Annotated in this window: 48 protein-coding genes and 1 pseudogene (3 of these 49 cut by a window edge); 37 read left to right on the top strand and 12 right to left on the bottom strand. The window is 56.3% G+C overall.

What is annotated here, in order from left to right; all coding sequences use genetic code 11:
* On the top strand, nucleotides 1-61 hold the final stretch of the coding sequence (gene tadA / locus C0560_RS15120) for a tRNA adenosine(34) deaminase TadA (RefSeq protein WP_107703097.1). The gene continues 479 nt to the left of window position 1, outside the view; only the last 61 of its 540 coding nucleotides appear in the window; the start codon falls outside the window, past its left edge; it ends in the stop codon at nucleotides 59-61.
* Here tadA and mltF read toward each other — a convergent pair.
* Nucleotides 1-1,514, bottom strand: a pseudogene (mltF, locus tag C0560_RS15115) (membrane-bound lytic murein transglycosylase MltF) (its annotated part extends 52 nt beyond the left edge of the window); the annotation flags it as partial. The gene tadA and the pseudogene mltF overlap by 113 nt on opposite strands.
* A gap of 251 nt (nucleotides 1,515-1,765) precedes the next feature.
* Here mltF and purL point away from each other — a divergent pair.
* The 5 genes from purL to glnB all read left to right on the top strand — a co-directional run bounded on the left by purL (nucleotide 1,766) and on the right by glnB (nucleotide 10,169).
* Nucleotides 1,766-5,653 carry a phosphoribosylformylglycinamidine synthase gene (gene purL, locus C0560_RS15110; RefSeq protein WP_248858931.1) on the top strand — a complete coding sequence of 1,296 codons (3,888 nt, stop codon included), beginning with the start codon at nucleotides 1,766-1,768 and terminating at the stop codon, nucleotides 5,651-5,653.
* A gap of 568 nt (nucleotides 5,654-6,221) precedes the next feature.
* Nucleotides 6,222-7,655, top strand: coding sequence for a two component system sensor histidine kinase QseE/GlrK (gene qseE / locus C0560_RS15105; RefSeq protein ID WP_164971801.1), 1,434 nt, complete (start codon nucleotides 6,222-6,224; stop codon nucleotides 7,653-7,655).
* A complete protein-coding gene (qseG, locus tag C0560_RS15100; protein ID WP_107703104.1) occupies nucleotides 7,652-8,416 on the top strand; it encodes a two-component system QseEF-associated lipoprotein QseG in 765 nt (254 codons plus the stop codon). The genes qseE and qseG overlap by 4 nt, the downstream gene beginning before the upstream one ends.
* Nucleotides 8,413-9,750: a two-component system response regulator GlrR gene (gene glrR / locus C0560_RS15095; protein ID WP_100779295.1), complete on the top strand. Its 1,338-nt coding sequence runs from the start codon at nucleotides 8,413-8,415 to the stop codon at nucleotides 9,748-9,750. Before qseG ends, glrR begins: the two co-directional genes overlap by 4 nt.
* 80 nt (nucleotides 9,751-9,830) lie before the next feature.
* The gene (glnB, locus tag C0560_RS15090) at nucleotides 9,831-10,169 is read left to right on the top strand and encodes a nitrogen regulatory protein P-II (protein ID WP_002914032.1); all 339 of its coding nucleotides are present in this window, start codon (nucleotides 9,831-9,833) and stop codon (nucleotides 10,167-10,169) included.
* 78 nt (nucleotides 10,170-10,247) lie between these two features.
* Here the strand turns inward: glnB and hmpA are convergent, their stop codons facing one another.
* Nucleotides 10,248-11,426 carry an NO-inducible flavohemoprotein gene (gene hmpA / locus C0560_RS15085; protein ID WP_248858928.1) on the bottom strand — a complete coding sequence of 393 codons (1,179 nt, stop codon included), beginning with the start codon at nucleotides 11,424-11,426 and terminating at the stop codon, nucleotides 10,248-10,250.
* 304 nt (nucleotides 11,427-11,730) lie between these two features.
* Here hmpA and glyA point away from each other — a divergent pair, with 304 nt between their 5' ends.
* Nucleotides 11,731-12,984, top strand: a complete 1,254-nt coding sequence (glyA, locus tag C0560_RS15080) for a serine hydroxymethyltransferase (protein WP_248858925.1) — start codon at nucleotides 11,731-11,733, stop codon at nucleotides 12,982-12,984.
* Between the two features lie 48 nt (nucleotides 12,985-13,032).
* Here the strand turns inward: glyA and C0560_RS15075 are convergent, their stop codons facing one another.
* Entirely contained in the window at nucleotides 13,033-13,455 is a 423-nt protein-coding gene (locus tag C0560_RS15075) for a DoxX family protein (protein ID WP_107703106.1), read from the bottom strand.
* Nucleotides 13,456-13,679: 224 nt separating this feature from the next.
* Between C0560_RS15075 and C0560_RS15070 the strand changes: the two genes are divergently transcribed.
* Entirely contained in the window at nucleotides 13,680-13,883 is a 204-nt protein-coding gene (locus C0560_RS15070) for a hypothetical protein (protein WP_371923352.1), read from the top strand.
* A gap of 72 nt (nucleotides 13,884-13,955) precedes the next feature.
* Nucleotides 13,956-15,104 (top strand): 3-phenylpropionate MFS transporter, encoded by a 1,149-nt coding sequence (locus C0560_RS15065; RefSeq protein WP_248858922.1) that lies wholly within the window; start codon nucleotides 13,956-13,958, stop codon nucleotides 15,102-15,104.
* On the opposite strand, the gene csiE is transcribed toward C0560_RS15065, so the two are convergent.
* Nucleotides 15,099-16,376 carry a stationary phase inducible protein CsiE gene (csiE, locus tag C0560_RS15060; RefSeq protein WP_107703108.1) on the bottom strand — a complete coding sequence of 426 codons (1,278 nt, stop codon included), beginning with the start codon at nucleotides 16,374-16,376 and terminating at the stop codon, nucleotides 15,099-15,101. The genes C0560_RS15065 and csiE overlap by 6 nt on opposite strands.
* Nucleotides 16,377-16,501: 125 nt before the next feature.
* Between csiE and C0560_RS15055 the strand changes: the two genes are divergently transcribed.
* Nucleotides 16,502-17,140: a DUF1007 family protein gene (locus C0560_RS15055; RefSeq protein WP_248858920.1), complete on the top strand. Its 639-nt coding sequence runs from the start codon at nucleotides 16,502-16,504 to the stop codon at nucleotides 17,138-17,140.
* The gene (locus C0560_RS15050; protein WP_248858917.1) at nucleotides 17,131-18,111 is read left to right on the top strand and encodes a nickel/cobalt transporter; all 981 of its coding nucleotides are present in this window, start codon (nucleotides 17,131-17,133) and stop codon (nucleotides 18,109-18,111) included. Before C0560_RS15055 ends, C0560_RS15050 begins: the two co-directional genes overlap by 10 nt.
* Nucleotides 18,112-18,193: 82 nt before the next feature.
* On the opposite strand, the gene suhB is transcribed toward C0560_RS15050, so the two are convergent.
* Nucleotides 18,194-19,000 (bottom strand): inositol-1-monophosphatase, encoded by an 807-nt coding sequence (gene suhB, locus C0560_RS15045; protein ID WP_100779303.1) that lies wholly within the window; start codon nucleotides 18,998-19,000, stop codon nucleotides 18,194-18,196.
* Between the two features lie 137 nt (nucleotides 19,001-19,137).
* Between suhB and trmJ the strand changes: the two genes are divergently transcribed.
* From trmJ to sseB, 11 genes are all read left to right on the top strand, one after another.
* A complete protein-coding gene (gene trmJ / locus C0560_RS15040; protein ID WP_100779304.1) occupies nucleotides 19,138-19,875 on the top strand; it encodes a tRNA (cytosine(32)/uridine(32)-2'-O)-methyltransferase TrmJ in 738 nt (245 codons plus the stop codon).
* Nucleotides 19,876-20,110: 235 nt separating this feature from the next.
* Entirely contained in the window at nucleotides 20,111-20,602 is a 492-nt protein-coding gene (iscR, locus tag C0560_RS15035; protein WP_100779305.1) for a Fe-S cluster assembly transcriptional regulator IscR, read from the top strand.
* Between the two features lie 119 nt (nucleotides 20,603-20,721).
* Nucleotides 20,722-21,936 (top strand): IscS subfamily cysteine desulfurase, encoded by a 1,215-nt coding sequence (locus C0560_RS15030; RefSeq protein WP_100779306.1) that lies wholly within the window; start codon nucleotides 20,722-20,724, stop codon nucleotides 21,934-21,936.
* Nucleotides 21,937-21,958: 22 nt separating this feature from the next.
* Entirely contained in the window at nucleotides 21,959-22,345 is a 387-nt protein-coding gene (iscU, locus tag C0560_RS15025) for a Fe-S cluster assembly scaffold IscU (RefSeq protein ID WP_005120408.1), read from the top strand.
* A 19-nt stretch (nucleotides 22,346-22,364) separates the two neighbouring features.
* On the top strand, nucleotides 22,365-22,688 hold the full coding sequence (gene iscA, locus C0560_RS15020; protein ID WP_100779307.1) for an iron-sulfur cluster assembly protein IscA: 324 nt from the start codon (nucleotides 22,365-22,367) through the stop codon (nucleotides 22,686-22,688).
* A gap of 76 nt (nucleotides 22,689-22,764) precedes the next feature.
* Nucleotides 22,765-23,280, top strand: a complete 516-nt coding sequence (gene hscB / locus C0560_RS15015; protein ID WP_102104982.1) for a co-chaperone HscB — start codon at nucleotides 22,765-22,767, stop codon at nucleotides 23,278-23,280.
* A gap of 15 nt (nucleotides 23,281-23,295) precedes the next feature.
* The gene (hscA, locus tag C0560_RS15010) at nucleotides 23,296-25,146 is read left to right on the top strand and encodes a Fe-S protein assembly chaperone HscA (protein ID WP_100779309.1); all 1,851 of its coding nucleotides are present in this window, start codon (nucleotides 23,296-23,298) and stop codon (nucleotides 25,144-25,146) included.
* Nucleotide 25,147: 1 nt separating this feature from the next.
* Nucleotides 25,148-25,483 carry an ISC system 2Fe-2S type ferredoxin gene (fdx, locus tag C0560_RS15005; RefSeq protein ID WP_100779310.1) on the top strand — a complete coding sequence of 112 codons (336 nt, stop codon included), beginning with the start codon at nucleotides 25,148-25,150 and terminating at the stop codon, nucleotides 25,481-25,483.
* Nucleotides 25,484-25,494: 11 nt separating this feature from the next.
* Nucleotides 25,495-25,698, top strand: coding sequence for a Fe-S cluster assembly protein IscX (gene iscX, locus C0560_RS15000; protein ID WP_248858914.1), 204 nt, complete (start codon nucleotides 25,495-25,497; stop codon nucleotides 25,696-25,698).
* A 68-nt stretch (nucleotides 25,699-25,766) separates the two neighbouring features.
* Complete coding sequence (gene pepB / locus C0560_RS14995; protein ID WP_248858911.1) at nucleotides 25,767-27,053, top strand: aminopeptidase PepB; 1,287 nt, start codon at nucleotides 25,767-25,769, stop codon at nucleotides 27,051-27,053.
* A gap of 93 nt (nucleotides 27,054-27,146) precedes the next feature.
* Nucleotides 27,147-27,923, top strand: a complete 777-nt coding sequence (gene sseB / locus C0560_RS14990; RefSeq protein ID WP_100779313.1) for an enhanced serine sensitivity protein SseB — start codon at nucleotides 27,147-27,149, stop codon at nucleotides 27,921-27,923.
* A gap of 18 nt (nucleotides 27,924-27,941) precedes the next feature.
* Here the strand turns inward: sseB and C0560_RS14985 are convergent, their stop codons facing one another.
* The 4 genes from C0560_RS14985 to C0560_RS14970 form a co-directional block, all read right to left on the bottom strand.
* On the bottom strand, nucleotides 27,942-28,712 hold the full coding sequence (locus C0560_RS14985; protein ID WP_129035579.1) for a MurR/RpiR family transcriptional regulator: 771 nt from the start codon (nucleotides 28,710-28,712) through the stop codon (nucleotides 27,942-27,944).
* Entirely contained in the window at nucleotides 28,712-29,557 is an 846-nt protein-coding gene (sseA, locus tag C0560_RS14980; protein ID WP_181826661.1) for a 3-mercaptopyruvate sulfurtransferase, read from the bottom strand. Before sseA ends, C0560_RS14985 begins: the two co-directional genes overlap by 1 nt.
* A gap of 88 nt (nucleotides 29,558-29,645) precedes the next feature.
* On the bottom strand, nucleotides 29,646-31,013 hold the full coding sequence (locus tag C0560_RS14975; RefSeq protein WP_107703114.1) for a 6-phospho-alpha-glucosidase: 1,368 nt from the start codon (nucleotides 31,011-31,013) through the stop codon (nucleotides 29,646-29,648).
* A gap of 11 nt (nucleotides 31,014-31,024) precedes the next feature.
* Entirely contained in the window at nucleotides 31,025-32,569 is a 1,545-nt protein-coding gene (locus C0560_RS14970; protein WP_248858909.1) for a PTS transporter subunit EIIC, read from the bottom strand.
* 293 nt (nucleotides 32,570-32,862) lie between these two features.
* Between C0560_RS14970 and C0560_RS14965 the strand changes: the two genes are divergently transcribed.
* The 12 genes from C0560_RS14965 (at nucleotide 32,863) to C0560_RS14910 (ending at nucleotide 50,700) form a co-directional block, all read left to right on the top strand.
* On the top strand, nucleotides 32,863-37,812 hold the full coding sequence (locus tag C0560_RS14965; protein ID WP_248858907.1) for an alpha-2-macroglobulin: 4,950 nt from the start codon (nucleotides 32,863-32,865) through the stop codon (nucleotides 37,810-37,812).
* A gap of 1 nt (nucleotide 37,813) precedes the next feature.
* On the top strand, nucleotides 37,814-40,138 hold the full coding sequence (gene pbpC, locus C0560_RS14960; protein WP_248858905.1) for a peptidoglycan glycosyltransferase PbpC: 2,325 nt from the start codon (nucleotides 37,814-37,816) through the stop codon (nucleotides 40,136-40,138).
* A 156-nt stretch (nucleotides 40,139-40,294) separates the two neighbouring features.
* Nucleotides 40,295-40,726 carry a nucleoside-diphosphate kinase gene (gene ndk, locus C0560_RS14955; RefSeq protein WP_095282894.1) on the top strand — a complete coding sequence of 144 codons (432 nt, stop codon included), beginning with the start codon at nucleotides 40,295-40,297 and terminating at the stop codon, nucleotides 40,724-40,726.
* Between the two features lie 165 nt (nucleotides 40,727-40,891).
* A complete protein-coding gene (locus C0560_RS14950) occupies nucleotides 40,892-42,058 on the top strand; it encodes a bifunctional tRNA (adenosine(37)-C2)-methyltransferase TrmG/ribosomal RNA large subunit methyltransferase RlmN (protein WP_100779320.1) in 1,167 nt (388 codons plus the stop codon).
* 298 nt (nucleotides 42,059-42,356) lie between these two features.
* Nucleotides 42,357-43,367 (top strand): cytoskeleton protein RodZ, encoded by a 1,011-nt coding sequence (gene rodZ, locus C0560_RS14945; protein WP_248858904.1) that lies wholly within the window; start codon nucleotides 42,357-42,359, stop codon nucleotides 43,365-43,367.
* 26 nt (nucleotides 43,368-43,393) lie between these two features.
* A complete protein-coding gene (ispG, locus tag C0560_RS14940; RefSeq protein WP_100779322.1) occupies nucleotides 43,394-44,512 on the top strand; it encodes a flavodoxin-dependent (E)-4-hydroxy-3-methylbut-2-enyl-diphosphate synthase in 1,119 nt (372 codons plus the stop codon).
* 80 nt (nucleotides 44,513-44,592) lie between these two features.
* The gene (gene hisS / locus C0560_RS14935; protein WP_102104975.1) at nucleotides 44,593-45,867 is read left to right on the top strand and encodes a histidine--tRNA ligase; all 1,275 of its coding nucleotides are present in this window, start codon (nucleotides 44,593-44,595) and stop codon (nucleotides 45,865-45,867) included.
* A 13-nt stretch (nucleotides 45,868-45,880) separates the two neighbouring features.
* Nucleotides 45,881-46,501 (top strand): YfgM family protein, encoded by a 621-nt coding sequence (locus C0560_RS14930; RefSeq protein WP_100779324.1) that lies wholly within the window; start codon nucleotides 45,881-45,883, stop codon nucleotides 46,499-46,501.
* 10 nt (nucleotides 46,502-46,511) lie between these two features.
* Nucleotides 46,512-47,690, top strand: a complete 1,179-nt coding sequence (bamB, locus tag C0560_RS14925; RefSeq protein ID WP_248858901.1) for an outer membrane protein assembly factor BamB — start codon at nucleotides 46,512-46,514, stop codon at nucleotides 47,688-47,690.
* A gap of 110 nt (nucleotides 47,691-47,800) precedes the next feature.
* The gene (gene der, locus C0560_RS14920; protein WP_100780837.1) at nucleotides 47,801-49,276 is read left to right on the top strand and encodes a ribosome biogenesis GTPase Der; all 1,476 of its coding nucleotides are present in this window, start codon (nucleotides 47,801-47,803) and stop codon (nucleotides 49,274-49,276) included.
* 72 nt (nucleotides 49,277-49,348) lie between these two features.
* A complete protein-coding gene (locus C0560_RS14915) occupies nucleotides 49,349-50,440 on the top strand; it encodes a Gfo/Idh/MocA family oxidoreductase (RefSeq protein WP_248858899.1) in 1,092 nt (363 codons plus the stop codon).
* 44 nt (nucleotides 50,441-50,484) lie between these two features.
* Nucleotides 50,485-50,700: a zinc ribbon domain-containing protein gene (locus C0560_RS14910; protein ID WP_100779327.1), complete on the top strand. Its 216-nt coding sequence runs from the start codon at nucleotides 50,485-50,487 to the stop codon at nucleotides 50,698-50,700.
* Here C0560_RS14910 and xseA read toward each other — a convergent pair.
* Nucleotides 50,697-52,070: an exodeoxyribonuclease VII large subunit gene (xseA, locus tag C0560_RS14905; RefSeq protein WP_248858898.1), complete on the bottom strand. Its 1,374-nt coding sequence runs from the start codon at nucleotides 52,068-52,070 to the stop codon at nucleotides 50,697-50,699. The genes C0560_RS14910 and xseA overlap by 4 nt on opposite strands.
* A gap of 159 nt (nucleotides 52,071-52,229) precedes the next feature.
* Between xseA and guaB the strand changes: the two genes are divergently transcribed.
* Together guaB and guaA are read left to right on the top strand one after the other, a co-directional pair.
* The gene (guaB, locus tag C0560_RS14900; protein ID WP_100779329.1) at nucleotides 52,230-53,696 is read left to right on the top strand and encodes an IMP dehydrogenase; all 1,467 of its coding nucleotides are present in this window, start codon (nucleotides 52,230-52,232) and stop codon (nucleotides 53,694-53,696) included.
* 62 nt (nucleotides 53,697-53,758) lie between these two features.
* On the top strand, nucleotides 53,759-55,336 hold the full coding sequence (gene guaA / locus C0560_RS14895) for a glutamine-hydrolyzing GMP synthase (protein WP_100779330.1): 1,578 nt from the start codon (nucleotides 53,759-53,761) through the stop codon (nucleotides 55,334-55,336).
* Nucleotides 55,337-55,350: 14 nt separating this feature from the next.
* On the opposite strand, the gene C0560_RS14890 is transcribed toward guaA, so the two are convergent.
* Nucleotides 55,351-56,541 carry an MFS transporter gene (locus C0560_RS14890; protein WP_248858896.1) on the bottom strand — a complete coding sequence of 397 codons (1,191 nt, stop codon included), beginning with the start codon at nucleotides 56,539-56,541 and terminating at the stop codon, nucleotides 55,351-55,353.
* 98 nt (nucleotides 56,542-56,639) lie between these two features.
* Between C0560_RS14890 and C0560_RS14885 the strand changes: the two genes are divergently transcribed.
* Entirely contained in the window at nucleotides 56,640-57,530 is an 891-nt protein-coding gene (locus C0560_RS14885; protein ID WP_248858894.1) for a LysR family transcriptional regulator, read from the top strand.
* Here the strand turns inward: C0560_RS14885 and C0560_RS14880 are convergent.
* Nucleotides 57,520-57,671, bottom strand: partial view of a YfgG family protein gene (locus C0560_RS14880; protein ID WP_248858892.1) — the 3' portion only. It continues 19 nt past the right edge of the window; 152 of the gene's 171 nt are visible here — the last part of the coding sequence; its start codon lies off the right edge, out of view — the gene reads right to left on this strand; its stop codon occupies nucleotides 57,520-57,522. The two genes, C0560_RS14885 and C0560_RS14880, sit on opposite strands and share 11 nt — an antisense overlap.

The raw sequence follows: 57,671 nt of genomic DNA, 5'->3' as shown, positions 1-57,671 counted from the left end.
TCGAATGCGCCGTCAGCAGAAAAAGCAACAAAAGGCAGAATTGAAGTCGTCGGGTGATTAAGCTCATTCGGTGATACCACCGGATAGCTCTGCGCCAGCTGCTCTGCCTCCATCACTTCCTTCTCTTTCTCCTGCAGATAACCTTCCAGGCTTATCTGATACTTGCGGATATTTTCCACATACGCGTAGGCTTCGTGCCCGCGCGCATAGCCGTACGTGAGTTTATTGTACCAGGGCTTCTGGCTCAGCAGCGGCAGACGCTGTTTAACGTCAGACCAGCTGTCAGGATTGCCTTTGGTCTTGGCGGTCAACGCGCGGGCGTCGAGCATATGCGCGTAACCCATGTTGTAGGCCGCCAGTGCAAACCAGATCCGCTCCTCTTCCGGCACCGTTTCCGGCACTTTCGCCATCATATCCTGCAGATAACGCGCGCCGCCGCTAATGCTCTGTTCCGCGTCGGTGCGATCCGTCAGGCCGAGACTTTGCGCCGTATTCTTGGTGAGCATCATCAGGCCACGCACGCCGGTGGGTGAAGTCGCCTGGGCGTCCCAGTGAGATTCCTGGTAAGAAATCGCCGCCAGCAGGCGCCAGTCGATCGCCTGGGCGTATTTCTCGAACAGCGGCTGGAGTTCCGGCAGCACACTGTCGACCGCGCGCAGGAAGCTGCGGGTATCGACATAATCGAAATCGCCGCCGTGACCGAGATACTTCTCCTCAAGCCGCGCGAGGGTACCGTCTTCATTCATCGAATTGAAGAAATCAAGGATCGCGGCGGCGAGGGTTTGATCTTCGTCGAGAGGGCTAAACCAGGTGACGGGCTGTTCGTCCGTCACGTCCAGCGCCACGGCCAGCTCCGGGTGAACGCGCTGGAACAGACTGATCGCCACGGAATCGGCGATGGTGTACGCCAGCTTTTTATCTTTTACCTGTTCCAGAAGGGCCGTAGTGCCGAGTTTGTCATCGACCTTCCAACTGAGATCCGGGTATTTCTTCTCTTTCAGGGAGCGCAAATCGTCAATCACCACATGGCCTGGCGCGATGGTGAGCTGCTGATCGTTAAGGGCAGCAAGCGTACGCGGGCGCACTCCGCCCACGCGATAGACGAGTTGCTGAGAAACGGAGTAGTAGGTCGGCCCTGGCTGATAGTTTTTGCTGCGCTCGCTGTTATAGACCAGCCCGGCGGCGAGCATATCGGCATCGCCGTTATCCAGGTCGTCAAACAGCTGGCTGATATTCTGGCGAACGGTGATTTTGAGTTTCACGCCCAGGTAGTCGGCAAACTGCTGCGCCAGTTCGTAATCGAGACCGGTAATTTTGCCGTTAACGTTGTTGTAGGTCAGTGGAGAGCTGATGGTACTGACACGCAGCTCCCCCCGCGACTGGATCGCGGCGATACGGTTTTCGGCTTTGCCGAACCAGGGGATTGAAGGCCACAGGGCCGCTGCCAGCAGCAAGGTCACAATGCCGATGAGCAGATAATTAATCTTTAATTTTTTCAATTAGTTAATTCTCTGCGCCGTGCGTTGCCTCAGTGTGCTGTAGCCATGTTAAGAATAAGGTTTGCCATTGATTGAGCGGCATTTTGCGCAAACTTACGACAGTTGGCAACAAATTAGAGAGACAGGTCACACCTATGGATAAAAATGCGAGATGATTTTATTTCGACGCAAACGGTTTCGTCGGCGCTCAGGATTCTCTATAATGACGCCCGTTTTCCCCTTGCGCACACTGTAAGCGCCTCAGGCGCTTCGAAGACGAGAGACTTATGATGGAAATTCTGCGTGGTTCGCCTGCACTGTCTGCCTTCCGTATCAACAAACTGCTGGCACGTTTTCAGGCTGCCGACCTTCCGGTAAGCAATATTTACGCTGAGTATGTCCATTTTGCTGACCTGAATGCTCCCTTAGATGCGCAGCAGCGCGAGCAGCTTGAACGTCTGCTCAAGTATGGCCCGAGCCTGAGCAGCCATACGCCAACCGGCAAACTGATCCTTGCGACGCCTCGCCCTGGCACCATCTCCCCCTGGTCTTCTAAAGCCACTGACATTGCCCACAACTGCGGCCTGAGCCAGATTAATCGTCTGGAGCGCGGCGTGGCGTATTACATTGAAGCCTCGACGTTGACCGCTGAACAATGGCAGGCCGTTACCGCTGAGCTGCACGACCGCATGATGGAAAGCGTCTTCGCGTCGCTGGATGATGCACAACAGCTGTTCTCGCACCATCAGCCTGCGCCCGTTCAGAGCGTGGATCTGCTGGGTGAAGGCCGCCAGGCGCTGATTGATGCCAACCTGCGTCTGGGTCTGGCGCTGGCAGATGACGAGATTGACTACCTGCAGGATGCGTTCGTGAAGCTGAACCGCAACCCGAACGACATCGAGCTTTATATGTTCGCGCAGGCCAACTCCGAGCACTGCCGCCATAAGATTTTCAACGCCGACTGGGTTATCGACGGTGAAGAACAGCCGAAGTCGCTGTTCAAAATGATCAAAAACACCATGGAACAAACGCCTGACCACGTCTTGTCTGCCTATAAAGACAACGCGGCAGTAATGGAAGGTTCTGAGGTGGGCCGCTTCTTCGCCGATCGCGAAGCAGGGCGCTATGCATTCCATCAGGAGCCTGCGCATATCCTGATGAAAGTGGAAACGCACAACCACCCGACGGCGATTTCGCCATGGCCGGGTGCAGCCACCGGTTCCGGCGGCGAAATCCGTGACGAAGGCGCAACCGGACGCGGAGCAAAACCAAAAGCGGGCCTGGTCGGTTTCTCCGTCTCTAACCTGCGTATTCCTGGCTTTGAACAGCCGTGGGAAGAAGATTTCGGTAAGCCAGAGCGCATTGTCACCGCGTTAGACATCATGACCGAAGGCCCACTGGGCGGCGCGGCGTTTAACAACGAATTTGGTCGCCCGGCGCTGAACGGCTACTTCCGTACCTATGAAGAGAAGGTCGACAGCCACAACGGCGAAGAGCTGCGCGGCTACCACAAGCCCATCATGCTGGCAGGCGGGATCGGCAATATCCGCGCCGATCATGTGCAGAAAGGTGAGATCACCGTCGGCGCGAAACTGATCGTTCTCGGCGGCCCGGCAATGAATATCGGTCTGGGCGGCGGGGCGGCCTCTTCAATGGCCTCTGGTCAGTCTGACGCAGACCTCGATTTTGCTTCCGTACAGCGCGACAACCCTGAAATGGAGCGTCGTTGCCAGGAGGTGATTGACCGCTGCTGGCAGCTTGGCGATGCCAACCCTATTCTGTTCATTCACGACGTCGGCGCGGGTGGTCTCTCTAACGCCATGCCGGAGCTGGTGAGCGACGGCGGCCGCGGGGGGCGTTTCAACCTGCGCGATATCCTGAGCGATGAGCCAGGCATGAGCCCGCTGGAAATCTGGTGTAATGAATCTCAGGAACGCTACGTGCTGGCGGTCTCTGCGGACCAGTTGCCGCTGTTCGACGAACTGTGCCGCCGCGAGCGCGCACCGTACGCGGTCATTGGTGAAGCGACGGAAGAGCTGCATCTGACCATGAACGATCCGCATTTCGACAATCAGCCGATTGATCTGCCGCTTGACGTGCTGCTGGGCAAAACGCCGAAGATGACCCGCAACGTGCAAACCCGTAAAGCGGCAGGCAAAGCGCTGGATGTGCGCGGGATCGCCATTGCTGATGCCGTGAATCGCGTCCTGCACCTTCCGGCGGTAGCGGAAAAAACCTTCCTCGTGACCATCGGCGACCGCTCGGTGACCGGTATGGTGGCCCGCGATCAGATGGTTGGCCCATGGCAGATCCCGGTGGCGAACTGCGCGGTGACCACGGCGAGCCTCGACAGCTACTACGGCGAAGCGATGGCGCTGGGCGAACGTACCCCGGTTGCACTGCTGGACTTCGCCGCCTCTGCCCGTCTGGCGGTCGGCGAAGCGCTGACCAACATCGCTGCGACTCAGATTGGCGATATCAAACGCATCAAACTCTCAGCAAACTGGATGGCCGCAGCCGGGCACCCTGGCGAAGACGCGGGTCTGTATGAAGCCGTAAAAGCGGTCGGGGAAGAACTCTGTCCGGCGCTGGGTCTTACCATTCCGGTCGGCAAAGATTCTATGTCGATGAAAACCCGCTGGCAGGAGGGCAACGAGCAGCGCGAAATGACCTCTCCGCTGTCGCTGGTTATCACCGCTTTTGCCCGCGTGGAAGATGTGCGTCACACCATCACGCCACAGCTGGCTACGGAAGATAACGCCCTGCTGCTGATTGATCTCGGTAAAGGCCATAACGCTCTCGGTGCCACCGCGCTGGCGCAGGTTTATCGTCAACTGGGCGACAAACCGGCAGATGTGCGCGACGTGGCGCAGCTGAAAGGCTTCTACGACGCCATTCAGGCGCTGGTAGCCGATCGCAAACTGCTGGCCTATCACGACCGTTCAGACGGCGGCCTGCTGGTGACACTGGCTGAGATGGCTTTCACCGGCCACTGCGGTGTGGAAGCCGATATCGCTTCGCTGGGTGACGATCGTCTGGCGGCGCTGTTTAACGAAGAGCTGGGCGCGGTCATTCAGGTCCGTGCTGCTGACCGCGATGCCGTTGAAGCGCTGCTGGCGCAGCATGGTCTGGCGGATTGCGTACACTATCTGGGTAAAGCCGTCAGCGGCGATCGCTTCGTGATTGAAGCGGACGGTCACGCGGTATTTAGCGAAAGCCGCTCCACGTTGCGTATGTGGTGGGCCGAAACCACCTGGCAGATGCAGCGTCTGCGCGATAACCCTGAGTGCGCCGATCAGGAGCATGAAGCCAAAGCGAATGACAGCGATCCGGGTCTGAACGTGAAGCTCTCCTTCGACATTAACGAAGACGTGGCGGCACCTTACATTGCGACCGGCGCGCGTCCGAAAGTGGCGGTTCTGCGCGAGCAGGGCGTGAACTCCCACGTGGAAATGGCGGCAGCGTTCCACCGTGCGGGCTTTGATGCTATCGACGTCCACATGAGCGACCTGCTGGCTGGGCGCACCGGGCTGGACGATGTCCAGGCACTGGTCGCCTGCGGCGGCTTCTCTTACGGCGACGTGCTGGGGGCAGGTGAGGGTTGGGCGAAATCCATTCTGTTCAACAATCGTGTGCGCGATGAGTTTGAAACCTTCTTCCACCGTCCGCAGACGCTGGCGTTGGGCGTGTGTAACGGCTGCCAGATGATGTCGAATCTGCGCGAGCTGATCCCGGGCAGCGACGCCTGGCCGCGCTTTGTGCGCAACCAGTCCGACCGCTTCGAAGCGCGCTTTAGCCTGGTTGAAGTGACCCAAAGCCCGTCTCTGCTGCTGCAGGGGATGGTGGGCTCGCAGATGCCGATTGCGGTTTCACACGGTGAAGGGCAGGTGGAAGTCCGCGATGCTGCGCATCTGGCTACGCTCGAAAGCAAAGGGCTGGTGGCACTGCGCTTCGTCGATCACTTTGGCAAAGTCACGGAAACCTATCCGGCAAACCCTAACGGCTCAGCAAACGGTATTACTGCCGTGACCAGCGAAAGCGGCCGCGCCACCATCATGATGCCGCACCCTGAACGTGTATTCCGTACCGTCAGCAACTCCTGGCACCCGGAAAACTGGGGCGAAGACAGCCCGTGGATGCGTATCTTCCGCAATGCGCGTAAGCAGTTAGGGTAATCAGCTTGTCAATGCCGGGCGGCACTGTGTTTGCCCGGCTTTCAAAAGGCTAAAATCGTAGGCCCGGTGAGCGTTAGCGCCATCGGGCTTTTTTTGTCGCAAAAATGCGACAAACGCATAACAACCCTGTCGCTAAAAGGAGACATGTAACTCGTTGATTTTAAATGGGAGCGTAAGAGTGATGAGAAGGTGTATCTAATTAGCGACACTTAGCCTAGAAATCGTTCAGTCAGCAACTAACGTCGTTTTGCCATAAATGTGTTAAATATCATGATGATAATAATTTGTTTTGCATTCTGGCACGGCTGTTGCATAATATTAACCAGTGGCTCATTCACCCTCTTATGTCAGCCCCTTCGGGACGCGCTACATAAACTTCGAATGACGCACAACAAGGTGCCTGCCGTCCAACTACTGATTATAGCGATGCTTTATCAGACCCAGGGCGAAACGTCGAGTAAGGCACCGCCTCTTTTCACAACAAAGCCGGGTTTTTACCCGGCTTTGTTGTATCTGACGGGCTGACTCAGTTAGCATCACTCAACACCCACATTGAGAGAGTCATGCGTTGAAACGCTGGTCAATTTTCCCTCGCTCCCTGCGACAGCTCGTTATGATGGCATTCCTGCTGATCCTGTTACCCTTGCTGGTTCTGGCCTGGCAGGCGTGGCAGAGCCTCAATGCCCTCAGCGCTCAGGCGGCGCAAACCAACCGCACAACGCTGATCGATGCCCGCCGCAGCGAGGCGATGACCAATGCCGCGCTGGAAATGGAGCGTAGCTACCGCCAGTATTGCGTGCTCGACGACCGCACGCTGGCGAAGGTCTATCAGAACCAGCGCAAGCGCTACAGCGAAATGCTCGACGCACATGCGGGCGTTCTCCCCGACGACAAACTTTATCAGGCGCTGCGCCAGGATCTTAACGATCTGGCGCAACTGCAGTGCAAAAACAGCGGGCCGGACGAGGTCGCGACCGCACGCCTCGAAGCCTTTGCTAACGCCAATACCGAGATGGTGCAGTCCACGCGCACCGTTATATTCTCTCGCGGACAACAGCTGCAGCAGGAGATCGCCGAACGCGGTCAGTTCTTTGGCTGGCAGGCGCTGGTACTGTTTCTGGTTAGCCTCGGTCTGGTGCTGCTGTTTACCCGCATGATCATCGGCCCGGTGAAGGGCATCGAACGGATGATTAACCGTCTGGGGGAGGGTAAATCCCTCGGTAACACCGTGGTGTTCAAAGGGCCGCGTGAGCTGCGATCCGTCGGTCAGCGCATCATCTGGCTCTCCGAGCGCCTACAGTGGCTGGAATCACAGCGCCATCAGTTTTTACGTCATATCTCCCATGAGCTGAAAACGCCGCTCGCCAGTATGCGCGAAGGCACCGAGCTGCTGGCTGACGAAGTGGCGGGGCCGCTGACCCCCGAGCAAAAAGAAATTGTTGAGATTCTCGATGACAGTAGCCGCAATCTGCAGAAGCTGATTGAGCAACTGCTTGATTACAATCGCAAACTGGCCGACGGTGCCGTCGAGCTGGAAAACGTCGAGATTGAGCCGCTGGTGGATATGGTGCTCTCTGCCCACAGCCTGCCTGCGCGAGCTAAAATGATGCATACCGACCTGGATCTCCAGGAGCCGGTCTGTTTTGCCGAACCTATGCTATTAATGAGTGTGCTGGATAATCTTTATTCCAATGCGGTGCACTATGGTACTGAATCCGGTAACATTTATATTCGCAGTTTTACCCACAATTCACGGGTCTGTATTGACGTCGCCAACACCGGTAGTCCCATCCCGGATGACGAACAGAAGATGATTTTTGAGCCCTTTTTCCAGGGAAGTCATCAGCGAAAAGGTGCGGTTAAAGGGAGCGGTTTGGGCTTAAGCATTGCCCGCGATTGCATACGGCGGATGCACGGGGAGTTATATATCTCCCACGACGATCGCGCTGATGTCTGTTTTCGCATTGAGCTGCCCCTTGAGCCGGAAAAATCAATGAAATGAATCTAAGTCTGGTGAGTATGTCACACGTCTTTTTCCGCGCGGTTAACGCGACGTTTTCCAGTAAAATTTTACGCTTAGGTCTGCCATGCCTGCTGCTGGCGGGCTGCGTGGCGCACACGCCAAAAAGTGCGATCAGCGATAAACAAGAAGATAAATTACCTGAACATCAGCTGGCCGATTTCCTCTCCACCGATTGTGACGATATCTGGCAGCTCAACGGCCATGATGTCGAATCGAACCCGCTGTTCTGGCTGCGCGGCATGGATTGCGCCGAGCGTCTCGCACCTGCTGTGGCGCGCGCGCAGGCGCATCAGTGGGCTGACGACACCTGGCAGGACACCTTTAAGCGCGGCATTCTGCTGGCCAATGCCAAAATTAATCCCGTAGAGCGTCGCAACAATACGTCGCGGATGGATGCGCTCAGCCCGCAGATCCCGGCGCAGATCCGCCCGCTGTATCAGCTGTGGCGTGACGGGCAGGTGCTACAGCTGCAACTCGCCGAAGAGCGCTTCCGCTACAGCAAACTGCAACAGTCCGCAGACGGCGAACTGGATACCCTGCGCCAGCAGCAGCAATACTTACGTTCCCAGCTTGATACGACCACCCGCAAGCTGGAAAACCTGACGGATATCGAACGTCAGCTCTCCACCCGCAAGCCGTCCAGCAACTATTTGCCGGATAATACGAAAGGCACTGCGCAGCCCGCCAAAACGCCGGAGCAGGAGAGCGAGACGCCGAAACAAGAGGATGTGAAGCCATGACAAGCCGCAAACCTGCCCATCTCCTGCTGGTGGATGACGATCCCGGCCTGCTCAAGCTGCTGGGAATGCGTCTGGTCAGCGAAGGCTACAGCGTGGTCACTGCCGAAAGCGGCGCTGAAGGACTGAAAGCGCTGGGGCGTGAGAAGGTCGATCTGGTGATTAGCGATCTGCGCATGGACGAGATGGACGGGATGCAGCTGTTTGTGGAAATTCAGAAGCTGCAGCCTGGGATGCCGGTGATTATCCTCACCGCCCACGGATCGATTCCGGACGCGGTCGCCGCCACGCAGCAGGGGGTGTTTAGCTTCCTGACCAAGCCGGTGGACAAAGACGCGCTGTACAAAGCCATCGATGATGCGCTGGAACACTCCGCCCCGTCGGTGGATGAGAAGTGGCGCGAATCCATTGTGACCCGCAGCCCGGTGATGCTGCGCTTGCTGGAGCAGGCGCGGATGGTGGCCCAGTCGGACGTCAGCCTGCTGATCAACGGCCAGAGCGGTACCGGGAAAGAGATTCTCGCCCAGGCGATCCACAACGCCAGCCCGCGCAGTAAAAATGCCTTTATCGCCATCAACTGCGGCGCGCTGCCGGAACAGCTGCTGGAGTCTGAACTCTTTGGTCATGCACGCGGGGCCTTTACCGGCGCGGTCAGCAGCCGTGAAGGGCTGTTCCAGGCGGCGGAAGGCGGCACGCTGTTTCTTGATGAAATTGGTGATATGCCTGCGCCGCTGCAGGTCAAACTGCTGCGCGTGTTGCAGGAGCGCAAAGTGCGGCCACTCGGCAGCAACCGGGATATCGATATTAATGTGCGCATTATTTCGGCCACGCACCGTGACCTGCCGAAAGCGATGGAGCGCAAAGAGTTTCGCGAAGATCTCTACTACCGCCTTAATGTCGTAAACCTGAAAATCCCCGCTCTGGCGGAACGTTCAGAAGATATTCCCCTGCTCGCGAACCATCTTTTGCGCCAGTCAGCCGATCGCCACAAACCCTTCGTGCGCGCGTTCTCCACCGACGCCATGAAACGCCTGATGACCGCCAGCTGGCCGGGCAACGTGCGTCAACTGGTCAACGTGATTGAGCAGTGTGTGGCGCTGACCTCTTCGCCGGTGATCAGCGATGCGCTGGTGGATCAGGCGCTGGAAGGGGAAAACACCGCGCTGCCCACGTTTGTCGAGGCGCGTAACCAGTTCGAACTCAACTATCTGCGTAAGCTGCTGCAGATCACCAAGGGTAACGTCACCCACGCCGCGCGCATGGCCGGGCGTAACCGCACTGAGTTCTACAAACTGCTGTCGCGGCACGAGCTGGAAGCGAACGATTTTAAAGAGTAGTGCCGCAAAATTTGACTGACTATGATACTGTGAGCAATCGATTACGAGGCTACAGACAGGCGAGCGTTTAAGGACCCACCATGAAAAAGATTGATGCGATTATTAAACCTTTCAAACTGGATGATGTGCGTGAAGCGCTGGCGGAAGTCGGTATCACCGGGATGACAGTCACCGAAGTGAAAGGCTTTGGTCGCCAGAAAGGTCATACCGAGTTGTACCGTGGCGCAGAGTACATGGTGGATTTCCTGCCGAAAGTGAAAATCGAAATTGTGGTGACTGACGATATCGTCGATACCTGCGTGGATACTATTATCCGCACGGCGCAGACCGGTAAAATCGGTGACGGCAAGATCTTCGTCTTTGACGTGGCGCGCGTCATCCGTATTCGTACTGGTGAAGAAGACGACGCAGCGATTTAAGACGGCGTTGATGTCACCGGCCGGGTAGAGCGTACTGCCAGGCGTAATCAAAAGCCCCTCTCAAAGGGGCTTTTTGCGTTACAGCACTTTGTGTGGACCAAAGCATTCGTAATGGATCTGCTCTGCTTTCACGCCCAATTCAACCAGCTGCTTCGCGGCAAACTGCATAAAGCCGACCGGACCGCAGAGATAAAACTGAATGGCCGGATCGCTGAACGCCCCTTCCTGAGTCCGTAAATCCATCAGCCCTGCGCTATCAAACACGTCATCGCTTTCCGGTTTGTTATACCAGATGTGAGAGGTGAAGCGCGGCAGCGTGGCACCCAGCGTTTTAACGTCTTGTGCAAAGGCATGGACCTGGCCGTTTTCCGCCGCGTGGAACCAGTTCACCTGGGCGCTATGGTTTGCCGCTGCGAGGGTATCGAGCATCGCCAGCATCGGCGTTTGGCCGACACCCGCTGAGATCAGCGTGACAGGCGTGTTCGCTTCTACCGCCATAAAGAAATCACCCGCCGGTGCCGCCAGATGCACCACGTCGCCGACGCTGGCGTGATTATGCAGCCAGTGAGAAACCTGACCGCCGTCTTCACGTTTCACCGCAATACGATAGCCTTTTCCATTCGCTTTACGCGTCAGAGAGTACTGACGAATTTCCTGATGCGGGAACCCTTCTGGTTTCAGCCATACGCCGAGATACTGACCCGGCTGATAATCTGCAACCGGAAGCCCATCGACGGGTTCAAATTCAAAGCTGGTGATCAGGGCACTGCGCGGGGTTTTATCGGCGATACGGAACGCGCGCGTGCCTTCCCAGCCGCCGTTTTTCGTCGCGTGTTCGCTGTAGATTTGCGCTTCACGATTGATAAACACATTCGCCAGCACGCCGTAGGCTTTGCCCCAGGCGTCCAGCACTTCCTGGCCTGGGCTGAACATCTCGTCGAGCGTCGCCAGCAGGTGGCTGCCGACGATATCGTACTGCTCAGGTTTAATCTGGAAACTGGTGTGCTTCTGGGCAATTTTCTCAACCGCAGGCAGCAGCGCGGCCAGATTTTCAATATTGCTGGCATACGCGGCGATGGCGTTAAACAGCGCCTCGCGCTGATCGCCGTTGCGCTGATTGCTCATATTGAAAATCTCTTTCAGCTCCGGGTTGTGAGCGAACATGCGATCGTAAAAATGGGCGGTGAGTTTCGGTCCGGTTTCGACCAGCAGGGGAATAGTGGCTTTAACGGTAGCGATGGTTTGAGCGTCTAACATAGCAACTTCCTTCGATTATTACTCTAATGATGTATTTTAAATGCATCTTATAAAAAATAGCCCTGCTTTGTAAATGGTTCTTTGCATGATGAAATAGTTGCATCACAAACCTGAAAAGAAATCCATTGAAAATCGCGAGGTCTTTATTCCTCAAACCCTTGCGTGGCGGGTAGGTAAACGTTTGCGTAAAATCCTTTGTCAAGACCTGTTATCGCAACACTATTCGGTTATACTGTTGCCCGTCGTCTATCAGGACAGCCTTTTCAGGCCAAAATTTTATTGTTAGCTGAGTCAGGAGATGCGGATGTTAAAGCGTGAAATGAACATTGCCGATTATGATGCCGAACTGTGGCAGGCTATGGAGCAGGAAAAAGTACGTCAGGAAGAGCACATCGAACTGATCGCCTCCGAGAACTACACCAGCCCGCGCGTAATGCAGGCGCAGGGTTCTCAGCTGACCAACAAATATGCAGAAGGTTACCCGGGTAAACGCTACTACGGCGGTTGCGAATACGTTGATATCGTTGAACAACTGGCGATTGACCGTGCTAAAGAGCTGTTTGGCGCAGACTACGCGAACGTACAGCCGCACTCTGGTTCTCAGGCGAACTTCGCGGTTTACACCGCGCTGCTGCAGCCGGGCGATACCGTTCTCGGTATGAACCTGGCGCAAGGTGGCCACCTGACTCACGGTTCCCCGGTTAACTTCTCCGGTAAACTGTACAACATCATCCCTTATGGTATTGATGAGTCCGGTAAAATTGACTACGAAGACATGGCGAAGCAGGCGCAGACCCACAAACCGAAGATGATCATCGGCGGTTTCTCTGCTTACTCCGGCGTGGTTGACTGGGCAAAAATGCGTGAAATCGCAGACAGCATCGGCGCATACCTGTTCGTTGATATGGCGCACGTCGCCGGTCTGATTGCAGCAGGCGTTTACCCGAACCCGGTTCCACATGCACACGTTGTCACCACCACGACCCACAAAACCCTGGCAGGTCCGCGCGGCGGCCTGATCCTGGCGAAAGGTGGTGACGAAGAACTGTACAAAAAACTGAACTCTGCCGTCTTCCCAAGCGCTCAGGGCGGCCCGCTGATGCACGTTATCGCAGCAAAAGCCGTTGCCCTGAAAGAAGCGATGGAGCCAGAGTTCAAAGTTTACCAGCAGCAAGTGGCGAAAAACGCGAAAGCGATGGTGGAAGTGTTCCTGAACCGCGGTTACAAAGTGGTTTCTGGTGGCACTGAGAACCACCTGTTCCTGCTGGATCTGGTTGATAAAAACCTGACCGGTAAAGAAGCCGACGCCGCGCTGGGCCGTGCAAACATCACCGTTAACAAAAACAGCGTACCAAACGATCCTAAGAGCCCGTTTGTGACCTCCGGTATCCGTATCGGTTCTCCGGCTGTTACTCGCCGCGGTTTCAAAGAAGCGGAAGTGAAAGAGCTGGCTGGCTGGATGTGTGATGTTCTCGACAACATCAACGATGAAGCTGTGATCGAACGTGTTAAAGGTAAAGTGCTGGATATCTGCGCACGTTTCCCTGTCTACGCGTAATTCTGCTCGCAGAAATAAGAAAGGCCGCGTAAGCGGCCTTTATATTATCTAGCGACGGTCGATGGATATCGCCCCCGGCCCGGTCACGGCCAGCAACAAAAACGCGCCGGCAATGCTGATATTCTTGTAGAAGTTAATCATGTTAGGCATAACCGCATCACCGCTCATATCCCAGTAGTGGTGACCAATCACCGCTGTCCCAAGCGTATAGAGGACAAAGAGCAGCGCCAGCGGCCGGGTGAAGAACCCGAGCACAATCAGAATCGCGGCGGGCACTTCCATGATCACCGCAATAATGGCTGCCAGCATCGGCATCGGTGCGCCGAGCGACGTCATATATTGCACCGTTCCATCAAAACCGGTCATTTTCGGAATACCAAAAATAATAAACAACACAACAATCGCGATACGTGCAATCAGCAGTACCAGCGGGCGGGACTGTCCGAAATCGAAATAGCGTAGAGTGTTCATGGCAGGCTCGTTATTGGATGGGGCTTATCATAAAGCTAATACACAACCGGTAACTCCGCCATAAGACCAAATTATCAGCCGCTTAACCCTTCGCAAGTCTGCTCCAAGTCCCCGTGCATTTCGCCCCGTTCCCGCTTTTGGCGGCCTGAATGCAATCTCGATACTCCGTCGACGAAAGCGTTTCAGGAGCGAATAAACAGGCGCTGTCTGTCAGAGGTAATGTGATGGTTATCACAATATCATCGCAAACTCCGTGGCTGATGCTGTTTCGAATGTCGGGTGAAGCACGCTTATGCCGCGAACCTCAGCGCCATCCGGTGAATGCCCGTCATCACGCCGGACAACCTGATTTAACGGCGTTAGCCCAGGATGAGCGCACCCGTTTAGCCACAGAAATTGCCGCTGAATCAAGGGCAAATTCCTGTTAATCAGCTGTTAATAGCCGCTTGCGTCGGCCCCTTTTTAGCGCCAGACTAGCGCCTCCAAAACGGGAGGGATTCATGGGTTTGCATTCCACGCGCTGGCTGGCGCTCAGCTATTTTACCTACTTTTTTAGCTACGGTATTTTTCTGCCTTTCTGGAGCGTCTGGCTCAAAGGTATCGGCCTGACACCGGAAACCATCGGCATTCTGCTGGGTGCAGGCCTGGTGGCGCGATTCCTGGGTAGCCTGCTGATTGCGCCGCGCGTCAGCGATCCCTCTCTGTTGATTAAGGCCATGCGCATCCTCGCGCTGCTGACGCTGATGTTCCTCGCGGGCTTCTGGGTGAATCAGCAGTTTGCGTGGCTGATGGTGGTGATGGTCGGTTTTAACCTCTTCTTCTCGCCGCTGGTACCGCTGACGGACGCGCTGGCGAACACCTGGCAAAAACAGGTGACGATGGACTACGGACGCGTGCGCCTGTGGGGGTCCATCGCCTTTGTGATTGGCTCGGCGCTGGTGGGCAAACTGGTCAGTCTCTACGACTATCGGGCGATTCTGGCGCTGTTAAGCGTAGGTATTGCCTCAATGCTACTGGGGATGTTGCTGCAGCCGTCGGTGAAACCGCAGGGCGAAAGCCGTCATCAGGAGAGCACCGGCTGGGCCGCCTGGCGTTCACTGATTAAACAGAGCTGGCGTTTTCTGGCCTGCGTCTGTCTGCTGCAGGGCGCTCACGCGGCCTACTACGGTTTTAGCGCCATCTACTGGCAGGGGGCGGGGTACTCCGCGTCGGCAGTGGGTTATCTCTGGTCGCTCGGCGTGGTGGCGGAAGTCATTATCTTTGCTCTCAGCAAGAAGCTGTTCCGCCGTTTTGGTGCGCGCGATCTGCTGCTGCTCTCCGCCGTCTGCGGCGTGTTGCGCTGGGGCATTATGGGCTGGACCACCGATCTCCCCTGGCTGATTGTGGCTCAGATCCTGCACTGCGGTACCTTTACCGTGTGCCATCTGGCGGCGATGCGCTACATCGCTGCGCGTCAGGGCAGCGAAGTGATTCGTCTCCAGGCGGTCTATTCGGCGGTGGCGATGGGCGGCAGTATCGCCGTGATGACGGTCTTTGCGGGCTTCCTCTATCAGCACCTCGGCCACGGCGTGTTCTGGGTGATGGCGCTGGTGGCGCTGCCGGCTATGGTGGTACGTCCCAAAGTGGCAGCGCGCAGCGAAGCGCTATGATTCCAGCATGGCGCGTATATGTTCCTGCTGCTGCGCATTCAACGTCTCTACGGCATGAATGAGCGGCGGCGAGAACAGCGGCAGGGCGGTAGGGTACGGAGTAATAATCAGCGCCGCTTCGCGCGGTGCGCCGTCCTTCTGAAACGTCTGGAGCGACACATAGCGGATATTCAGCGGCAGCAGCGTCAGCTCGCGCAGCTGCTCTTCAATCATCACTTCGCAGGCTTTATCATCGCCCGTTAACAGCACCACCTGTTTTTCATGCAGGTCGGTCTCCTGCATCAGCCAGGCGCCGAAAATCACCGCCACCAGGCTCATCTCCTCATCGGAAAACCGCAGGCCAAATTCTGCCTCCACTTCAAACAGCACATCCCGGGTAGTACGCATCAGGCGCGGATAGAGGCGACCGATCTCTTCGGGCAGACTGTTGTCGATACCAACGCCAAACAGCGAGCGGTCCAGCGCCTGGGAAAGATGGATGTACAGCTGATCCGTCAGCCCCTGTTCGTCGCTAAAGCGCATTCCTGTTTGCCCGCGAAAGCGACCGATCATCCGCGAGATGGCGTGGCGCAGGCGTTGATCCAGTTGATGTGCATCGCGCAGCGGATCGGGGGTGCGCAGCATCATAAACAGCAGCGACAGAAACAGCGGCTCATCGGCATGGGGGCTTTGCCGCACGCGGCGCTGCCAGTGGCGGACAATCTCCTGTGCTGCCAGATATTCACCGCGCGAATGCGCCCAGTGGCGCTGAACAGCGGAGAACTGCGGCGTCTGCCCCAGATGGTGCTGAATCAGGCAATACTGCAGATAGAGCTGCAAAAACTGCACGTCGCGACACTCGAAGTGGCGCTGCAGGCGGCGCGAACAGAAGTTGATCAGCGCGCGCAGATTGGTATCGTCATACAGCGTACGCGCAATGCCGAGTTGTTTAAGCTCGGTTTTGAGCGCCGGGGTAAACTGTTGTGTAATAAAATGCGGACACAGCCGCAATGCCCGTCGCAACCAGTGCAGCAGGCATAAACGTTGATCGAGCGTCGTACCTTCAATTCGGTAGCTGCCGTCATGATGCGTCACGATGTTCAGCCGGTGATAGCGCTGGATCTCATCGCGTGTCTCGGCTATATCTTGCCGTGCAATGTCGTCGTCCACCCCATTGATATCAACAATACTTTGCGGGGTGACGGCAATACCTGGCAGGTAAAGCATCAAAAGCACCTGGCAGCGGCGCTGCGAACTGGAAAGCACAGATGGGTTTTCGAGGGTCGTCATCATCTGTCGGGTATCCAGTAGGAGTATTCGATAAGAATAGCTAAAGGATGTGCGCAGGAAAGCGCACCCGTGGGTCTTTCCGTCAGGAATGCGGGAGAACATCACAGAATTTTTGACGTGAGGAATCGATGCAAATAGTTAAACACAGCGCCACGGCGCTATTTTTGGCGGTTTTATCTTCTGCCGCCGTCGCGCATCCTCACAGTTTTATCAGCCTGCAGACGGAGATTGTCGCAGACGATACGCACCTGAGCGGGCTGAAAATGCGCTGGACGATGGATGAAATTACATCAGCCGATCTACTCTATGACGCCGGCGATGCGAAACCGGGCGATGAGATCTGGAAAAAACTGGCGGCGGAAGTGATGGCCAACGTACTCGGTCAGCACTACTTCACCGAGTTCTGGCACAACGGCCAGAAAGTGAAATTTCTTAATCGCCCCACGACCTACGGCATGGAGCGCGACGGGCACCAGGCGGTGTTAACTTTTATTCTGCCGCTGGCCGAACCTCAGCCGTTGGCGGGGCAGAAGTATACGTTTTCAACCTTTGACCCGAGCTACTACGTCGACATGAGTTATGCCGAAGACAAAGACGCAACGCTGCCCGCGGCGCTGCAAAAGCACTGTACGATTGCGGTCCATACGCCAAAACCCAGCGAAGAGACGATGAATTTTGCGCTCTCTCTCGATAAAGCGGATGCGCCGCCGGAAGACATGGATCTGGGTAAACAGTTTGCGCAGCAGGTGACCGTGCAATGTCAGTGATCTCCACTTCACTCAGCAAAAAACGCCGCTGGCTGCACCTGTGGCCACTGGCACTGTTTCTGATCTTAGCGGCCATCGGGGCGTTATGGCTCTGGCAGGTGTGGCCGCAGGTGATGATGAAAAGCATCCTCTGGCAGCGCGACGTGAATCAGCAGATGAGCGGGCTGCTCAAGGCCGTGGCGGAAAACCCGACCAAAGCGGGCGGCTCGCTGCTGATCTTCAGCTTTTTGTACGGCGTGCTACATGCGCTGGGGCCAGGGCACGGGAAGATCGTCATCACCACCTGGCTTGCGACTCACCCTTCAAAGCTCAAATCGAGTATCGGATTAACGCTCGCCTCTTCGTTGTTGCAGGGGCTGGTGGCGATTGCGCTGGTGGTTGTGGTGCTGACAGTGCTACAACTGCCTGCCCGACAGCTACACATGAGCAGCTTCTGGCTGGAGAAGGGCAGTTATGCACTGGTGGGCGTGCTGGGGGTGCTGCTCTGCTGGCGGGCAATCAAAAAACTGCGGGCGTTACTTCGGATACCAACGTTTAAAGCCTTCACGGCGCATCATGTTCACGACGCACACTGCGGTTGCGGGCATCAACATCTGCCGACGCAAGAGCAGCTACAGGGCACAGATGACTGGCGCGCGCGGCTGATGATTATTCTGTCGATGGGAATGCGGCCCTGTTCCGGGGCGATCATGGTGCTGCTGTTCAGTAAGGTGATTGGAGTATTTAGCTGGGGCGTGGTCTCCGCGCTGGCGATGGCGGCGGGAACGTCACTGACGATTACCTCGCTGGCATTGCTGGTCCACAGTTTTCGCCAGCTGGCGGTCAAACTGAGCGGCAACACAACGCCGGTACTGTGGCGACAGGTTGGCTGGACGACGCTGGCGTTAGCGGGCGGGGTGATTTTACTGGTGGCGGCGGTGACGATGTGGATCAGTGCGGTGCCGGTAGGGCGGGGGTTACGGCCGTTCTAAAACGAACGATGGCACTGCACTTATCCGGCCTACAGGATCGTAGGCCCGGAAAGTGCAGTGCCACCGGGTACAACAGACGGAATTAACGCTTCAGCGCTTCACTCAGTTCGTCACGCATGTTCGCCAGCATAGCTTTCACGACACGCGGGTTACCGGCCACGATGTTACCGCTCAGCATGTAGTTGTGACCGCCGGTGAAATCGCATACCAGTGCGCCTGCTTCACGGGCAATCAGCTCGCCTGCAGCAAAATCCCACGGCTTCAGCGCGATTTCGAAATAACCATCAACGCGGCCAGCGGCAACGTAGGCCAGATCCAGCGCAGCAGAACCGGTGCGACGGAAATCCGCGCATTCGGTGTAGAGCTTGCCGAGGATTTTCATGTAGGTCTGAGCGTGCTGTTTCGCCTTGAACGGGAAACCGGTCGCCAGAATCGTGCCATCCAGATCGCGAGAGTTGCTGCCGCGCAGACGGTAGCCGTTCAGCTGTGCGCCCTGACCACGGGTAGCCGTGAACAGTTCGTTACGCATTGGATCGTAAACAACGGCCACTTCAGTACGGCCTTTGATGCGTACAGCGATAGAAACAGAAAAATGAGGAAGGCGTTTAACGAAGTTGGTGGTGCCATCCAGTGGATCGATTACCCATTGAACATCCTGATCTTCGCCTGCGTGTTCACCGCTTTCTTCGGTGATGATGGTGTGCTGCGGGTAAGATTTGCGAATGGTTTCGATAATAATCGCTTCTGCGGCTTTATCGACGTTAGTCACAAAGTCATTGCTGCCTTTCTGGCTGGTTTCTACAGAATCTGGAGTTTCGTAGTGTTTGGCAATTACATTACCCGCCTTGCGCGCTGCGCGCACGGCGATGGTCAACATAGGATGTTGCATCGGTTACTCTCACTGGATGTTAAAGAACAGGGGAAACGAAAACGGCCCAGAGTATAGCAGCGAGTTCGGATCATGTCTCTCGTTTATGATAATATGGCCGAATATTCTTCAGACACTGGCTTCAGACAAAACTAATTATGCTGCAAAACATCCGAATCGTACTGGTCGAAACATCGCACACCGGCAATATGGGCTCTGTCGCCCGCGCTATGAAAACCATGGGTTTAACCAATCTGTGGCTGGTCAATCCGCTGGTTAAACCAGACTCGCAGGCCATTGCACTGGCAGCAGGGGCGAGCGACGTGATCGGCAATGCTCAGATCGTCGATACCCTTGATGAAGCGCTGGCGGGCTGTAGCCTGGTCGTCGGCACCAGCGCTCGTTCACGTACGCTGCCGTGGCCGATGCTCGATCCGCGCGAATGCGGCCTTAAAAGCGTTGCTGAAGCCCAGCAGGCGCCGATCGCTCTGGTGTTTGGCCGTGAACGCGTTGGCCTGACCAACGACGAGCTGCAGAAGTGTCATTACCACGTGGCGATTGCCGCGAACCCGGAATACAGCTCCCTGAACCTGGCGATGGCGGTGCAGGTTATTGCTTACGAAGTGCGTATGGCATGGCTGGCGACCCAGGAAAAAGGCGTCACCCCGGAGCAGGAAGAAGACGCCGCGTATCCGCTGGTGGACGATTTAGAGCGTTTCTACGAACATCTTGAGCAAACGCTGCTGACGACGGGCTTTATTCGCGCGTCGCATCCAGGCCAGGTGATGAACAAGCTGCGCCGTCTGTTTACCCGCGCCCGCCCGGAAACGCAGGAGCTGAACATTCTGCGCGGGATGCTGGCGTCGATTATTGAGCAGAAGAATAAGCAACAGTAACGCCTGATTGCCCGGCTGCGCTTCGCTTGAGCGGGCCGACGTTCTGGTCAGTCGGGTGAGCAAAGCGCCACCCGACAAGGCTTAGAGCGCACATAAGGCTAAATACTTGACTAAAACAGTCAAGTAAATAGTTGACCAATTTAGTCGGGAATGTCAGACTTGGCCCTGCTATGCAATACCCCCCATTTTACAATAAAAAACCCCGGGCAGGGGCGAGTTTGAGGTTAAGTAAGACATGAGACTGACATCTAAAGGGCGTTATGCTGTGACCGCGATGCTGGACGTTGCGCTCAACTCTGAATCGGGCCCGGTTCCGTTGGCTGATATTTCTGAACGTCAGGGTATTTCCCTCTCTTATCTGGAACAGCTGTTCTCCAGATTGCGTAAAAATGGACTGGTTTCCAGCGTTCGCGGCCCAGGCGGCGGATATCTGCTGGGTAAAGACGCGGGCAGTATTGCAGTTGGCGAAGTCATTAGTGCTGTTGATGAGTCTGTTGATGCGACCCGTTGCCAGGGCAAAGGCGGCTGCCAGGGCGGCGATAAATGCCTGACCCACGCGCTGTGGCGCGATCTGAGCGACCGTCTGACCGGCTTCCTGAATAACATCACCCTCGGTGAACTGGTTAATAACCAGGAAGTTATGGAAGTGTCTGGCCGCCAGCATAATCACGAAAACCAACGCAGCACCCGCGCGCAAGACGCAATCGACGTTAAACTGCGCGCGTAAAAAAACGATAAGATTTTTCGAATCAGGCCGGGGCACCCGTTGCCCCGTGTACTCGGCCGTACATCCAGCCGGTTAGCCTGATTCCTTGCATTGAAGCGATGTACGGAGTTTATAGAGCAATGAAATTACCGATCTATCTCGATTACTCCGCAACCACGCCGGTGGACCCGCGTGTTGCCGAGAAAATGATGCAGTGTCTGACCCTGGACGGAAACTTTGGTAACCCAGCTTCCCGTTCTCACCGTTTTGGCTGGCATGCTGAAGAGGCGGTTGATATCGCCCGTAATCAGATTGCTGAGCTGGTTGGCGCCGACCCGCGTGAAATTGTTTTCACCTCCGGTGCAACTGAATCCGACAACCTGGCGATCAAAGGCGCTGCCAACTTCTATCAGAAAAAAGGCAAGCACATTATCACCAGCAAAACCGAACATAAAGCCGTGCTGGACACCTGTCGCCAGCTCGAGCGTGAAGGTTTTGACGTCACCTATCTCGCCCCTCAGAGCAACGGTATTATCGACCTGAAAGAGCTCGAAGCGGCCATGCGTGACGACACCATTCTGGTGTCTATCATGCACGTTAACAACGAAATCGGCGTGGTTCAGGATATCGCGACTATCGGCGAACTCTGCCGTGCGCGCGGCATCATCTATCACGTTGACGCGACCCAGAGCGTGGGCAAACTGCCTATCGATCTGAGCCAGCTGAAAGTGGACCTGATGTCCTTCTCCGGCCACAAAATTTATGGCCCGAAAGGTATCGGCGCGCTGTACGTTCGTCGTAAACCACGTATCCGCATCGAAGCACAGATGCACGGCGGCGGTCATGAGCGCGGCATGCGTTCAGGAACTCTGCCTGTTCACCAGATCGTGGGCATGGGCGAAGCCTACCGTATCGCGAAAGAAGAGATGGAAAGCGAGATGGCGCGCCTGCGCACGCTGCGTAACCGTCTGTGGGACGGCGTGAAAGATATGGAAGAAGTCTATCTGAACGGCGATCTCGAGCAGGGCGCTCCGAACATTCTCAACGTCAGCTTCAACTATGTTGAAGGCGAATCGCTGATTATGGCGCTGAAAGACCTCGCGGTCTCTTCCGGTTCTGCCTGTACTTCTGCAAGCCTCGAGCCATCCTACGTGCTGCGTGCACTGGGCATGACCGACGAGCTGGCACACAGTTCTATCCGTTTCTCTTTAGGTCGCTTCACTACCGAAGAAGAGATTGACTACACCATCAAGCTGGTTCGTAACTCCATTGGCCGTCTGCGTGACCTTTCTCCACTGTGGGAAATGTTCAAACAGGGCGTGGATCTGAACAGCATTGAATGGTCACATCACTAATCGGTACGAAGGAGAATTCAACATGGCTTACAGCGAAAAAGTTATTGATCATTACGAGAACCCACGCAACGTTGGCTCTTTCGACAACAGCGACGAAAGCGTTGGTAGCGGCATGGTTGGCGCGCCAGCGTGTGGCGACGTGATGAAGTTGCAGATTAAAGTCAACAATGAAGGTATCATTGAAGACGCGCGTTTCAAGACTTACGGTTGCGGTTCTGCTATCGCTTCCAGCTCCCTGGTCACCGAGTGGGTGAAGGGCAAGTCTCTGGACGAAGCACAGGCAATTAAAAATACCGATATTGCTGACGAACTCGAACTGCCACCGGTGAAAATTCACTGCTCTATTCTGGCAGAAGACGCGATCAAAGCCGCTATTGCGGATTACAAAAGCAAACGTGAAGCGAAATAAGAAGAGTTGAGGTTTTGTTATGTCGATTACCCTTAGCGACAGCGCTGCCGCGCGAGTAAGCGCCTTTCTGGCGAACCGTGGTAAAGGCTTTGGCCTGCGACTGGGCGTACGTACCTCCGGCTGTTCCGGGATGGCTTATGTACTGGAATTTGTTGACGCACCGGCGACTGATGACACCGTGTTTGAAGACAAAGGCGTGAAGGTAGTAGTCGATGGCAAGAGCCTGCAATTCCTCAACGGCACTCAGCTGGACTTCGTCAAAGAAGGCCTGAACGAAGGGTTTAAATTCACTAACCCGAACGTAAAAGACGAGTGCGGTTGCGGCGAAAGCTTCCACGTTTAACTGCGCGTTAACCGAAACCCCACCGTGGCCTGGCTACGTGTGGGGTTTGTTCTAACTGGCTAACCCTGAGATTGTTATGGATTACTTCACCCTCTTCGGGTTGCCCGCCCAGTACCCGATCGATATCCAGGCCCTGACGGTTCGTTTTCAGGATCTGCAACGTCAATTCCATCCTGATAAATTTGCCAGCGGGTCCCAGGCGGAGCAACTGGCTGCCGTTTCGCAGTCAGCCACCATTAATCAAGCGTGGCAAACGCTGCGCAGCCCCTTAGCGCGTGCGGAATATCTGCTCTCGCTGCACGGTTTTGATCTGGCAAGTGAACAACACACGGTACGCGACACCGCTTTCCTGATGGAACAGCTGGAGCTTCGCGAAGAGCTGGATGAGATCGAACAAGCGAAAGACGAAGTGCGTCTTGAAAGCTTCATCAAACGGGTGAAAGCGATGTTCGATACCCGCCATCAGCAGATGGTTGAACAACTGAATAACGAGACGTGGGACGTGGCTGCAGATACTGTACGCAAGCTGCGTTTTCTCGATAAACTGCGAAGCAGTGCTGAACAACTCGAAGAAAAGCTGCTCGATTTCTGATTTTGGAAGCTTAACATGGCCTTATTACAAATTAGTGAGCCTGGTCTAAGCGCCGCACCGCACCAGCGTCGTCTGGCGGTGGGCATTGATTTAGGCACCACCAATTCCCTCGTAGCGACCGTACGCAGCGGCCAGGCGGAAACGCTGGCAGACGCCGAAGGGCGTCATCTGCTGCCCTCTGTCGTTTACTACCAGCAGCAGGGCCATTCGGTGGGATATGACGCGCGCGCCAATGCCGCGAAAGATCCGGCCAATACCATCAGCTCGGTAAAACGGATGATGGGCCGCTCGCTGGCCGATATTCAAACGCGTTACCCGCATCTGCCTTATCAGCTGCAGGCCAGTGTTAACGGCCTGCCGATGATTGCCACCGACGCCGGGTTGCTCAACCCGGTTCGCGTCTCTGCCGATATCCTTAAAGCGCTCGCGGCGCGCGCGACCGAGACGCTCGAAGGCGAACTGGATGGCGTTGTTATCACCGTGCCAGCCTATTTTGACGACGCCCAGCGTCAGGGCACGAAAGACGCTGCGCGTCTGGCGGGCCTGCATGTGCTGCGCTTGCTCAACGAACCAACCGCTGCGGCGATTGCTTACGGTCTCGATTCCGGTCAGGAAGGGGTGATTGCCGTTTACGATCTCGGCGGCGGCACCTTTGATATTTCCATTCTTCGCCTCAGCCGTGGCGTATTTGAAGTGCTGGCAACCGGCGGCGACTCAGCCCTCGGCGGCGATGACTTCGACCACCTGCTGGCGGATTACATTCGCGAGCAGGCGGGAATTCCCGATCGCAGCGACGTGCGCGTTCAGCGCGAACTGCTGGATGCCGCTATCGACGCCAAAATTGCGCTTAGCGATGCCCAGTCTGTCACCGTTGACGTGGCGGGATGGCGTGGCGAAATCACCCGCGAGCAGTTCAACGAACTGATTGCTGCGCTCGTAAAACGCACGCTGCTGGCCTGCCGTCGTGCGCTCAAAGACGCCAACGTCGACGCGAGCGAAGTGCTGGAAGTGGTGATGGTCGGCGGCTCAACGCGCGTACCGCTGGTGCGTGAACGCGTGGGCGAATTCTTTGGCCGCACGCCGCTCACCTCCATCGACCCGGATAAAGTGGTGGCGATTGGGGCCGCGATTCAGGCGGATATTCTGGTCGGTAACAAGCCGGACAGCGAAATGCTGCTGCTCGATGTGATTCCGCTTTCTCTGGGGCTGGAAACCATGGGTGGCCTGGTCGAGAAAGTGATCCCCCGTAACACCACCATTCCCGTGGCGCGCGCGCAGGAGTTCACCACTTTCAAAGATGGCCAGACTGCGATGTCTATCCACGTGATGCAGGGCGAGCGCGAGCTGGTCCAGGATTGCCGTTCGCTGGCGCGCTTCGCGCTGCGCGGTATTCCTGCGCTGCCAGCAGGCGGGGCGCATATCCGCGTCACCTTCCAGGTGGATGCCGATGGTCTGCTCAGCGTCACGGCGATGGAAAAATCGACCGGCGTGGAGTCATCCATCCAGGTGAAACCGTCTTACGGTCTGACCGACGGCGAAATCGCCTCCATGATTCAGGATTCAATGAGCTATGCCGAACAGGATGTGAAGGCACGTATGCTGGCGGAACAGAAAGTGGAAGCCGCGCGCGTGCTGGAAAGTCTGGAAGGCGCACTCACTGCCGATGCCGCGCTGTTAAGTGCCGCAGAGCGCCAGGCCATTGACGACGCCGTTGCGCAGCTACGCGCAGTGGCGGTTGGCGATGACGCTGACGCAATAGAACAAGCGATTAAAAACGTTGATAAACAAACCCAGGATTTCGCCGCTCGCCGCATGGACCAGTCTGTCCGTGTCGCGCTGAAAGGCCAGTCCGTGGACGAGGTTTAATATGCCAAAGATTGTTTTTCTGCCTCATGCGGACCTCTGTCCGGATGGCGCAGTTCTGGAAGCTGAGACCGGCGAAACCATCCTCGACGTTGCCCTGCGCAACGGTATCGAAGTGGAACACGCCTGTGAAAAATCCTGTGCCTGCACCACCTGCCACTGCATCGTGCGTGAAGGTTTTGACTCCCTCGCGGAAAGCACCGAAGACGAAGACGACATGCTGGATAAAGCATGGGGTCTGGAGCCAGACAGCCGTTTAAGCTGCCAGGCGCGCGTCACCGATGAAGACCTGGTGGTCGAAATCCCGCGTTACACTATCAACCATGCGCGTGAGCATTAACAGGGGGTAGTATGGGACTGAAGTGGACCGACAGCCGCGAAATCGGCGAGGCGCTGTACGACGCCAACCCGGATCTGGATCCGAAGACCGTACGATTCACCGATATGCATCAGTGGATCTGCGATCTGAAAGATTTTGACGATGATCCCAGCGCATCCAATGAAAAAATTCTGGAGGCGATTCTGTTAGTCTGGTTAGATGAAGCAGACGTTTAACAGAAAGAAAGATCATACGGGCTGCCTTCTGGCGGCCCGTTTGCTCGTTGCGAATAAGGAAAAATAAAATGACCGAAGCGATGAAAATTACGCTCTCTACACAGCCTGCTGACGCACGCTGGGGCGACAAAGCCACCTACAGCATTAACAATGACGGCATCACCCTTCACCTGAACGATTCCGACGATTTGGGTCTGATCCAGCGCGCCGCGCGTAAAATTGACGGCCTGGGCATCAAGCACGTCACTCTGGCCGGAGAAGGCTGGGACACGGATCGCAGCTGGGCATTCTGGGCGGGTTACAAAGGCCCGAAAGGCACCCGTAAAGTCGAGTGGGCAAACCTCGACGAACCCGCGCAGAAAGAGCTGGAAAACCGTCTGACCATCATCGACTGGGTGCGCGACACCATTAACGCTCCGGCGGAAGAGCTGGGCCCTGAACAGCTGGCGCAGCGCGCAGTCGATCTGCTGTGCAAAGTCGCAGGCGATAAAATGTCTTATCGCATCACCAAAGGTGAAGATCTGCGCGAGCAAAACTACATGGGGATTCACACTGTAGGGCGCGGCTCTGAGCGACCACCGGTGCTGCTGGCTCTCGATTTCAACCCGACCGGCGACAAAGAAGCGCCGGTTTACGCGTGTCTGGTCGGCAAAGGCATTACCTTTGATACCGGCGGTTACAGCCTGAAGCAGAGCGCGTTTATGGACTCGATGAAGTCCGACATGGGCGGCGCGGCAACCATTACCGGCGCACTGGCATTCGCCATCACGCGTGGTCTGAACAAGCGCGTAAAACTGTACCTGTGCTGCGCAGACAACATGGTGAGCGGTAATGCGTTCAAGCTGGGCGATATCATTCGCTACCGTAACGGTAAAAATGTCGAAGTGATGAACACCGACGCCGAAGGCCGTCTGGTGCTGGCGGATGGTCTGATTGATGCCTCTGCGCAGAAACCTGAGCTGATCATCGATATGGCGACCCTGACAGGTGCGGCGAAAACCGCTCTGGGTAACGACTATCACGCACTGTTCAGCTTCGACGACAAACTGGCCGCACGCCTGCTGGCGAGTGCCGCCGCTGAGAACGAACCTTTCTGGCGTCTGCCGCTGGCGGAATTCCACCGCAGCCAACTGCCGTCTAACTTTGCCGAGCTGAACAACACCGCAAGCGCAGCGTATCCGGCTGGCGCAAGCACCGCCGCAGGCTTCCTGTCCCACTTCGTTGAGAACTATCACGAAGGCTGGCTGCACATTGACTGCTCCGCCACCTACCGCAAAGCGGGTGTGGAACAGTGGTCTGCGGGTGCTACCGGTCTGGGTGTGCGTACGATTGCGAATTTATTGACTGCTGAGTAGTCGTCCTGCCGGGTGGCGTAGCCGCTGCCCGGCCTACAAACCCCGCAGGCCCGTGCAAGCGCTGCGCCGCCGGGCGATTAACGTAACGAAACTATGTCCGAAACCAAAAACGAATTAGAAACTCTGCTGGAGCAGGCGGCCACTGAGCCAGCCCACCGTCCGGCATTTTTCCGCACCCTGCTGGAGTCCACCGTCTGGGTTCCGGGAACGGCGGCTGAAGGCGAGCAGGTTGTGGAAGACAGCGCGCTGGATCTGCTGCACTGGGAAAAAGACGACGGCACGTCTGTTATCCCGTTTTTCACCTCGCTGGAAGCCCTGCAGCAAGCGGTGGAAGACGAACAGGCGTTTGTCGTCATGCCCGTGCGCACGCTGTTTGAAATGACGCTCGGTGAAACGCTCTTCCTCAATGCAAAACTGCCGACCGGGAAAGAGTTTACTCCGCGTGAAATCAGCCATCTGATTGGCGAAGAGGGCAACCCGCTTAGCACGCAGGAAGTGCTGGAGGGTGGCGAAACGCTGCTGTTGTCTGAAGTGGCTGAGCCTCCGGCGCAGATGATCGACTCTCTGACCACTCTGTTCAAAACCATCAAGCCGGTGAAACGCGCGTTTCTGTGCTCTATCAAAGAGAGCGCAGAAGAACAGCCCGTGCTATTGATTGGGATTGAAGCCGATGGTGACATCGACGAGATCATTCAGGCGGCGGGAAGCGTTGCGACCGACACGCTGCCGGGCGATGAGCCGATTGATATCTGTCAGGTCGTGAAAGGTGAGAAGGGCATTAGCCACTTTATTACCGAGCACATCACGCCGTTCTATGAACGTCGCTGGGGCGGATTCCTGCGCGATCTGAAAACTACCCGTATTATTTAATATTCTCGGGGTGAGCACTCACCCCGTTGCTTCCAGCAGTAACAAATCCATCAGCAAAACCAGATTCGATTCAAATGACGTCACGCCTGCGGCCTCGGCGGCATAATGCACGGCTTCGTCATACAGGGCGAAATGCAAATCCGCCATCCCGGCAAGCGTATTCGCTGACGCGCGGGTAAAGGCAATCACCGTCATGCCGACGTTTTTGGCGATCCGCGCTTTATCCAGCACCTGCTCTGTTTCACCGCTGCGCGACACTGCGATAAACACCTGATAGCGCGCGGCGTTGCTCAGAAAAATATTCCGGCTGTCGCCCGGCCCGGAGATAAAGGCCGTTTTGCCCAGCACCTGCAGCTTTTTCGTCAGGTACTCCGCGAACAAATAGGAAAACCCGGCGCCGTAGAGAAAGAAACTCTCTTTCTCGCGCAGCAGCGTGGCAAACTGACGGCGCTTCTCTTCCGTGACCCACTGAAACGTCTGCTGATAGTTGGCGATAAACTGGCTGAACAGGGCGGGCAGGTGAGGCAAATCCTGCGCCTGTGCCGCAATGTGCGGTGTGTCGGTCAGCAGCTGTTTGCAGTGCCAGATAAACTCGCTAAAACCGCTAAACCCCAGCTTCTGACACAGGCGCATAATAGTGGCCGTCGAGACAAAGGTCGCCTGCGCCAGCTCGCGTACCGTGATATTGCCCACCAGCAGCGGATGCTCCGTGAGATGGGCCAGGACGCGATATTCCGCGCGGGTCAGGGACTCCCCGCGCGTCAGCAGTGTTGCCAGTCGGTTATCCATTACTGAGCAGGTTCAATCGGCAGATCGTCCCTGGCGCCCCATTCGCTCCACGCACCGTCGTACAGGGTCACGTCGGTCACGCCGAGCGTTGCCAGCGCCAGAATCACCACGCAGGCGGTCACGCCGGAGCCACAGCTGGCAACCACAGGCTTATGCAAATCCACCCCCTGGCGGGCAAAAATCTCGCTCAGTTCATCGGTGGTTTTCAGCTCGCCTTCAAATACCAGATCGCCCCACGGCACGTTGAGTGCGCCGGGAATGTGTCCGCGTTTCAGGCCTGGACGGGGTTCATCAGCCTGGGCTGCAAAGCGTGGCGCCGGTCGGGCATCGACAATTTGCGCCGTTTTCTCGTGGCTCACCAGCAGAACGTCGGTGAGACGTTTCACGGCGTTTGGGTCCAGCGTCGCGTCAAAGTCGCCTTCCGGCAGAGCGACATCCCCTTGCTGAAGTGGCAGTTCATTGCGCTGCCAGCCTGCCAGGCCACCGGCCAGAATAGACACATTCTCTACGCCGAAGGTTTTCAGCATCCACCACGCGCGCGGAGCGGAGAACAGATTGCCCTCATCGTAAACCACCAGATGTTTATCGCGGCTCACGCCCAGCTCACGCATGGCCACGGCAAAGGCCTCCGGGCGCGGCATCATATGGGGCAGGGGAGAGGTGTGATCGGAGAGGGCTTCGATATCAAAAAAGACCGCGCCCGGAAGATGTCCGGCGCGGTATTCAGCGGGAACGTCGCGATGCTCCTGCCCTGGCGGGGCCATGCGCGCGTCGAGGATTTGCACTTCCGGGTCGTCGCTATGTTCGAGAAGCCAGTCGGCTGCGACAAAATATGAGGTGGACATGGGTGCCTCCATTTTTTCCTTAAAAAAGGATTGTCGGTGTTTTATCTGACACCGACAAGCAAACCACGTTCAACTCGCGAGCAACCCCCTATTTTTTCACCGCTTCGCCGTCCTGCCAGGCTTTTTGCAGCGCGGGCCAGTAGTCGCGGTTGGCCTCGATCATCTCATCGAGAATGGCTTTTGCATGTTCCATCGTCGGCACGGTGCGGTTCAGGGTGAATGCCTGCAGCGCCTTTTCGTAGCTGCCTTCGATGGTCGCTTCCACCAGCAGTTGCTCAGAGGCGAGCTGTTGTTGCAGCAACGTCTGATGGAACAGTGGCACCTGGCCCACGCGGATCGGCTCAGGCCCTTCGGAGGTGATATAGGCCGGGACTTCCACTACCGCGTCGTAAGGCAGGTTGGTGATCGCCCCCCGGTTTTCGACCATCACCAGATGGCGCTGACGCAGGTTGAACGCCAGCGAACGGGCCACATCGACAATAAACTCGCCGTGCACGCCGACGTGGAAGGCATCGGACAAAATCCCGGTACGTTTGTACTCTTCGGCGGCGGCAAACAGCTTTTTCTCGCGCCCGTTCATCACTTCGTTGGCACGGGTATAATCCGGGTTTTGATGCTCAACAATCTGATTTGGCATCAGGTAATACTGCAGATACGGGTTCGGCAGATATTCCGGGAAGTTATCCATGATCGGCTTGATGTTGCGCCAGGTTTTCACCCACGAGGGATCTGAGTGCTGCGGGTCGGTTTTGGCTGCATCTTCCGTCAGCAGGCCATATTTTGCGATGTGGCGGCGCAGCTCCGGCAATCTGTCCACGCCATCGACCAGCACGCGAGTAAACCAGCCGAAGTGGTTCAGGCCGAAATAGTCCACTTCCAGCTTGTGACGATCGACGCCCAGAATCGCGCCCATATTACGCATCGCTGCCACCGGCATATCGCAGATATTCAGCACGCGGGCGTTAGGACGCAGGCGACGTACGCCTTCAGCCACAATTGCCGCCGGGTTGGAGTAGTTCACGATCCACGCTTTCTCGTGTGCGTATCGCTCTACCAGATCGATCAGTTCGACCATCGGCAAAATTGTCCGTAGCCCGTATGCCAGCCCGCCAGGGCCGCAGGTTTCCTGACCGACGACGCCGTGGCGCAGGGGGATCTTCTCGTCCTGCTCGCGCATTTTATACTGACCAACGCGCATCTGGGCGAACACAAAATGGGCACCACTGAAGGCCACTTCCGGGTCGTGCGTCACGGTGAATTTAATGCTCTGGCTGTGGTCGCGAATCACTTTCTCGACCACGGGCGCGATGGTGTCCTGGCGCGCGGCGTCGATGTCGTAGAGGCGGATTTCCGCCAGCGGGAAATCCTGCAGCTGGACCATCAGGCTTTTCACAATGCCGGGTGTGTAGGTGCTGCCACCACCGGCAATGGAGAGAATAAAGGGAGGTTTAAACATGTTTGGCTCCTTCAGAGAAACGTCTCAACGGCTTCTCGCATTTTTTTGACGTGCAGCCCGTAGACCACCTGAACGTTGTTACCTTGTTTGATAATTCCTTTTGCACCCGTCGCCTTGAGCCGTGGCTCATCGATGATGCCGACATCTTTCACGGTGACGCGCAGTCGGGTGTAGCAGTTATCCACCACTTCAATATTTTCTCGCCCGCCGAGACCGACCACGATGGACTCGCCCAGCCCGTCGTTGCTGCCTTTCGCCTGATACTCCTGCTTGCTGTACAGACGAGTTTCCTGTTCGTTGTCCTCACGGCCCGGTGTTTTCATGTTGAAACGCAGGATCAGGAAGCGGAACACGATGAAATAGAGCGCGAACATAATCAGCCCGACGACGATATACATCGGCCAGTTGGACTTCTCTGTGCCCAGCGGCAGGTTGTAGAGAATGAAATCGATAATGCCGTTGGCGCCGATGGCATGAACGCCAAACAGATAGAACAGCATCATGCCAATCCCGGTCAGCACCGCATGCACCACAAACAGCAGCGGGGCGACAAACAGGAAGGAGAATTCGAGCGGTTCGGTTACGCCGACCAGCAGCGAAGTCAGCGCCGCCGGGATCAGGATGGCTTTCGCCAGCGCTTTGCGCTCCGGTCGGGCGGTCATATACATCGCCAGCGCTGCGGCAGGCAGGCCGAACATTTTGCTTATTCCGCGTGCATCCCATACGACCGTGCTGCTGAGCTGTTTCACTTCCGGGCAGGCCATTTCGGCGAAGTAGATATTCCGTGCGCCCTGATAGACGGTGCCGCACACCTCCTGCGTCCCGCCCAGTTCGGTGTACAGGAACGGCGTATAGACCAGGTGATGCAGACCGGTTGGCACCAGGATGCGCTCAAGGAAACCGTAAATTGCCACGCCAAACGGACCAGAACCTTTAATGGCTAATGCCATGGCGCTAATGCCATGCTGGGCAAAGGGCCACAGCTCGCTCATCACCACGCCAAGCAGCATCGACACGGGCAGCATGATAATCGCCACGAAACAGTGCCCGGAGTAGATCGCCATAGCGCCATTAAACTGTACGCCAGAGTATTTGTTGTACAGATATCCCGACAGGGCACCGGTCAGAATACCGGCGAAAACGCCCATCTCCAGAACCTGCACGCCTAATACCATGCTCTGTCCGGCGGCTTTCATCTGATCGGCGGGGGCGAGATGCCCTTGTAGCTGGAGCGTCACATTCATGGCGTTGATAAACACCACAAAAGTCACCAGACCGATAAGCGCCGCGTAACCTTTGTCCCGCGTGGCGAGGCCAACAGGAATGCCCACTGCAAAGACCAGCGCAAGATTGACCAGCACCGAGACCGCAGATTTAGCAATCAGCTGGCCAATGTGTTGAATCAGAGGATGGCCGAGAAACGGCACATACTCGGCAAGATTACCGTTACCCAGCACGTTGCCGAAGGCGATAAACAGCCCGACAATCGGTAAGATAAGTACCGGTCCGTACAGTGATTTTCCGAAATTTTGTAGGGCGTTCACGGCTCGTTTCATGGCTATCTCTCTTAGTGAACCGCGCACTCAGCGTGCGTCTAAGATGTAAACTAGCAGGTGATCTGTCTGGATATCTAGCTATCTTATTGTTTTAAAAACAAATGACGCTAAAGGTTACATGTAACCTTTAGCACTGTGATCTGAACGATGATCGGTATCGCAGCCGCAGGAGAGTCGGGAGCAATCTGCGAGGCGCTTTCCAGATTCTAAGATTGGACTTTTGTATTCGTGAAACTTGCGGATAATACTTATTCGGATGACGACTAACAGGCTCCACGGACCAGGGATAAAGGATGACACCGTTTCGCTTAGCTGCGCTTTCGCTCGCGCTTCTCACCACGTTTACACTCGTTGGTTGCGATAACAACGACGATAAACCTCAGGCGGCCGCACCCGCGGCTTCCACCACCACATCAGAAGCGCCCGCCAAACCGGATGCGGATAAGCTCGCGAAACTCGCCGCGCAGAGTGAGAGCAAAGCGCTCACGCTGCTCGATGCCTCGGAAGTTCAGCTCGATGGCGCATCCACTCTGGTTCTGACGTTTTCGGTTCCGCTCAACCCCGATCAGGATTTTGCCCGCACGGTTCACGTCGTCGATAAAAAGAGCGGCAAAGTGGACGGTGCCTGGGAGCTCGCGCCAAATCTGAAAGAGCTGCGCCTGCGCCATCTGGAGCCGAATCGCAATCTGGTGGTCACCGTGGAGCGCGATTTGCAGGCGTTGAACAAAGCGACCTTTGGCATCGACTACGAAAAAGCGATCACCACTCGGGATATTGAACCGACTGTCGGCTTTGCCAGCCGGGGTTCGCTCCTGCCGGGGAAAGTGGTCGAAGGCCTGCCGGTGATGGCGCTGAACGTCAACAACGTGGATGTAAACTTTTACCGCGTGAAGCCGGAATCGCTGGCGTCATTTGTGAGCCAGTGGGAGTACCGTAACTCCCTGAGCAACTGGGAATCGGATAATCTGCTTAAGATGGCCGAGCTGGTCTATACCGGGCGCTTCGATCTCAATCCGGCGCGCAATACCCGCGAAAAACTGCTGCTGCCGCTGCGCGATATCAAACCGTTGCAGCAGTCCGGCGTCTATATCGCGGTGATGAATCAGGCGGGGCATTACAACTACAGCAATGCTGCCACGCTCTTCACCCTCAGTGACGTGGGCTTGTCTGCGCACCGCTATCACAATCGTCTCGATATCTTCACTCAGAGCTTAGAGAACGGCGCGGCACAGTCCGGTGTTGAAGTCCTGCTGCTGAATGACAAAGGCCAGACGCTGGCGCAGGGCACCAGCGATGGCGACGGCCATGCAAAACTCGAAACGGACAAAGAGGCGGCGCTGATTCTGGCCCGTAAAGACGGCCAGACGACGCTACTGGATCTTAAACTCCCGGCGCTGGACCTGGCGGAATTTGATATCGCAGGCGGGCCTGGTTATAGCAAGCAGTTCTTTATGTTTGGCCCGCGCGATCTCTATCGTCCCGGGGAGACCGTGATCCTCAACGGTCTGCTGCGCGACAGCGACGGCAAACCGCTGGCCGATCAGCCTGTGAAGCTGGAAGTGCTGCGCCCGGATGGGCAGGTGGCGCGAACCGTCGTCAGCCAGCCTGAAAATGGTCTTTATCGCTTCAACTATCCACTGGAAAGCGGCGCGCAGACCGGCATGTGGCATGTGCGCGCGAATACGGGCGACAATCAGCAGCGTTTGTGGGATTTCCACGTCGAAGATTTCATGCCAGAACGTATGGCACTGAATCTGACCGGGCAGAAAACGCCGGTTTCGGTACAGGATGAGGTCAATTTCGACGTTGTCGGCTACTACCTGTACGGCGCACCGGCTAACGGCAACAGTCTGCAGGGCCAGCTTTTCCTGCGTCCGCTGCGTGAAGCGGTCAGCGCGTTGCCGGGATTCCAGTTCGGTGATATTGCGGAAGAGAATCTCAGCCGCAGCCTCGATGAAGTGCAATTGACGCTGAATGAGCAGGGGCGCGGTCAGGTTGCCACGGAAAGCCAGTGGAAGGAGGTGCACTCTCCGCTGCAGTTGATTCTGCAGGCCAGCCTGCTGGAGTCTGGTGGTAGGCCGATCACGCGCCGTGCAGAGCAGGCCATCTGGCCTGCTGCTGCGCTGCCGGGTATCCGCCCTCAGTTCGCCAGCAAAGCGGTGTATGACTATCGCACGGACACCACGGTAAACCAGCCGATTGTCGATGAAAACGGTAACGCCAGTTTTGACATTGTTTATGCCGACGCCAGCGGCGCGAAAAAAGCCGTATCGGATCTTCAGGTACGCCTGATCCGCGAGCGCCGCGACTATTACTGGAACTGGTCTGAAAGCGACGGCTGGTTGTCTCAGTTCGATCAGAAAGATCTGGTGGAGGGCGAGCAGGCACTGACGCTCAAGGCCGACGAAACGGGCAAAGTGACCTTCCCCGTTGAGTGGGGCTCTTACCGTCTGGAAGTCAAAGCCCCTGACGATATGGTCAGCAGCGTGCGTTTCTGGGCCGGTTACAGCTGGCAAGATAACAGTGACGGCACCGGGGCCGCGCGCCCTGACCGCGTCATGCTGAAACTCGACAAACCCGCTTATCAGCCAGGTGACACCATTAAACTGCATGTTGCAGCACCGGCAGCGGGTAAAGGCTACGCGATGATCGAGTCCAGCGAAGGTCCGCTGTGGTGGAAAGAGATCGACGTCCCGGCGAACGGGCTGGACCTCTCCATTCCGGTCGATAAAGCCTGGAAGCGTCACGATCTTTACCTCAGCACGCTGGTGGTACGTCCGGGAGATAAATCCAAATCCGCCACGCCGAAACGTGCGGTGGGTATTCTGCATCTGCCGATGGGTGATGAAAATCGTCGACTCACGCTGGCCCTGGATACACTACAGAAAATTCGCCCGAATCAGTCGCTGTCAGTGAAGGTCAAAGCCAGCGTGAAAGACGGCAGTGTGCCACAGAAAGTGAACGTGCTGGTGTCCGCTGTCGATAGCGGCGTTCTGAACATTACCGATTATGTCACGCCCGATCCGTGGGAAGCGTTCTTTGGTCAGAAGCGTTACGGCGCGGATATCTACGATATTTACGGTCAGGTGATTGAAGGCCAGGGAAGGATGGCGGCACTGCGCTTTGGTGGTGACGGCGATGAGCTGAAACGCGGCGGTAAACCGCCGGTGAATCATGTCACCATTATTGCCCAGCAGGCGCAGCCTGTGGCGCTGGATGACAATGGCGAAGGGACGATTACTCTGCCGATTGGCGACTTCAACGGCGAGCTGCGCGTCATGGCGCAGGCCTGGACGGCGGATGATTTTGGTAGCAGCGAGGGCAAAGTGATTGTTGCGGCGCCGGTGATTACCGAACTCAACACGCCACGCTTCCTGGCCAGTGGTGACTCAACAAGGCTGACGCTGGATCTGACTAACCTCACCGACAAACCGCAGACGCTGAACGTCGCGTTGAGCGCATCGGGATTGATGGAGCTCGAAGGCGCACAACCGCAGCCCGTTCAGCTTGAACCGGGCACGCGAACCACGCTGTTTGTTCCGGTGAGAGCCCTGGACGGTTACGGTGACGGCGAAATCACCGCGCAGGTGACTGGCCTTCAGTTGCCAGGAGAAACTTTCGCACCGCAGAACAAGAGCTGGAAAATTGGCGTGCGTCCGGCTTTCCCTGCACAGACGGTGAATACGGGAACCATGCTAAACCCAGGCGAAAGCTGGACGGCACCGGCTCAGCACATCACGGGATTCTCACCGGCTACCCTGCAAGGTCAACTGCTGCTCAGCGGTAAACCACCGCTGAACCTGGCGCGTTATATCCGCGAATTGCAGGCCTATCCATACGGTTGCCTGGAACAAACCGCAAGCGGCCTGTTCCCGTCGCTCTATACCAACGCGGCGCAGCTGACTGCGCTCGGCATCAAAGGCGATACGGATGACAAACGCCGTGCGGCGATTGATATCGGCATCTCCCGTTTGCTGCAAATGCAGCGTGATGACGGCGGTTTTGCCCTCTGGGATAAAAATGGCCCGGAAGAGTATTGGCTGACGGCCTACGTCACCGATTTCCTGGTCCGTGCGGGTGAGCAGGGTTACAGCGTTCCGGCCGAGGCGGTGAACAATGCCAACAATCGTCTTCTGCGCTATCTGCAGGATCCTGGCATGATGTCTATTCGCTACAGCGATGATACGCAGGCGAGTAAATTTGCAGTTCAGGCCTATGCGGCACTGGTACTGGCTCGCCAGCAAAAAGCACCGCTGGGTGCACTGCGTGAAATCTGGGAGCGTCGTGCGCAGACCGGTTCGGGTCTGCCGTTGATGCAGCTGGGGATGGCGTTGAAACTGATGGGCGATGCGCCACGCAGCCAGCAGGCGCTGGATCTGGCCTTGAAAACCTCGCGCAGTGACAGCAAAAACTGGATGGCGGATTACGGCAGCCCATTGCGTGACAACGCCCTGATGCTCTCCCTGCTGGAAGAGTACAAACTGCTGCCGGATGCGCAGAACACGCTGCTGAATACGTTGTCTCAGCAGGCGTTCAGCCAGCGCTGGCTCTCAACACAGGAAAGCAACGCGCTGTTCCTGGCCGGTCGTTTATTGCCGACACTTTCAGGCACCTGGCAGGCAACCACCAGCCTCTCGGATAAAGCGCTGAGCGGCGATAAGGCTCAGACACAAAATGTGAGTGGCGATCAGTTGGGCGCATTGCAGGTCACCAACAGTGGCACCACGCCGCTGTGGGTCCGTCTCGACAGCACGGGCTATCCGGATTATGCCCCGGAGCCATCGTCCAACGTTCTGCAAATCGAGCGTCATATTCTCGCCACCGATGGCAGCAGCAAATCGCTCTCTTCTCTGAAAAGCGGTGAACTGGTGCTGGTGTGGCTGGAAGTGAAGGCAAATCAGAATGTCCCGGATGCGCTGGTGGTCGATTTACTTCCGGCAGGACTTGAGCTAGAAAACCAGAACCTGGCCAGCAGCAGCGCCAGCCTTCAGGATAGCGGCAGCGAAGTGCAGAATCTGCTCAACCAGATGCAGCAGGCGGACATTCAGCATATGGAATTCCGCGACGACCGCTTTGTTGCTGCGGTGCCCGTGAACGAAGGGCAGCCTGTGACGCTGGTGTATCTGGCTCGTGCCGTTACTCCGGGAACGTATCAGGTTCCGGTACCGATGGTTGAATCCATGTATGTTCCGCAATGGCGGGCAACGGGCGCAGCAAGCGGCCCGCTGATTGTTGTTCCATAAGGTGACGTTATCTCGACTCATTCGCTCCCGTTGGCTTTGGCTGGCGGGAGCGATTCTTATTGTATGGGCGCTGATTGTTGTCGCCGATCGCCTGTGGCCGTTGCCTTTAAAAGAGGTCAATCCTGCACGGGTGGTGGTCGATGAGAAAGGTACACCCCTCTGGCGTTTTGCCGATAACGATGGGATCTGGCGCTATCCGGTCACCATTGAAGATGTCTCTCCGCGCTACCTCGAAGCCCTGATCCAGTATGAAGATCGCTGGTTCTGGGATCATCCCGGCGTTAATCCGTTCTCCGTTTTGCGTGCAGCCTGGCAGGATCTGAGTTCCGGTAAAGTGGTTTCGGGCGGCAGTACCCTTACCATGCAGGTGGCACGACTGCTTGATCCGCATCCACGTACTTTTGGCGGTAAAGTGCGTCAGCTATGGCGGGCGATGCAGCTCGAATGGCACCTGTCAAAACGCGAGATCCTCACGCTCTATCTCAACCGTGCTCCCTTTGGGGGGACGTTACAGGGCGTCGGTGCGGCCAGCTGGGCCTATCTCGGGAAATCACCGGCGCAGTTAAGCTACTCAGAGGCTGCGTTGCTGGCGGTTCTTCCCCAGGCACCGAGCCGTCTGCGTCCGGACCGCTGGCCAGAGCGCGCGGAGGCCGCGCGTAATAAAGTGCTAGAGCGCATGGTGACGCAGAGCGTCTGGAGTGCGCAGCAGGTTAAAGAGTCGCGTGAAGAGCCGGTCTGGCTTGCTCCCCGGCAAATGCCGCAGCTGGCTCCGCTATTTTCCCGCATGATGCTGAGTAAAAGTCGCGACAACAAAATTGTCACTACGCTGGATGCTTCGCTGCAACGTCAGATGGAAGAGCTGGCGATGAACTGGAAATCCAGGCTTCCGCCGCGTAGCTCACTGGCGATGATCGTTGTTGATCACACCACAATGAAAGTACGCGGTTGGGTTGGCTCAGTGGATATCAATGATGACAGTCGTTTTAGTCATGTCGATATGGTGAGCGCGATCCGATCGCCGGGATCGGTGCTGAAACCCTTTGTCTACGGAATGGCACTCGATGAAGGCCTGATCCATCCCGCCTCGTTGTTACAGGATGTTCCGCGGCGCACGGGAGATTACCGACCGGGTAACTTCGACAGCGGTTTTCACGGCCCCGTCAGCATGAGCGAGGCGCTGGTGCGCTCCCTGAACCTTCCCGCCGTGCAAGTGCTGGAAGCTTATGGCCCAAAACGTTTCACCGGAATGCTGAGCAATGTCGGTTTACGCCTGATCCTTCCGCCTGGCGCGCAGCCTAATTTATCGCTGATCCTGGGCGGTGCGGGGGCGCGGCTCTCAGAGATTACCGCCGCTTACAGCGCCTTTGCCCGTCAAGGGAAAGCGGGGCGGTTACGCCTGCAGCCGGGCGATCCGTTGATTGAGCGTCCGCTGCTCTCGCCTGGCTCGGCGTGGATCATTCGCCGAATTTTAGGCAACGAAGCGCAGCCGCTGCCGGATAGCGCACTGCCGCAGGTTGCACCGCTGGCGTGGAAAACCGGTACCAGCTATGGCTATCGTGATGCCTGGGCCATTGGCCTGAACGCGCGCTACATCATTGGGATCTGGACCGGACGCCCGGACGGGACACCCGTTGCCGGGCAGTTTGGATTCGCCAGCGCCGTGCCAGTGCTGAACCAGGTCAATAATATGCTGCAGTCGAGTTCAACGGTGGATGAAGGGCGCTTGCCGCGCGATCCGCGCCCGGCGTCGGTCAGTCGCGGTGTGATCTGCTGGCCCGGCGGGCAATCCCTGCCTGAAGGGAGTGAGAACTGCCGTCGCAGGCTCGCGACCTGGTTGCTTGACGGCAGTCAGCCGCCCACACTGTTATTGCCAGAGCAAGAGGGAATCCGCGGGATTCGCTTCCCGGTCTGGCTGGATAACCAGGGCAAACGCGTCGCGGCTGATTGCCCCGGCGCGCAGGAGAAAATCCTCGACGTCTGGCCGTTACCGCTTGAACCCTGGCTTCCTGCTTCTGAACGCCGGGCGGTACGCGTTCCGGCACCGTCAACCACCTGTCCTCCGCTGGCGCAAGATTCCCCTGCGCCGTTGATGCTCTCCGGTGTACGTGAGGGGGCATTGATCAAACGCCTGCCCGGTGAGTCACGCGTATCGCTGCCGCTACAGGCAATTGGCAGCGACAGTGAGCGCTGGTGGTTCCTGAATGGCGAACCGCTGAATGTGAAAGGGCGCGCTTACACTTTACAGCTTGATAAAGCAGGGGATTATCAGTTACTGGTAATGGATGAGACGGGGCAAGTCGCTACGGTCAATTTCACCCTGCAGTAGCGAAAAACCCATCCGGGATGTGAGCTGTTGCTAAAACTCGTCTTATTTTAAAAAAATGTTACGTTGAACCATAGGCAATGGCGTTTTTGCTCTCTATAATCCGCGCCATCTTATACAGACGTATGCAAAACAACAGAACATAACACAGAGGTTATCATGGCTATTGAACGTACTTTTTCCATCATCAAACCAAACGCGGTGGCAAAAAACGTTATTGGCAGCATCTTTGCTCGCTTTGAATCTGCAGGGTTCAAAATCGTTGGCACCAAAATGCTGCATCTGACCGTTGAACAGGCTCGCGGTTTCTACGCTGAGCACGACGGCAAACCTTTCTTCGATGGCCTGGTTGAGTTCATGACCTCCGGTCCAATCGTGGTTTCCGTACTGGAAAGCGAAAACGCAGTACAGCGTCACCGCGATCTGCTGGGTGCAACTAACCCGGCTAACGCACTGGCTGGCACTCTGCGTGCAGATTACGCTGACAGCTTCACCGAGAACGGCACCCACGGTTCCGACTCTGTAGAATCTGCTGCGCGCGAAATCGCTTACTTCTTCGCCGAAGGCGAAGTGTGCGCTCGTACCCGCTAATTCCTCAGGGAAGGGTATAAATTTGGTAAAAGTCGCGTGCAAACGTGGCATCCCTGCGCCAGACTTTGTACAATGCAACGCCCCGGAAGAGCAAAGCGCTCACCGGGGCGTTTCTTTTCAACCCTCCACGGGCCATAACGTGTAACAACGAGGCCGGAAAATATTATGTCTGAACTAGTTAACACCTCTGAAGTCGCCATTGCCGCGGTTCCTAATAAAAATGGAAAAATTAACCTGCTGGATCTGAACCGTCAGCAGATGCGCGAGTTTTTCAAAGAGATGGGCGAGAAGCCGTTTCGTGCCGATCAGGTCATGAAATGGATGTACCACTATTGCAGCGACAACTTTGATGACATGACTGACATCAACAAAGTGCTGCGTAACAAACTCAAAGAAGTCGCTGAAATCCGCGCACCGGAAGTGGTGGAAGAGCAGCGTTCTTCTGACGGCACTATCAAATGGGCGATTGCAGTTGGCGATCAGCGCGTTGAAACCGTGTACATCCCGGAAGAAGATCGCGCGACTCTGTGCGTCTCCTCTCAGGTTGGTTGTGCACTGGAGTGCAAATTCTGCTCGACGGCGCAGCAGGGCTTTAACCGTAACCTGCGCGTGTCTGAAATTATCGGCCAGGTATGGCGCGCGGCGAAAATCGTCGGCGCGGCAAAAGTGACCGGCACACGTCCTATCACCAACGTGGTGATGATGGGCATGGGCGAGCCACTGCTGAACCTGACCAACGTCGTTCCGGCGATGGAAATCATGCTTGATGACTTCGGCTTTGGTTTGTCCAAACGTCGCGTGACCCTCTCCACCTCTGGCGTTGTGCCTGCGCTGGATAAACTGGGCGACATGATTGACGTGGCGCTGGCGATCTCCCTGCATGCACCGAACGATGAAATTCGTGACGAAATTGTGCCGATCAACAAAAAGTACAATATCGAAACCTTCCTCGCGGGTGTGCGTCGCTACCTCGAAAAGTCCAACGCCAACCAGGGCCGCGTGACCATCGAATATGTGATGCTGGACCATGTGAATGACGAAACCGATCATGCGCATCAGTTGGCTGAATTGCTGAAAGACACGCCGTGCAAGATTAACTTGATCCCATGGAACCCGTTCCCGGGGGCGCCGTATGGCCGTAGTTCTAACAGCCGTATCGATCGTTTCTCCAAGGTACTGATGGAGTACGGTTTCACCACCATCGTGCGTAAAACCCGTGGTGATGATATCGATGCCGCCTGCGGCCAGCTGGCCGGTGATGTGATCGACCGTACCAAGCGTACGCTGCGTAAGCGCATGCAGGGTGAGGCGATTGAGGTCAAAGCTGTGTGATTCGTATGCGTCGCGGTGCAGGTTTGTACCGTGACGCATTAGCTTACTGAATATTCAGCCACGTAGATTGTGATTGCTGAATAATTACGGTGCGTTTCAGACGACTTTAAGGCAGTATGTAACGTCGCAACAACAGTTTAGCCTCATGAGTAGCGCTGCACTGTCAACTAAAGCCGGACAGTCTTATACTAACTGTCTGTCTAAGGTTAAATGACCAGAAGTTTCGCGGTGCGGGTGGCATTGTGACTCACCGGCGCCTGAACCCTAATTTACACGTACCAGTAAGTAGTTGTAGCGAATGAATACTGAAGCCACTCACGACCAAAATGAAGCACTCTCCACGGGCGTTCGTCTTCGCAATGCCCGTGAACAACTCGGACTCAGCCAGCAAGCTGTTGCAGAACGCTTGTGCCTGAAGGTTTCCACGGTTCGCGATATTGAAGAAGACAAGGCTCCGGCCGATCTTGCTTCAACGTTTCTGCGTGGTTACATCCGCTCTTATGCAAAACTGGTGCATATCCCTGAAGAAGAACTGTTGCCAATGATGGAAAAACAGGCACCGGTACGTGCGGCGAAAGTCGCGCCGATGCAGACCTTCTCTCTGGGCAAACGTCGCAAAAAACGTGATGGCTGGCTGATGAGCTTTACCTGGCTGGTACTGTTTGTGGTGATTGGTCTGACGGGCGCATGGTGGTGGCAAAACCACAAAGCGCAGCAGGAAGAGATCACCACGATGGCTGACCAGTCCTCTGCCGAGCTAAACAATTCCGGTAACGACGGCGCGCAAAGCGTGCCGTTAAACACCGACAGCAGCGCCACTTCCGGCGAACCGCAAACTGCTGCTACCGATTCTCAGGCTGTTGAACCTGCCCAAACGCCAGCGCCGGCCACCACACCGGACCAGACGACAGCGCAAAATGCTGTTGTGGCACCGTCTCAGGCGAATGTGGATAACGCTCCAGCGGCGGCGACATCTGCCGCTACGGCGAACACTACACAGCCGCTGCCAACCGACCAGGCTGGCGTCGCAGGGGCAACCACTGCCGATCCTAACGCGCTGGTGATGAACTTCTCTGCCGACTGTTGGCTGGAAGTGACGGATGCAACAGGTAAAAAACTGTTCAGTGGCCTGCAGCGTAAAGATGGCACATTAAATCTAACCGGTCAGGCTCCGTATAAGCTTAAAATCGGTGCTCCGGCTGCGGTGCAGATCCAGTATCAAGGAAAACCTGTCGATCTGAGCCGTTTTATCAGAACTAACCAGGTTGCGCGTCTTACCGTTAATGCCGAACAATCAGCAGCACAGTAACAGGCGAGTAACGCGGGAGACTTTTCATGCATAATCAGGCTCCGATTCAACGTAGAAAATCTAAGCGGATTTACGTTGGGAATGTGCCGATTGGTGATGGTGCACCCATTGCCGTTCAGTCGATGACCAACACCCGTACCACGGATGTTGAGGCGACGGTCAATCAAATCAAAGCATTAGAGCGCGTAGGTGCGGATATTGTCCGCGTCTCCGTGCCGACCATGGATGCCGCCGAGGCATTCAAACTCATCAAGCAGCAGGTTAATGTTCCGCTGGTTGCCGATATCCACTTCGATTACCGAATCGCGCTGAAAGTCGCGGAATATGGTGTGGATTGTCTGCGTATCAACCCAGGTAACATCGGCAGCGAAGAGCGTATTCGTTCGGTCGTTGACTGCGCCCGCGATAAAAATATTCCTATCCGCATCGGCGTTAACGCCGGATCGCTGGAAAAAGATCTGCAGGAAAAATACGGCGAACCGACGCCGCAAGCGCTGCTGGAATCAGCCATGCGCCATGTGGATCATCTCGATCGCCTCAACTTCGATCAGTTCAAAGTCAGTGTGAAAGCGTCTGATGTTTTCCTGGCCGTTGAATCCTATCGCCTGCTGGCGAAGCAAATCGATCAGCCGCTGCACCTTGGGATCACCGAAGCCGGTGGCTTACGCAGTGGTTCTGTGAAGTCGGCGATCGGCCTTGGGCTGCTGCTTTCCGAAGGGATCGGCGACACGCTGCGTGTCTCGCTGGCAGCCGATCCAGTGGAAGAGATTAAAGTCGGTTTCGACATTCTGAAATCCCTGCGCATTCGTGCTCGCGGGATCAACTTCATTGCGTGTCCAACCTGTTCGCGTCAGGAGTTTGACGTTATCGGTACGGTCAACGCGCTGGAGCAGCGTCTGGAAGATCTGATTACGCCGATGGATGTCTCTATTATCGGCTGCGTGGTGAACGGTCCTGGTGAAGCGCTGGTGTCAACGCTTGGCGTGACCGGCGGCAACAAGAAAAGCGGCCTCTATGAAGATGGGATCCGTAAAGACCGTCTGGACAATAACGACATGATCGATCAGCTGGAAGCCCGCATCCGCGCAAAAGCGACGATGCTGGACGAAGCCCAGCGCATCAGCATTCAGCAAGTTGAAAAATAACGTGATGGGAAGCGTCAGGCTTCCCATGTATGATTGAACCCATTCTTTGGGTTTTTTTTGTATATAGAAAGAGAATAAACGTGGCAAAAAACATTCAAGCCATCCGCGGCATGAACGATTATCTGCCTGGCGAAACCGCCATCTGGCAGCGCATTGAAGGCACTCTGAAACAGGTGCTCGGCAGCTACGGTTACAGCGAAATCCGTTTGCCGATTGTAGAGCAGACCCCGTTATTTAAACGCGCGATCGGCGAAGTGACCGACGTCGTTGAAAAAGAGATGTATACCTTTGAAGACCGCAACGGCGATAGCCTGACGCTGCGTCCGGAAGGTACGGCAGGTTGTGTCCGCGCCGGCATCGAACATGGTCTCCTGTACAATCAGGAGCAGCGTCTGTGGTATATCGGCCCGATGTTCCGCCACGAACGCCCGCAAAAAGGCCGTTATCGTCAGTTTAATCAGCTGGGTGTGGAAGTCTTTGGCCTGCAAGGTCCGGATATCGACGCTGAGCTGATCATGCTGACGGCGCGCTGGTGGCGTGAGCTGGGGATTTCTCAGCACGTTGCGCTGGAGCTGAACTCCATTGGCTCCCTGGAAGCGCGTGCGAACTACCGTGATGCGTTAGTCGCATTCCTGGAACAGCACAAAGATAAGCTGGATGAAGACTGCCAGCGTCGCATGTACAGCAATCCGCTGCGCGTTCTGGATTCCAAGAACCCGGAAGTGCAGGCGCTGCTGAACGATGCCCCGGCGCTGGGTGACTATCTGGATGACGATTCCCGCGAGCATTTTGCTGGTCTGTGCAAACTGCTGGAAGCGGCCGGTATTGCTTATACCGTGAACCAGCGTCTGGTGCGCGGTCTGGATTACTATAACCGCACGGTATTTGAGTGGGTCACCACCAGCCTGGGTTCTCAGGGTACCGTGTGTGCAGGCGGTCGTTATGACGGTCTGGTGGAACAGCTGGGTGGCCGTGCTGCACCTGCAGTAGGTTTCGCAATGGGTCTTGAACGACTTGTTTTGCTGGTTCAGGCAGTTAATCCGGAATTTAAAGCAGATTCCGTTGTCGATATATACCTGGTGGCCTCAGGTGCGGATACGCAGTCTGCGGCAATGCAGTTTGCCGAACGTCTGCGCGATGCGCTGCCGGGCGTTAAGCTGATGACTAACCATGGTGGTGGCAACTTCAAAAAGCAGTTTGCCCGTGCCGACAAATGGGGCGCAAGTATCGCACTGGTGCTGGGCGAGTCCGAAGTGGCTGCTGGCGAAGTGGTGGTAAAAGACCTGCGCTCTGGTGAGCAAACAACCGTAACGCAGGATAGCGTTGCCGCGCACTTGCGCACTTTACTGGGCTAAGGGGAAGAACAGCGTGGAAATGTACGAGAACGAAAACGACCAGGTTGATGCGATTAAACGCTTCTTTGCCGAAAATGGCAAAGCCCTGGCCGTTGGGGTGATTTTGGGTGTGGGCGCGCTGATGGGTTGGCGTTACTGGAATAGCCATCAGGCTGATTCCGCGCGTGATGCTTCCCTGTCCTATGAAAATACCGTGAGCGCAATTCGTGCCGATCAGCCGCAAACGCTGGCTGCTGCGGAGAAATTTGCTGCTGACAACAAAAATACTTACGGTGCACTGGCATCGCTCGAAGTGGCTCAGCAGTTCGTTGATAAAAATGAACTGGATAAAGCCGCCGCGCAGCTGACTCAGGGTCTCGCTGCAGCCAGCGATGACAATCTGAAAGCGGTGATTAATCTGCGCCTGGCGCGTATTCAGGTCCAGCAGAACAAAGCCGACGACGCGCTGAAAACCCTCGACACTGTCAAAGGTGAAGGTTTTGCAGCCATCGTTGCTGACCTGCGTGGTGAAGCTCTGCTGAGCAAAGGCGACAAACAAGGCGCGCGCAGCGCGTGGGAAGCGGGCGTGAAAAGTAACGCCTCACCTGCGCTGAGCGAAATGATGCAGATGAAAATAAATAATTTGTCCGTCTGAGAGGGACCCGATGCAATTGCGTAAATTACTTCTGCCAGGACTGCTTTCTGTTACGTTATTGAGTGGCTGTTCACTGTTCAGTGGCGAAGAAGATGTTGTAAAAATGTCCCCGCTGCCGACTGTTGAAAATCAGTTTACCCCGTCAACCGCGTGGAGCTCTTCCGTGGGTGATGGAATCGGTGATTTCTATTCCAACCTGCATCCGGCGTATGCCGATAGCGTTGTCTATGCGGCTGATCGCAAAGGCACCGTGCGCGCGTTCAACGCCGATGACGGGAAAGAAGTCTGGTCGGTCAATCTGGCCGAAAAAGACGGTTGGTTCTCCCGTACGCCAGCACTGCTCTCGGGCGGCGTGACCGTTTCCGGCGGTCATGTTTATATCGGTAGCGAAAAAGCGCAGGTCTATGCGCTGAACGCCAGCGACGGCTCTATTGCATGGCAAACTCGCGTAGCGGGTGAAGCCCTGTCTCGTCCGGTTGTGAGCGACGGTCTGGTGCTGATTCATACCAGCAACGGCCAGCTGCAGGCGCTGAACGAAGCTGACGGTGCCGTGAAATGGACTGTGAACCTGGACATGCCAGCCCTGTCTCTGCGCGGCGAATCTGCCCCTGCGACCGCGTTTGGTGCGGCTATCGTGGGCGGTGATAACGGTCGCGTCAGCGCCGTGCTGATGCAGCAGGGTCAGATGATCTGGCAGCAGCGTATCTCTCAGGCAACCGGTCCGACTGAAATTGACCGTCTGAGCGACGTCGATACCACGCCCGTTATCGTGGACAACGTGGTTTATGCGCTGGCTTACAACGGCAACCTGACGGCGCTGGATCTGCGCAGCGGCCAGGTTATGTGGAAACGTGAGCTGGGTTCAGTGAACGATTTCGTGGTCGAGGGCAACCGCATCTACCTGGTGGATCAGAACGACCGTCTGCTGGCGCTGAACACCGACGGTGGTGTCACGCTGTGGACGCAGAGCGATCTGCTGCACCGTCTGCTGACCGCACCTGCGCTGTACAATGGCAGCCTGGTGGTGGGCGATAGCGAAGGTTATATGCACTGGATTGATCCGGAAACGGGTCGCTTCGTGGCGCAGGAAAAAGTCGACAGCTCTGGTTTCCTGACCGATTCGGTTGTGGCTGACGGCAAACTGCTGATCCAGGCAAAAGACGGTACGCTCTACGCGATCACGCGTTAATCGTCTCGTTTGTAGTATAATAAACGGCTCCTGTTAACTCAGGGGCCGTTTTGACTTTTATAAAAACGCCGCAACTGCGACGTTTATTTGAATTTTATGAGGCTTCAAACATGGTACCTGTGGTCGCGCTTGTCGGGCGCCCGAACGTTGGAAAATCCACTCTTTTTAACCGTTTAACACGCACCCGTGATGCGCTGGTGGCGGATTTCCCGGGGCTGACTCGTGACCGTAAGTACGGTCGTGCTGAAGTGGAAGGTCGCGAGTTTATCTGTATCGATACGGGTGGTATCGACGGTACAGAAGACGGTGTGGAAACGCGCATGGCAGAGCAATCTCTGCTGGCGATTGAAGAAGCGGACATTGTTCTGTTCATGGTAGACGCACGTGCGGGCCTGATGCCTGCCGATACGGCTATCGCCAAACACCTGCGCTCTCGCGAAAAGCCAACCTTCCTGGTGGCGAACAAAACTGATGGTATTGATGCCGATCAGGCGGTAGCGGATTTCTGGGCCCTGGGCCTTGGTGAAATCTACCCGATTGCCGCGTCTCATGGCCGCGGTGTCACCAGCCTGCTCGAAACCGTTCTGCTGCCGTGGGTTGACGAAGTAAACCCGCCGGAAGAAGTGGACGAAGACGCTGAATACTGGGCGCAGTTCGAAGCCGATCAAGAGGGCGCAGAAGAAGAACCTGAGGATGATTTTAATCCGCAGGATCTGCCGATTAAACTGGCTATCGTCGGTCGTCCGAACGTAGGTAAGTCCACATTGACCAACCGTATTCTCGGCGAAGACCGCGTGGTGGTCTACGACATGCCGGGCACGACGCGTGACAGTATTTACATCCCGATGGAACGTGACGAGCGCGAATATGTGCTGATCGACACCGCGGGCGTGCGTAAGCGCGGGAAAATCACCGATGTAGTGGAAAAATTCTCCGTTATCAAAACGCTGCAGGCGATTGAAGATGCGAACGTGGTGATGCTGGTCATCGACGCGCGCGAAGGCATCTCCGATCAGGACCTGTCGCTGCTGGGCTTTATCCTCAATAGTGGGCGCTCACTTGTTATCGTCGTCAACAAATGGGACGGCCTGAGCAACGAAGTGCGTGAGCAAGTCAAAGAGATGCTGGACTTCCGTCTGGGCTTCATCGACTTTGCCCGTGTGCACTTCATCTCTGCGCTGCACGGCAGTGGCGTGGGCAACCTGTTCGAATCCGTTCGCGAAGCCTACGACAGTTCCACCCGTCGTGTAAGCACCGCCATGCTGACGCGCATCATGACCATGGCAGCGGAAGACCATCAGCCGCCGCTGGTGCGTGGCCGTCGCGTGAAGCTGAAATACGCCCACGCCGGTGGTTACAACCCGCCAATCGTGGTGATTCACGGTAATCAGGTGAAAGATCTGCCGGATTCCTACAAGCGTTATTTGATGAACTACTTCCGTAAATCGCTGGATGTGATGGGTACGCCTATCCGTATTCAGTTTAAGGAAGGGGATAACCCGTTTGCGAACAAACGCAACACGCTGACGCCGAACCAGATGCGTAAGCGTAAGCGCTTGATTAAACACATCAAGAAAGGCAAATAATTGCACACTAAAAACCCGACTGAGTCGGGTTTTTTGCCTTTTGTCCTCCACAACTCATGAACGGAGTGGAACATGCGGTTAGGGTTTATTGGGCTTGGTGCCGTGGTTGAGACGGCCTATTTACCGGCGTTGCGACAGATTTTCGATACTCCCTTGCATTGCGTTGGTTTCGATCTTCGCCCCGAGCGCGAGCTTGCAGGCGTGGTGCGCTGCACGTCCCTGCAGCAACTGCTGGCCAGTCCGATAGACACCCTGTTTGTCACCACCTCTTCATTGCACCACCTCGACGCCCTTGAGCTGGCCTTATCCTCACCGATTCCGCGTATCGTGGTGGAAAAACCGGTTGTCGCGACGCTTTCCCAAATCGAAAGACTCAAAACGCTGCTCGCAAAACCTGAAGCCGCTGCTCGCGTGCTGGCGCTCGATCACTGGATGGCGCGAAGCGGTGCCATGCAATTGGCGTTGGGCATTCTGAAGCCGGCCTGGCAGTCGGAAGGGGAAAATCAGACGGCAGGAAGGGTGGTCAATTCACTTGATGAGATCGTCAAAATCGAAGGATTTCTCCAGGAGCCTAGCGGCTTCAACTCTGCGGGAGAACCTGTTGCACTGAATTTTGCCACCGGTGAGCCGGATACCCGCCAGCTTCGCCACCCGGACGGTGTCATCATTGATATCGGTACGCATGTGCTGGCGATGATGCGAGAAACCGTGCGCGAGCTCGGCGGAAATCACGCACTGTCTTTGCAGGTGATAACCGCAACAGATCGTCTCGGCCGCCCGATTGCCACAGGCGATCTGCTCACCGCCGAAGGCGAAGCTCATCTTCAGGGCCATGTGAGCGGTATTCCGGTGGATATCTGGCTGAACAAATATGCCGGGCCTGCGGGTGGGCAAAAAGGGCTTCGGCTGCATCTACGTGACGGGCGCATTATCAGCCACGACCGACGCGGCACCGAGGATGTTCTCGAACTGATTGACGGCAAAAACGTGCAGCGCTGGACGCTTCCGGGGGCGATCTACGCCCACTGTCTGGCAGAGCATATTCTTGGGGAAAAAAGCCTGTACGAGAGGGCGCCAGGAGAGGTGGCATTCACCACGCAGCGGCGGCTGGAAGAGGTCGAACTCCTGCTGAAATTACAGCAACAGCTGCGTGGCCCACACTGATCGCGGCGTGGTAAAATACCTCAAAACCTTTTTAAGGAGTCACGATGTCTATCATCTGTCCGGATTGCCATGCAGAGCTGGAACCTGTAAACGGAATGGCGCATTGCGAGAGCTGCGATAAAGATATCGCGCTTGAAGCGCTATGCCCTGATTGCCATCAGCCGCTTCAGGTTTTGAAAGCCTGCGGTGCGGTCGATTATTTTTGCCAGAACGGGCACGGCCTGATTTCGAAGAAACGCGTTGAGTTCAAGCCGGTTTAAACCGGCTTTTTCTTGCGTGTTTTTTTCGCGGGAGTGATACCTTTCACTTCACTTTCGACCCAGCCGTCGGCCAGGCGGGTTGTCAGCATGTCACCGGCTTTCACCTGTTTGGTCTGCTTCAGTACCGTGCCGTCTGTCGCCGTGGTTACACTGTAGCCGCGCGCCAGCGTTGAAAGCGGGCTAACGGCTTCCAGGTGCGTTACCGCATTACCAAAACGCTCACGGGTACTACTCAGGCGTGCGCGGATGTTCTCACCCAGACGATATTCAAGCTGCTGCATGCGTGTCTGCGCGCGATAGATGCGCGGCTGAGGGTTTTGCTGATTCAGGCGCTGGGTTATCCGCTGCTGGCGCGAAACCGCTCGCTTGAGTTGATTATCCAGAGCAAAATTCATCCGCTGGCGCAGACGCTCAAGCACCGTTTGCTGACGTGCCAGACGCAGCTGCGGGTGCTGCTGCTGTAGCCGATGCTGCAACTGGGTAAAACGCCGATTACGGTTGGCGAGGAAATAGTCCATCGCCATTTCCAGACGCTGCTGGCCGTTCTGCAACTGGCGTAATAGTTCCAGCTGGTTGCGGCTCACGATTTCGGCGGCGGCAGATGGCGTCGGCGCGCGCATGTCCGCGACAAAATCAGCGATGGTGACGTCAGTTTCGTGCCCGACCGCGCTGACAATGGGAATAACACTGTCGAAAATCGCCCGCGCCACGCGCTCGTCGTTGAAACTCCACAGATCTTCCAGAGAACCACCGCCGCGCCCGACGATTAACACGTCACACTCCTGGCGCGCGTTTGCCAGCGCAATGGCGCGCACAATCTGGCCAGGGGCATCGTCGCCCTGCACGGCAGTCGGGTAAATCACAACGGGCAGCGACGGGTCGCGACGCTTCAGCACGTGTAAAATATCGTGCAGCGCCGCACCGGTTTTAGAGGTAATCACCCCCACGCAATGGGCGGGAGAGGGCAGGGATTTCTTGAACTGCTGATCGAACAGGCCTTCCGCTGACAGTTTTGCTTTCAGCTGCTCGTATTTCTGTTGCAGCAAGCCTTCACCCGCCGGCTGCATGCTCTCGACGATGATCTGATAATCACCGCGCGGTTCATACAGCGTGATATTGGCGCGAACCAGAACCTGCTGGCCGTGCTGAGGGCGGAACGTCACCCGACGATTGCTGTTGCGGAACATGGCACAGCGCACCTGAGCGGTGTCGTCTTTCAGCGTAAAGTACCAGTGGCCGGATGACGGCTGCGTGAAATTAGAGATCTCTCCGCTGATCCAGACCTGTCCCATTTCCTGCTCGAGCAGCAAACGAACCGATTGATTGAGGCGGCTAACGGTAAAAATTGAGGGGCTTTGGGAGGATAACATGTGAGCGGGATCAAATTCTAAATCAGCAAGTTATTCAGTCGATAGTAACCTGCCCGGAGGCAATCGCAAGCATTTTTTATAAAAAAGTGTGGATGCAATCGGTTACGCTCTGTATAATGCCACGGCAATATTTAACCACCCAGGTCAGAGATATTGCCCATGCTACGTATCGCTAAAGAAGCACTGACGTTTGACGACGTCCTCCTCGTTCCCGCTCATTCCACCGTTCTGCCGAATACTGCCGATCTCAGCACGCAGTTGACTAAAACCATTCGCCTGAACATTCCTATGCTCTCTGCGGCTATGGACACCGTGACTGAAGCGCGCCTGGCAATTGCCCTGGCACAGGAAGGTGGCATCGGCTTTATTCACAAAAACATGTCTATCGAGCGTCAGGCGGATGAAGTTCGCCGCGTGAAAAAACATGAATCCGGCATTGTTTCCGATCCCCAGACCGTTTTGCCAACGACTACCCTGCACGAAGTGAAAGCGCTGACCGAGCGTAATGGCTTTGCGGGCTACCCGGTCGTGACTGAAGACAACGAACTGGTGGGTATCATTACTGGCCGTGACGTGCGCTTCGTGACCGACCTGAACCAGCCTGTCAGCGTCTACATGACGCCGAAAGAGCGTCTGGTGACCGTGCGTGAAGGCGAAACCCGTGAAGTCGTGCTGGCTAAAATGCACGAAAAACGCGTTGAAAAAGCGCTGGTTGTGGATAACAGCTTCCACCTGCGTGGCATGATCACCGTAAAAGATTTCCAGAAAGCAGAACGTAAACCCAACGCCTGTAAAGACGAGCGTGGCCGTCTGCGAGTAGGCGCTGCGGTGGGTGCAGGCGCTGGCAACGAAGAGCGCGTTGATGCGCTGGTCGCTGCGGGCGTTGACATTCTGCTGATCGACTCCTCTCACGGTCATTCCGAAGGCGTTCTGCAACGTATTCGCGATACCCGTGCAAAATACCCTGATCTGCAGATCATCGGCGGTAACGTCGCAACCGGCGCGGGTGCCCGTGCTCTGGCAGATGCCGGTTGTAGTGCTGTCAAAGTGGGTATCGGCCCTGGCTCCATCTGTACGACGCGTATCGTAACCGGCGTGGGCGTTCCGCAGATCACCGCCGTTTCTGACGCGGTAGAAGCGCTGGAAGGCACCGGTATTCCGGTTATCGCCGACGGCGGTATCCGCTTCTCTGGCGATATCGCGAAAGCCATCGCGGCAGGTGCAGCGGCGGTCATGGTTGGCTCTATGCTGGCCGGTACCGAAGAGTCTCCGGGCGAAATCGAACTGTTCCAGGGCCGTTCTTATAAATCTTACCGTGGTATGGGTTCTCTGGGCGCGATGTCCAAAGGTTCTTCAGACCGTTACTTCCAGACCGATAACGCAGCCGACAAACTGGTACCGGAAGGTATCGAAGGTCGCGTGGCGTACAAAGGCCGTCTGAAAGAGATTATCCACCAGCAGATGGGCGGCCTGCGTTCCTGTATGGGTCTGACCGGCTGTGGTACTATCGACCTGCTGCGTACTAAAGCGGAATTTGTACGTATCAGCGGTGCGGGTATCCAGGAAAGCCACGTTCACGACGTGACAATCACCAAAGAGTCCCCGAACTACCGTCTGGGCTCCTGATAAGTTTCCGCGCCCGGCTCAATGCCGGGCGCTTTGTTTCACTTGCCTCGGAATTAGCGTCAATGACGGAAAACATTCATAAACATCGCATTCTTATCCTGGATTTCGGTTCTCAGTACACTCAGCTGGTGGCACGTCGCGTGCGTGAACTTGGCGTTTACTGTGAGCTGTGGGCGTGGGATGTCACGGAAGCACAAATCCGTGAATTCAATCCAAGCGGCATCATCCTTTCTGGCGGCCCGGAAAGCACCACCGAACATAACAGCCCGCGCGCCCCGCAATACGTCTTTGAAGCCGGTGTTCCTGTCTTCGGCGTCTGCTACGGTATGCAAACCATGGCAATGCAGCTGGGCGGCCACGTTGAATCTTCTAACGAGCGTGAGTTTGGCTACGCGCAGGTCGAAGTGCTGACCGACAGCGCCCTGGTTCGCGGTATCGAAGATTCCCTGACCGCTGAAGGCAAACCGCTGCTCGACGTCTGGATGAGCCACGGCGATAAAGTGACCGCGATTCCTTCCGATTTCGTAACCGTTGCCAGCACCGAAAGCTGCCCGTTTGCCATTATGGCGAACGAAGAAAAACGCTTCTACGGCGTGCAGTTCCACCCGGAAGTGACCCACACCCGTCAGGGTATGCGTATGCTGGACCGCTTCGTTCGCGATATCTGCCAGTGTGAAGCGCTGTGGACCCCAGCGAAAATCATCGACGATGCCGTTGAGCGTATCCGCAAACAGGTCGGCGACGATAAAGTGATCCTCGGCCTGTCCGGTGGCGTTGACTCCTCCGTGACCGCGATGCTGCTGCACCGTGCCATCGGCAAAAACCTGACCTGCGTCTTCGTGGACAATGGTCTGCTGCGCCTGAACGAAGCCCAGCAGGTGATGGACATGTTCGGCGACCATTTCGGTCTGAACATTGTTCACGTTGAAGGCGAAGAGCGCTTCCTGTCCGCACTGGCGGGCGAAAACGATCCGGAAGCCAAACGTAAAATCATTGGCCGCGTGTTTGTTGAAGTGTTCGACGAACAGGCGCTGCGCCTGGAAGACGTGAAATGGCTGGCGCAAGGCACCATCTACCCAGACGTGATCGAATCCGCTGCTTCCGCAACGGGTAAAGCACACGTCATCAAATCTCACCACAACGTGGGCGGCCTGCCGAAAGAGATGAAGATGGGTCTGGTTGAACCGCTGCGTGAGCTGTTCAAAGACGAAGTACGTAAAATTGGTCTGGAGCTGGGCCTGCCGTACGACATGCTTTACCGTCACCCGTTCCCGGGTCCAGGTCTGGGCGTGCGCGTGCTGGGCGAAGTGAAGAAAGAGTACTGCGACCTGCTGCGTCGTGCGGATGCAATCTTCATCGAAGAGCTGCATAAAGCCGACCTGTACAACAAAGTGAGCCAGGCGTTCACCGTATTCCTGCCAGTACGCTCCGTCGGCGTCATGGGTGATGGTCGTAAGTACGACTGGGTTGTCTCCCTGCGTGCTGTTGAAACGATCGACTTCATGACCGCTCACTGGGCACACCTGCCGTATGACTTCCTTGGCCGTGTCTCTAACCGCATCATCAACGAAGTGAACGGGATTTCCCGTGTCGTTTATGACATCAGCGGTAAGCCACCGGCGACGATTGAGTGGGAATAATTTTCACCCTCTAGTCACACAAAACCCTCTGCCTCGCCAGAGGGTTTTTTATTGTGGCGCTGCACAACCACAAGCCCTATAGCCAGCCCCCCAATTATCACCGTCAATCCACATGACACCCACATTGCCCCGAACACACCCAGTTCCCGATTCAGCCATGCGTAAGCAAAGGGCGATACCGCTGCCATGACCTGCGCCGGAATGAGCAAGACGCCCGTGCGTCGCGCGTAATCCTCAGCAGGAAAAAGCTGTAACGGCAGCGTGGCTTTTACGATAGTCACCAGCCCGTTGATGGCACCATAGCCCAGCACAAATCCGGCAGCCGCCCAGATAAAGGTGCTGGCGCTGAGCCCGGTCAAAAAACAGAGGGGCATGGCGAGGGCAGTGATCAGTGTCAGTCGCAGCGGCGAGAGATGCGCCCCGGCAACCACCTCTGTAAATCGTGCGCCCGTCTGGCCAATGCCCCAGAGCATCCCCACGGACGCCGGAAGCCCTACGCTTGCGATAAATTCCGGTAAGTGCGTGGATGTGCCGTTCGAAACAAAGGTAATGAGCGCAATGAAGGCGGCGTAGAGCAGGCCGTTGCGGCGATCCTGATGATTGGCGTGCGTTGTCGCTTTCCGCATTGTGCCGACCGGCACCCTGTGGCCTGGAAGTGCGCGGATAAGCACCGCACTCAGCAGGCCGGCCAGGGCGTAAACCAGCAGTGCTTCACGCCAGCTCATAAATGTAAGCAGTTTCGCGCCCAGCGGCCAGAACACGGCAGAGGCCAGCCCGCCCGCCAGCGTGACGTGTGAAATCGTCCGTCGGGCACTCTGGCCGTAGAGATTCACCAGCGAGGCGAACAGGGCATCGTACAGGGACAAGCGCATACCGATCCCTGCCAGCAGCCACGCCGCATACCAGCCAGGCAACGCGTGCACGCAGGCCATGACGGCACAACTCACGGCGATCATCAGCGTGCCGCTCATCACCACGAGCTGTCCGCCAAATCGGGCCAGCAGTCTGGCGACAAAAGGCGACACCGTCGCCATCACCAGCATGGCGAGGGTCAGGCCAAGGTAGATCTGGGGTGACGACCAGCGCATGTCCGCGGCGATCGCGTGGGCAAAGGTCCCTGGCATGTAAAAGGTAATTCCCCAGTTGATCAACTGATTGCCTCCGGCAGCAACAGGAAGCAGGCGGGGGAGGGCAGATGTTTTCATTATTTTTCATTCCGTCAGGCAGTTGTGATCACCATACTGCGCACGGTAAGGTGCTGGCAGGCCTCTGTGTTTATGACTCCTATAAGAGAAACTTTGCGATGACGACGCTGAATCTGGGCAATCTGGCGACCTTCCGGCTGGTGATCCAGCGCGGCAGCTTTTCGGCTGCGGCGGATATATTGGGCCTTTCTCAACCAGCGGTGAGCCTGCAGGTACGCCAGCTTGAGCAATTTCTGCGAACGCGTCTGGTCGAACGTACCGGGCGTGGCATCAAAGCCACCGGTGCGGGGCTGGCGCTACTGGAGCATGGCAATCGTATTGAGCAGGTAGTGGAAGAGGCGATCCGGTCTGTCAGCGAATTTAGTCATGAGATCAGTGGCACTATTACGCTGGGCACGGGGGCCACGGCCTGTATTCACCTTTTGCCTCCGTTGCTACGGCAGCTTCGTGAGGAGCATCCGCTATTACGCGTCGGCGTAACGACGGGGAACACGCTGGATGTGGTGCGCGCCGTGGAGGAGAACCGTCTGGATATCGGGCTGGTCACACTCCCGGCAAGCGGTCGTGCGCTGGAGGTGATGCCCCTACTCGATGAAGAGTTTGTCCTGATAATTTCCCAGGCGCAGGACGAGGAGATAGCGCAGTTTAGCCCGCAAATATTGCACGCACTTCCCCTGATAGCCTTCGAATCGGGGAGTGGCACGCGGGATTTAATCGATGACTGGTTTAACACATGCGATCTGGAGGTCTGCCCTGTGATGCAGTTGGGCAGCATCGAAGCCATTAAGCGCATGGTTCGCGCAGGATTGGGATACAGCATCGTCCCGCGTATGGCGGTCGAGAACGTGGCCGATCGCGAAGGGCTGAGCGTGCGATCGCTGAACCCCGTTCTGCATCGTCAGTTAGGTATCGTCATGCGGCAAGACAAAATTCTCAGTAAGGGAATTTCTGAAGTGATTCGTTTATTGCGCGAGAAGGTTAATGGTTAACGGAGTCCAGCGGCTGGCTGACTTGCTGAGACTGGATTTTGTCCTGATGTTGATACCAGGCGCCAATGGAGGAGTACACGAAGCGGCCGAAGAAAAACAGAAAGCTGATAAGCAAGATAATGCGGGTCATTCGAGTGTTAA

The sequence above is a fragment of the Lelliottia sp. AC1 genome (assembly GCF_023278595.1).
Lineage (GTDB): Bacteria > Pseudomonadota > Gammaproteobacteria > Enterobacterales > Enterobacteriaceae > Enterobacter > Enterobacter nimipressuralis.
Note: the sequence above shows the minus strand (reverse complement) of the source record. Positions and strands in the feature narration are given on the sequence as shown.

Coding starts and splice junctions, on each gene's coding strand:
- glrR (WP_100779295.1), top strand. CDS start 8,413: ATGACAAGCCGCAAACCTGCCCATCTCCTGCTGGTGGATGACGATCCC.
- sseB (WP_100779313.1), top strand. CDS start 27,147: ATGTCCGAAACCAAAAACGAATTAGAAACTCTGCTGGAGCAGGCGGCC.
- purL (WP_248858931.1), top strand. CDS start 1,766: ATGATGGAAATTCTGCGTGGTTCGCCTGCACTGTCTGCCTTCCGTATC.
- iscX (WP_248858914.1), top strand. CDS start 25,495: ATGGGACTGAAGTGGACCGACAGCCGCGAAATCGGCGAGGCGCTGTAC.
- iscA (WP_100779307.1), top strand. CDS start 22,365: ATGTCGATTACCCTTAGCGACAGCGCTGCCGCGCGAGTAAGCGCCTTT.
- hmpA (WP_248858928.1), bottom strand. CDS start 11,426: ATGTTAGACGCTCAAACCATCGCTACCGTTAAAGCCACTATTCCCCTG.
- C0560_RS14965 (WP_248858907.1), top strand. CDS start 32,863: ATGACACCGTTTCGCTTAGCTGCGCTTTCGCTCGCGCTTCTCACCACG.
- C0560_RS15055 (WP_248858920.1), top strand. CDS start 16,502: ATGCAAATAGTTAAACACAGCGCCACGGCGCTATTTTTGGCGGTTTTA.
- ispG (WP_100779322.1), top strand. CDS start 43,394: ATGCATAATCAGGCTCCGATTCAACGTAGAAAATCTAAGCGGATTTAC.
- fdx (WP_100779310.1), top strand. CDS start 25,148: ATGCCAAAGATTGTTTTTCTGCCTCATGCGGACCTCTGTCCGGATGGC.
- guaB (WP_100779329.1), top strand. CDS start 52,230: ATGCTACGTATCGCTAAAGAAGCACTGACGTTTGACGACGTCCTCCTC.
- C0560_RS15075 (WP_107703106.1), bottom strand. CDS start 13,455: ATGAACACTCTACGCTATTTCGATTTCGGACAGTCCCGCCCGCTGGTA.
- ndk (WP_095282894.1), top strand. CDS start 40,295: ATGGCTATTGAACGTACTTTTTCCATCATCAAACCAAACGCGGTGGCA.
- qseG (WP_107703104.1), top strand. CDS start 7,652: ATGAATCTAAGTCTGGTGAGTATGTCACACGTCTTTTTCCGCGCGGTT.
- C0560_RS14915 (WP_248858899.1), top strand. CDS start 49,349: ATGCGGTTAGGGTTTATTGGGCTTGGTGCCGTGGTTGAGACGGCCTAT.
- iscR (WP_100779305.1), top strand. CDS start 20,111: ATGAGACTGACATCTAAAGGGCGTTATGCTGTGACCGCGATGCTGGAC.
- csiE (WP_107703108.1), bottom strand. CDS start 16,376: ATGATGACGACCCTCGAAAACCCATCTGTGCTTTCCAGTTCGCAGCGC.
- C0560_RS14885 (WP_248858894.1), top strand. CDS start 56,640: ATGACGACGCTGAATCTGGGCAATCTGGCGACCTTCCGGCTGGTGATC.
- C0560_RS14910 (WP_100779327.1), top strand. CDS start 50,485: ATGTCTATCATCTGTCCGGATTGCCATGCAGAGCTGGAACCTGTAAAC.
- xseA (WP_248858898.1), bottom strand. CDS start 52,070: ATGTTATCCTCCCAAAGCCCCTCAATTTTTACCGTTAGCCGCCTCAAT.
- sseA (WP_181826661.1), bottom strand. CDS start 29,557: ATGTCCACCTCATATTTTGTCGCAGCCGACTGGCTTCTCGAACATAGC.
- glyA (WP_248858925.1), top strand. CDS start 11,731: ATGTTAAAGCGTGAAATGAACATTGCCGATTATGATGCCGAACTGTGG.
- hscB (WP_102104982.1), top strand. CDS start 22,765: ATGGATTACTTCACCCTCTTCGGGTTGCCCGCCCAGTACCCGATCGAT.
- hscA (WP_100779309.1), top strand. CDS start 23,296: ATGGCCTTATTACAAATTAGTGAGCCTGGTCTAAGCGCCGCACCGCAC.
- C0560_RS14950 (WP_100779320.1), top strand. CDS start 40,892: ATGTCTGAACTAGTTAACACCTCTGAAGTCGCCATTGCCGCGGTTCCT.
- rodZ (WP_248858904.1), top strand. CDS start 42,357: ATGAATACTGAAGCCACTCACGACCAAAATGAAGCACTCTCCACGGGC.
- suhB (WP_100779303.1), bottom strand. CDS start 19,000: ATGCAACATCCTATGTTGACCATCGCCGTGCGCGCAGCGCGCAAGGCG.
- C0560_RS14890 (WP_248858896.1), bottom strand. CDS start 56,541: ATGAAAACATCTGCCCTCCCCCGCCTGCTTCCTGTTGCTGCCGGAGGC.
- guaA (WP_100779330.1), top strand. CDS start 53,759: ATGACGGAAAACATTCATAAACATCGCATTCTTATCCTGGATTTCGGT.
- C0560_RS15065 (WP_248858922.1), top strand. CDS start 13,956: ATGGGTTTGCATTCCACGCGCTGGCTGGCGCTCAGCTATTTTACCTAC.
- der (WP_100780837.1), top strand. CDS start 47,801: ATGGTACCTGTGGTCGCGCTTGTCGGGCGCCCGAACGTTGGAAAATCC.
- glnB (WP_002914032.1), top strand. CDS start 9,831: ATGAAAAAGATTGATGCGATTATTAAACCTTTCAAACTGGATGATGTG.
- C0560_RS15030 (WP_100779306.1), top strand. CDS start 20,722: ATGAAATTACCGATCTATCTCGATTACTCCGCAACCACGCCGGTGGAC.
- trmJ (WP_100779304.1), top strand. CDS start 19,138: ATGCTGCAAAACATCCGAATCGTACTGGTCGAAACATCGCACACCGGC.
- C0560_RS14970 (WP_248858909.1), bottom strand. CDS start 32,569: ATGAAACGAGCCGTGAACGCCCTACAAAATTTCGGAAAATCACTGTAC.
- C0560_RS14975 (WP_107703114.1), bottom strand. CDS start 31,013: ATGTTTAAACCTCCCTTTATTCTCTCCATTGCCGGTGGTGGCAGCACC.
- C0560_RS15050 (WP_248858917.1), top strand. CDS start 17,131: ATGTCAGTGATCTCCACTTCACTCAGCAAAAAACGCCGCTGGCTGCAC.
- bamB (WP_248858901.1), top strand. CDS start 46,512: ATGCAATTGCGTAAATTACTTCTGCCAGGACTGCTTTCTGTTACGTTA.
- pepB (WP_248858911.1), top strand. CDS start 25,767: ATGACCGAAGCGATGAAAATTACGCTCTCTACACAGCCTGCTGACGCA.
- C0560_RS14985 (WP_129035579.1), bottom strand. CDS start 28,712: ATGGATAACCGACTGGCAACACTGCTGACGCGCGGGGAGTCCCTGACC.
- iscU (WP_005120408.1), top strand. CDS start 21,959: ATGGCTTACAGCGAAAAAGTTATTGATCATTACGAGAACCCACGCAAC.
- C0560_RS15070 (WP_371923352.1), top strand. CDS start 13,680: ATGGTTATCACAATATCATCGCAAACTCCGTGGCTGATGCTGTTTCGA.